At 71.2% G+C, this 41,661-nt stretch carries 42 protein-coding genes and 2 pseudogenes (1 of these 44 running past the window's edge); 26 read left to right on the forward strand and 18 right to left on the reverse strand.

The window, feature by feature from the left end; translation table 11 throughout:
* From ACT3T9_RS06045 to ACT3T9_RS06060, 4 genes are all read left to right on the forward strand, one after another.
* Window positions 1-616: the final stretch of an MFS transporter gene (locus ACT3T9_RS06045; protein ID WP_345075817.1), read on the forward strand. Its footprint begins 887 nt before the window's first position; only the last 616 of its 1,503 coding nucleotides appear in the window; the start codon falls outside the window, past its left edge; the stop codon is at window positions 614-616.
* 34 nt (window positions 617-650) lie between these two features.
* Window positions 651-1,205 (forward strand): TetR/AcrR family transcriptional regulator, encoded by a 555-nt coding sequence (locus tag ACT3T9_RS06050; protein WP_345075818.1) that lies wholly within the window; start codon window positions 651-653, stop codon window positions 1,203-1,205.
* A 114-nt stretch (window positions 1,206-1,319) separates the two neighbouring features.
* The gene (locus ACT3T9_RS06055) at window positions 1,320-2,579 is read left to right on the forward strand and encodes a sensor histidine kinase (protein WP_345075819.1); all 1,260 of its coding nucleotides are present in this window, start codon (window positions 1,320-1,322) and stop codon (window positions 2,577-2,579) included.
* On the forward strand, window positions 2,576-3,247 hold the full coding sequence (locus ACT3T9_RS06060) for a response regulator transcription factor (RefSeq protein ID WP_345075820.1): 672 nt from the start codon (window positions 2,576-2,578) through the stop codon (window positions 3,245-3,247). Before ACT3T9_RS06055 ends, ACT3T9_RS06060 begins: the two co-directional genes overlap by 4 nt.
* Window positions 3,248-3,280: 33 nt before the next feature.
* Here the strand turns inward: ACT3T9_RS06060 and ACT3T9_RS06065 are convergent, their stop codons facing one another.
* On the reverse strand, window positions 3,281-4,678 hold the full coding sequence (locus tag ACT3T9_RS06065; RefSeq protein ID WP_345075821.1) for a DUF4241 domain-containing protein: 1,398 nt from the start codon (window positions 4,676-4,678) through the stop codon (window positions 3,281-3,283).
* Window positions 4,679-4,866: 188 nt separating this feature from the next.
* On the opposite strand from ACT3T9_RS06065, the pseudogene ACT3T9_RS06070 reads away from it, so the two are divergent.
* A pseudogene (locus tag ACT3T9_RS06070) lies at window positions 4,867-5,934 on the forward strand (acyltransferase family protein); the annotation flags it as partial.
* Between the two features lie 254 nt (window positions 5,935-6,188).
* Here the strand turns inward: ACT3T9_RS06070 and ACT3T9_RS06075 are convergent.
* Window positions 6,189-6,524: an ArsR/SmtB family transcription factor gene (locus ACT3T9_RS06075; RefSeq protein ID WP_345075822.1), complete on the reverse strand. Its 336-nt coding sequence runs from the start codon at window positions 6,522-6,524 to the stop codon at window positions 6,189-6,191.
* Window positions 6,525-6,627: 103 nt separating this feature from the next.
* On the opposite strand from ACT3T9_RS06075, the gene ACT3T9_RS06080 reads away from it, so the two are divergent.
* From ACT3T9_RS06080 to ACT3T9_RS06105, 6 genes and pseudogenes are all read left to right on the forward strand, one after another.
* Entirely contained in the window at window positions 6,628-7,719 is a 1,092-nt protein-coding gene (locus ACT3T9_RS06080) for an NADH:flavin oxidoreductase/NADH oxidase (protein ID WP_441444467.1), read from the forward strand.
* Window positions 7,720-7,813: 94 nt separating this feature from the next.
* Window positions 7,814-8,563 carry a polyprenyl diphosphate synthase gene (uppS, locus tag ACT3T9_RS06085; protein WP_444598835.1) on the forward strand — a complete coding sequence of 250 codons (750 nt, stop codon included), beginning with the start codon at window positions 7,814-7,816 and terminating at the stop codon, window positions 8,561-8,563.
* Window positions 8,560-9,426 (forward strand): hypothetical protein, encoded by an 867-nt coding sequence (locus ACT3T9_RS06090; protein ID WP_441444465.1) that lies wholly within the window; start codon window positions 8,560-8,562, stop codon window positions 9,424-9,426. The genes uppS and ACT3T9_RS06090 overlap by 4 nt, the downstream gene beginning before the upstream one ends.
* Before the next feature lie 70 nt (window positions 9,427-9,496).
* Window positions 9,497-9,628 (forward strand): annotated as a pseudogene (locus tag ACT3T9_RS06095) (DUF1541 domain-containing protein); the annotation flags it as partial.
* Between the two features lie 26 nt (window positions 9,629-9,654).
* Complete coding sequence (locus ACT3T9_RS06100; protein ID WP_441444464.1) at window positions 9,655-10,050, forward strand: MerR family transcriptional regulator; 396 nt, start codon at window positions 9,655-9,657, stop codon at window positions 10,048-10,050.
* 148 nt (window positions 10,051-10,198) lie between these two features.
* Window positions 10,199-11,749: a SulP family inorganic anion transporter gene (locus ACT3T9_RS06105; protein ID WP_441444463.1), complete on the forward strand. Its 1,551-nt coding sequence runs from the start codon at window positions 10,199-10,201 to the stop codon at window positions 11,747-11,749.
* Between the two features lie 74 nt (window positions 11,750-11,823).
* Here the strand turns inward: ACT3T9_RS06105 and ACT3T9_RS06110 are convergent, their stop codons facing one another.
* Together ACT3T9_RS06110 and ACT3T9_RS06115 are read right to left on the reverse strand one after the other, a co-directional pair.
* Entirely contained in the window at window positions 11,824-12,375 is a 552-nt protein-coding gene (locus tag ACT3T9_RS06110) for a GNAT family N-acetyltransferase (protein ID WP_441444462.1), read from the reverse strand.
* Window positions 12,376-12,483: 108 nt separating this feature from the next.
* Window positions 12,484-13,731: an MFS transporter gene (locus tag ACT3T9_RS06115; RefSeq protein WP_441444461.1), complete on the reverse strand. Its 1,248-nt coding sequence runs from the start codon at window positions 13,729-13,731 to the stop codon at window positions 12,484-12,486.
* 95 nt (window positions 13,732-13,826) lie between these two features.
* Here ACT3T9_RS06115 and ACT3T9_RS06120 point away from each other — a divergent pair, with 95 nt between their 5' ends.
* The 3 genes from ACT3T9_RS06120 to ACT3T9_RS06130 all read left to right on the forward strand — a co-directional run bounded on the left by ACT3T9_RS06120 (window position 13,827) and on the right by ACT3T9_RS06130 (window position 15,677).
* The gene (locus ACT3T9_RS06120) at window positions 13,827-14,441 is read left to right on the forward strand and encodes an ArsR/SmtB family transcription factor (RefSeq protein ID WP_441444460.1); all 615 of its coding nucleotides are present in this window, start codon (window positions 13,827-13,829) and stop codon (window positions 14,439-14,441) included.
* Between the two features lie 20 nt (window positions 14,442-14,461).
* Window positions 14,462-14,887 (forward strand): GNAT family N-acetyltransferase, encoded by a 426-nt coding sequence (locus ACT3T9_RS06125; protein ID WP_441444459.1) that lies wholly within the window; start codon window positions 14,462-14,464, stop codon window positions 14,885-14,887.
* A gap of 103 nt (window positions 14,888-14,990) precedes the next feature.
* Window positions 14,991-15,677: a Pr6Pr family membrane protein gene (locus ACT3T9_RS06130; RefSeq protein WP_441444458.1), complete on the forward strand. Its 687-nt coding sequence runs from the start codon at window positions 14,991-14,993 to the stop codon at window positions 15,675-15,677.
* A 33-nt stretch (window positions 15,678-15,710) separates the two neighbouring features.
* Here the strand turns inward: ACT3T9_RS06130 and ACT3T9_RS06135 are convergent, their stop codons facing one another.
* The 3 genes from ACT3T9_RS06135 to ACT3T9_RS06145 form a co-directional block, all read right to left on the reverse strand.
* On the reverse strand, window positions 15,711-16,235 hold the full coding sequence (locus ACT3T9_RS06135) for a DUF2812 domain-containing protein (RefSeq protein WP_441444457.1): 525 nt from the start codon (window positions 16,233-16,235) through the stop codon (window positions 15,711-15,713).
* The gene (locus ACT3T9_RS06140) at window positions 16,232-16,555 is read right to left on the reverse strand and encodes a PadR family transcriptional regulator (RefSeq protein WP_441444456.1); all 324 of its coding nucleotides are present in this window, start codon (window positions 16,553-16,555) and stop codon (window positions 16,232-16,234) included. The genes ACT3T9_RS06135 and ACT3T9_RS06140 overlap by 4 nt, the downstream gene beginning before the upstream one ends.
* Window positions 16,556-16,691: 136 nt before the next feature.
* On the reverse strand, window positions 16,692-17,483 hold the full coding sequence (locus ACT3T9_RS06145; RefSeq protein WP_441444455.1) for an SDR family oxidoreductase: 792 nt from the start codon (window positions 17,481-17,483) through the stop codon (window positions 16,692-16,694).
* Between the two features lie 199 nt (window positions 17,484-17,682).
* Here ACT3T9_RS06145 and ACT3T9_RS06150 point away from each other — a divergent pair, with 199 nt between their 5' ends.
* Window positions 17,683-19,071 carry an amino acid permease gene (locus ACT3T9_RS06150; protein WP_441444454.1) on the forward strand — a complete coding sequence of 463 codons (1,389 nt, stop codon included), beginning with the start codon at window positions 17,683-17,685 and terminating at the stop codon, window positions 19,069-19,071.
* Window positions 19,072-19,208: 137 nt separating this feature from the next.
* Window positions 19,209-19,823: a CueP family metal-binding protein gene (locus tag ACT3T9_RS06155; protein WP_441444453.1), complete on the forward strand. Its 615-nt coding sequence runs from the start codon at window positions 19,209-19,211 to the stop codon at window positions 19,821-19,823.
* A 69-nt stretch (window positions 19,824-19,892) separates the two neighbouring features.
* Here the strand turns inward: ACT3T9_RS06155 and ACT3T9_RS06160 are convergent, their stop codons facing one another.
* The gene (locus tag ACT3T9_RS06160) at window positions 19,893-20,522 is read right to left on the reverse strand and encodes an NADPH-dependent F420 reductase (RefSeq protein ID WP_441444452.1); all 630 of its coding nucleotides are present in this window, start codon (window positions 20,520-20,522) and stop codon (window positions 19,893-19,895) included.
* 117 nt (window positions 20,523-20,639) lie between these two features.
* On the opposite strand from ACT3T9_RS06160, the gene ACT3T9_RS06165 reads away from it, so the two are divergent.
* Both ACT3T9_RS06165 and ACT3T9_RS06170 read left to right on the forward strand, forming a co-directional pair.
* The gene (locus ACT3T9_RS06165) at window positions 20,640-20,963 is read left to right on the forward strand and encodes a MarR family winged helix-turn-helix transcriptional regulator (RefSeq protein WP_442331883.1); all 324 of its coding nucleotides are present in this window, start codon (window positions 20,640-20,642) and stop codon (window positions 20,961-20,963) included.
* A 198-nt stretch (window positions 20,964-21,161) separates the two neighbouring features.
* Complete coding sequence (locus ACT3T9_RS06170; protein WP_444606145.1) at window positions 21,162-22,280, forward strand: Abi family protein; 1,119 nt, start codon at window positions 21,162-21,164, stop codon at window positions 22,278-22,280.
* 87 nt (window positions 22,281-22,367) lie between these two features.
* Here ACT3T9_RS06170 and ACT3T9_RS06175 read toward each other — a convergent pair whose 3' ends face one another.
* A complete protein-coding gene (locus ACT3T9_RS06175; protein ID WP_441446321.1) occupies window positions 22,368-23,123 on the reverse strand; it encodes an NADPH-dependent F420 reductase in 756 nt (251 codons plus the stop codon).
* Here ACT3T9_RS06175 and ACT3T9_RS06180 point away from each other — a divergent pair.
* Both ACT3T9_RS06180 and ACT3T9_RS06185 read left to right on the forward strand, forming a co-directional pair.
* Window positions 23,101-24,072, forward strand: coding sequence for a phosphotransferase enzyme family protein (locus ACT3T9_RS06180; protein WP_441446322.1), 972 nt, complete (start codon window positions 23,101-23,103; stop codon window positions 24,070-24,072). The two genes, ACT3T9_RS06175 and ACT3T9_RS06180, sit on opposite strands and share 23 nt — an antisense overlap.
* A 97-nt stretch (window positions 24,073-24,169) precedes the next feature.
* Entirely contained in the window at window positions 24,170-25,132 is a 963-nt protein-coding gene (locus ACT3T9_RS06185) for an aldo/keto reductase (RefSeq protein ID WP_444606146.1), read from the forward strand.
* On the opposite strand, the gene ACT3T9_RS06190 is transcribed toward ACT3T9_RS06185, so the two are convergent.
* Window positions 25,120-27,237: a heavy metal translocating P-type ATPase gene (locus ACT3T9_RS06190; protein WP_444592023.1), complete on the reverse strand. Its 2,118-nt coding sequence runs from the start codon at window positions 27,235-27,237 to the stop codon at window positions 25,120-25,122. The two genes, ACT3T9_RS06185 and ACT3T9_RS06190, sit on opposite strands and share 13 nt — an antisense overlap.
* 166 nt (window positions 27,238-27,403) lie before the next feature.
* Here ACT3T9_RS06190 and ACT3T9_RS06195 point away from each other — a divergent pair, with 166 nt between their 5' ends.
* A complete protein-coding gene (locus ACT3T9_RS06195) occupies window positions 27,404-27,835 on the forward strand; it encodes a VOC family protein (RefSeq protein ID WP_441445874.1) in 432 nt (143 codons plus the stop codon).
* A 125-nt stretch (window positions 27,836-27,960) separates the two neighbouring features.
* Complete coding sequence (locus ACT3T9_RS06200; protein WP_441445875.1) at window positions 27,961-28,623, forward strand: carbonic anhydrase; 663 nt, start codon at window positions 27,961-27,963, stop codon at window positions 28,621-28,623.
* Between the two features lie 10 nt (window positions 28,624-28,633).
* Here the strand turns inward: ACT3T9_RS06200 and ACT3T9_RS06205 are convergent, their stop codons facing one another.
* Entirely contained in the window at window positions 28,634-29,365 is a 732-nt protein-coding gene (locus ACT3T9_RS06205) for a helix-turn-helix transcriptional regulator (RefSeq protein ID WP_441445876.1), read from the reverse strand.
* 141 nt (window positions 29,366-29,506) lie between these two features.
* Here ACT3T9_RS06205 and ACT3T9_RS06210 point away from each other — a divergent pair, with 141 nt between their 5' ends.
* Complete coding sequence (locus tag ACT3T9_RS06210; RefSeq protein WP_441445877.1) at window positions 29,507-29,947, forward strand: hypothetical protein; 441 nt, start codon at window positions 29,507-29,509, stop codon at window positions 29,945-29,947.
* Between the two features lie 89 nt (window positions 29,948-30,036).
* Window positions 30,037-30,885: an aldo/keto reductase gene (locus ACT3T9_RS06215; protein WP_444606147.1), complete on the forward strand. Its 849-nt coding sequence runs from the start codon at window positions 30,037-30,039 to the stop codon at window positions 30,883-30,885.
* A 44-nt stretch (window positions 30,886-30,929) separates the two neighbouring features.
* Here the strand turns inward: ACT3T9_RS06215 and ACT3T9_RS06220 are convergent, their stop codons facing one another.
* From ACT3T9_RS06220 to pabB, 5 genes are read right to left on the reverse strand one after another with little or no spacing between them, the layout of a single operon-like run.
* The gene (locus tag ACT3T9_RS06220) at window positions 30,930-31,826 is read right to left on the reverse strand and encodes a sugar phosphate isomerase/epimerase family protein (protein WP_444606148.1); all 897 of its coding nucleotides are present in this window, start codon (window positions 31,824-31,826) and stop codon (window positions 30,930-30,932) included.
* A 29-nt stretch (window positions 31,827-31,855) separates the two neighbouring features.
* Window positions 31,856-32,290 (reverse strand): hypothetical protein, encoded by a 435-nt coding sequence (locus ACT3T9_RS06225; protein WP_441445880.1) that lies wholly within the window; start codon window positions 32,288-32,290, stop codon window positions 31,856-31,858.
* 46 nt (window positions 32,291-32,336) lie between these two features.
* A complete protein-coding gene (locus tag ACT3T9_RS06230; protein ID WP_441445881.1) occupies window positions 32,337-33,782 on the reverse strand; it encodes a hypothetical protein in 1,446 nt (481 codons plus the stop codon).
* Window positions 33,782-34,555, reverse strand: a complete 774-nt coding sequence (locus tag ACT3T9_RS06235) for a hypothetical protein (RefSeq protein WP_444606149.1) — start codon at window positions 34,553-34,555, stop codon at window positions 33,782-33,784. Before ACT3T9_RS06235 ends, ACT3T9_RS06230 begins: the two co-directional genes overlap by 1 nt.
* Before the next feature lie 47 nt (window positions 34,556-34,602).
* Entirely contained in the window at window positions 34,603-36,435 is a 1,833-nt protein-coding gene (pabB, locus tag ACT3T9_RS06240) for an aminodeoxychorismate synthase component I (protein WP_444606150.1), read from the reverse strand.
* 45 nt (window positions 36,436-36,480) lie between these two features.
* Between pabB and ACT3T9_RS06245 the strand changes: the two genes are divergently transcribed.
* Complete coding sequence (locus tag ACT3T9_RS06245) at window positions 36,481-37,929, forward strand: LarC family nickel insertion protein (protein WP_444606151.1); 1,449 nt, start codon at window positions 36,481-36,483, stop codon at window positions 37,927-37,929.
* Between the two features lie 44 nt (window positions 37,930-37,973).
* On the forward strand, window positions 37,974-38,408 hold the full coding sequence (locus ACT3T9_RS06250) for a hypothetical protein (protein WP_444606152.1): 435 nt from the start codon (window positions 37,974-37,976) through the stop codon (window positions 38,406-38,408).
* Here the strand turns inward: ACT3T9_RS06250 and ppsA are convergent, their stop codons facing one another.
* Together ppsA and ACT3T9_RS06260 are read right to left on the reverse strand one after the other, a co-directional pair.
* Window positions 38,409-40,799 (reverse strand): phosphoenolpyruvate synthase, encoded by a 2,391-nt coding sequence (gene ppsA, locus ACT3T9_RS06255; RefSeq protein WP_444606153.1) that lies wholly within the window; start codon window positions 40,797-40,799, stop codon window positions 38,409-38,411.
* Between the two features lie 26 nt (window positions 40,800-40,825).
* Window positions 40,826-41,661 (reverse strand): pyruvate, water dikinase regulatory protein (locus ACT3T9_RS06260; RefSeq protein WP_444606154.1); only part of this gene is annotated, 836 nt, incomplete at its 5' end.

Here is a 41,661-nt window from a genome sequence, read left to right on the forward strand (position 1 = left end):
CCTCAGCCCGCTCCAGGCCGGCATCGCGCAGCTGCCCGTCGCTCTCGCGTCCATGGCGGCAGTGCTGCTCGTGGGATTCCTGCTCGCACGACTGGGCCGCGGCCGAGCGATCGCCCTCGCGCTGCTGACGGGGGCGGCGGGGCTCGGCCTGCTCGCAGTGCTCGAGAGCAGCGAACAGCTGGGCTGGGTGCTGCTCGCACTCGTCCCCCTGGGGCTCGGCATCGGGATCGCCGAGACGCTCAGCGTGGACGCCGTCGTCTCCGCGGTGCGTCCGGCGAAGGCCGGGGCCGCCGCATCGGTGTCGGAGACGGCCTACGAGCTGGGCGTGGCCCTCGGCATCGCCGTGCTGGGATCCGTCATGACCGTGCTCTACCGCTCCGGCCTCACGCTCCCCCCGGATGTCACCGGCGCGACGGCGACGAGGGCGCAGGACTCGCTGTCCTCGGCGTCGGCCGTCCTCGCCGACCACGCCGCCGCCCTCGCGGCCGCCGAGCACGCCTTCGTCTCCGCGATGCAGGTGACCACGCTGATCGCCGCGGGGGTCATGGTGGTCTCGGCGGTCGTCGCCTTCGCCCTCATCCCCGACACCCGGGCCACCGCCTCCGCCGCCCGCTGAGGCGGGCGCGGCGAGGATCAGGGAGACTGGAGCCATGGCACGCACAGCAGGGCGCAGCGCGGAGGACACCAGGCGACTGATCCTCGACACCGCCATCCGCCTGGTGGGCCGGAAGGGCACGGCGGTGCCGGTCTCCGAGATCGCCGCCGAGGCGGGCATCTCCAAGGGGGGCCTGCTCTACCACTTCCCCAGCAAGGAGGCGCTCCTGCACACCCTGGCAAGCGACCTCATGGCCCAGTTCCGGGATCAGGTCCACGCGAGCGCGGCCACGGAGCCCCCCTCCCCCGGCCGGCTCACCCGCGCCTACGTCCGTGTGAGCTTCGCCGACGCGGGCGACGTCCACCGGCTGCGCGATTCCATCGCCCTGGCCTCCCACCTCATGTTCGAGCCGGGACTCGCCGAGCTCGCCCAGCAGGACGCGACGCAGTGGCGCGAGGAGCTCCATGCCGACGGGCTCGATCCCGCCGTGGTGCGCCTGGTGATCGCGGCGTCCGACGGGAGCATCAGCGCCCCGCTGTGGGGCGCGATCCTCGACGACAGCGACCGCGAGCGGCTCGAGGCCTCCCTGCTCGACCTCGCGACGCCCTGACGCCGCGCTCGATGCAGAGCTGAGGCCAGGGACCGTCCGAAGGTCGGGGTCGCACCCCGCGGAACGGTACTTCCGAGCGATGCGCACGGCGTATCGCCGTCCTAGCATCGAGCCGTGAAACGCTCCGTGACCGCCGTGACCGCTCCCTCTGCGGGCGCCGACGGCATCGCTCCCGCCGCCCCCTCCCCCGCGGAACTCCTCCGGCGACGGACCGCGGTGATGATCGTGCTGGGGGTCGCCGCACTGGCGCTGTTCTGCGTGCTGGTGCCGATCCACGCCAACGGATACGGCACCCCCGTCGTGCTCGCCCTGCCACTCGGCGCCGCACTGGTCGCCGCGCCCCTGCTGGCCGTCCCCCGCCCTCGCACCGCGAGCGTCCTCGCCTGCCTCCCAGCCTGGATCCTGCCGCTGGTGTCTCTCGGCGACGGACCCTCGTCCTGGCCGTGGCCGTGGTCGGTGCCCGCGATGATCGCCTTCACATTGTTCGTGCTGGTCATCACCACGCTGCACGGCTGGAAGGCAGGAGCGGCACCGCTCGCGATCGGGCACCTTGGCCCGCTGCTGAGCGCACCGCTGCTGGGGCGGGCGGAGGCGGCCGGTACGGATCTCATCGTCGCAGCCTCGCTCAGCGCGGCGGCGTCCCTGGTGGCGGTGCTTCTGGGCAGCAGGCTGCGCGTGGGCGAGGAGCTGCACCGCGAGCGAGAGGTCTCCGCCGCGGAGCACTCGCGTCGGCTGCTGGTCGAGGAGCGCACCCGCATCGCCCGCGAGCTGCACGACGTGGTCGCGCACAGCACCGCCCTGACCCAGGTGCAGGCCTCCACCGCCCGCTACCGGATCCCGGACCTCTCCCCCGAGGCCGCCGCGGAGTTCGACGACATCGCCCGCAGCGCCCGCGGCTCCCTCGAGGAGATGCGCCGCCTGCTGGGGGTGCTGCGCACGGAGGACCACACCCCGCCGCTCGCGCCGCTGCAGGGCGTGGCCGAGATCCCCGAGCTGGTGGAGGGCTTCCGCCGCGCGGGCGCGGAGCTGGAGCTGCACCTGGACGAGGTGCCGGAGCCGGTGCCCGCCTCCGTGGACCTGGCCGCCTACCGCGTGACGCAGGAGGCGCTGAGCAACGCGGTGCGGCACGCGCCCGGCGCACCGATCGACCTGCAGGTGGTCTTCGAACCCGGCGCCGTGATGCTCCGCGTGCACAATGAGAGGGTCCCCGCCGCGGCGACCTCCGCCCCTCGAGGTTCCGGCAACGGGTTGCGCGGCATGCAGGAGCGCGTCTCGCAGCTGGCAGGAACCCTCCGGCACGGGCCCGACCCGGACGGGGGCTGGACCGTCACCGCAGTCCTTCCGCTCACCGATCACCCCCAGGAGCCCGCATGACGATCTCCGTCCTGCTCGCCGACGACGCCGCCATGGTGCGGGCGGGCTTCGCGGCCCTGCTCGACGCCCAGTCCGATGTGCGCGTGGTCGGCCAGGCCACCACGGGCAGGGAGGCCGTCGCGCAGGCGGCACGGCTGCGCCCGGACGTGGTGCTCATGGACGTGCGCATGCCGGAGATGGACGGGATCGAGGCGACGCGGCGCATCGGGGCACCCGACTTCCCCGCCTCCCCGCCGCCGCGGATCCTCATGCTCACCACCTTCGACATCGACGACTACGTCCACGACGCCCTGCAGGCCGGGGCGAGCGGCTTCCTGCTCAAGGACGCGACACCCGAGGAGCTGGTCCACGCGGTGCGGGTGGTCGCCGCCGGTGACGCGCTGCTCTCGCCCGGGATCACGCGGAGGATGATCGAGCAGTTCGCCGCCCGTCGGCCGCGCGCCCCGCGCGATGCGGCGCTCCTGGCCCAGCTCACCGACCGCGAGCGGGAGGTCCTGATGCTCATCGCCGAGGGCCGCTCCAACAAGGAGGTCGGTGAGGGGCTGTTCATCTCCGACCACACGGTGAAGACCCATGTGGGGCGCCTGCTCACCAAGCTCGGCGTGCGCGACCGGGTGCAGCTGGTGATCCTCGCCTATGACAACGGCCTGGTCTCGCCGCTGAGCTGATCGCTCGGAGGGACTGCCCGGTGAGCGGCGCCGTCACTTCTTCCGGCCGGAGAGCCCTCGCGTCCTCCCGTTCTGGGCCACCATCTCGAGCACGTCCGCGCCATCGACCTGGATCTGTGCGGGCTGGAGCTGGTACCCAGTGATCAGGAACCGCGCCTCGGCACCCGCCTGCGGCACATCGCCGATCCGCTTCGTCCGCAGATCTCCGACGATCGCCCCGAGACGCTTGGCCATCCGGGTGATCGACATGCCGGGGTCCGAGTAGATGACCTCGCGGCCTCCCAGAGCGGCGAAGCCCCGCGTGATGACCGTCGGAGTCTCCGCCTCCTCCACGGGCCGGACGCGGAAGGCCAGGGGAACATTCGCCTCGAGATCCCTGATGAACTGCTCGGGAGTGAGCACGAGGCGCTGCGCCGGGATCCAGACGGCGATGGGGAGGGGCACCTCGGCGAGCATGACGACGAAGCTGAGGACCGCGCTCAGCGGATCATCCCCGGAATGCGGGCCGATGGAGAGGGCTCCTCGATGTGCAGCGATCCGCTCGACCAGGTCAGCGCTGTCGTCGGAGCAGGCAGCGTCGCGGAGCAGGGCCGGGTCCTCGATCCGGCCCGCGACTCCCATGTGCATCATGACATCGTGCGCGGTCTCGAAGACGGCCGCAGTGCTCCCCGTCCGGGTGAGCTCGCGGGCGCGATGGGGCAGGACGGCCTCCAGCACCTCGCCGAGGTGAGCCGGGTGATGGTCCAGCAGCAGATGAGCCGTCAGCGGACCTGCAGGCTGCGGCGTCTCGGAGCTGTCGGGACGTTCCCTCACGGGGCCCACCACGCCGAGATCGATGTGGAGGGCGACCGTTCCTCCCCGCTCGTCGAGCCCTCGGATGACGGGGTAGACGCCATCGCCCCATCCGGAATGGCTCAGGATGACGTTCTCCCCGTGCTGGGCGCCCGGAAGGATGATGTTCGCCGTGCCGTCCAGCAGATGCTCGGGATCGTCCATGAGAGTGAACCAGCTGTCCGGTCGGCCGGAGTCGAAGAGCTCCTCGAGGTCCTCGGCATCCTTCGGCAGGAGGCGCTCCACGGAGTCCCGGTCGGCGAAGGAGACGGCACCGGAATCGACGAACACCTCGGCGTCGTCGACCAGCTCGCGGCTCCTCTCCGCACCGTCGGCCAGCACCACGCTGAGATAGGCCTCGCGCAGGTGGCTGCCGTCCTGGGCATCGGAGACATCGGCCACCGTGACACTGACCGGATACGCGCCCGGGGACACCTCGATCACCCGGCCCTCTCCCAGACGGGTGAACGGATCAGCGACCTCGAGGCGACCGGAGTGCACTCGGAGGACACCGAGCTCGTGGACGCTGAGGGTGAGCGTGCCACCCTGCGGGTTGGAGGCGGGTCCAGGGGTCAGGGCGGCGAATGCAGAGAGATCCATGGCGGAGACTCTAGCCAGCATCGAATCGTGGAACACCTCCCGACGGGTCGTCATCCGACGGCTGGGGCGGCGCCGGTCTCGCCGCTGAGCTGATCGCTCGGAGGGACCACCCCTGCCGGCACCTGCGCGCGACGCGGCAGGGGGCACCTCGTCCATAGCGTCCTCGGCATCACCCGAGGAGGAGCCCCATGGCCGTCATCGATCTCGCGCCCCCGCGCCGCGCGCACGTCCCCGCCCGCACCCCTGCCCCCTCGCACCGCGATCGCGGCATCGACCTGGTCCGCGCGCTGTGCGTGCTGGCCGTGATGCTCGTCCACGGGCTCCAGGTCGCGGTCACCGCCGGCGCGGCCGGGCCGGTGCTCGAGTACGCGACCCGCGGTGCGGCCTGGTATCCGCCGCTGACCTGGCTGCTGCAGGTGATGCCGCTGTTCTTCGTGGTCAGCGGCTTCGCCGGCGCCATCGCGCACCGCCGGCTGCGGGAGCGCGGAGGCTCCGCGACGGACTTCGTCACGGCCCGCGTGCATCGCCTGCTGCTGCCGGCCCTCGCCCCGATCGCCGCGGTCGCTCTGGCCCTCGCCGCACTGCCCGCCCTCGGCGTCCCCGACGAGCTGCTCGGCGAGGCGGGGCTGCGCTGGCGCGAGCCGCTGTGGTTCCTCGCGGTGTTTCTCGGCGCCCAGGCGCTGCTGCCGGCGCTGCTGCGGGCGCATGAGCGGGCGCCCTGGCCCTCGCTGCTCGCCCTGGCCGGCGGCGCGGTGATCGTGGACGTGCTGCGCGCGGAGACGGGGATCGACGCGGTCGGGTACGCGAACCTCGCCTTCGTCTGGCTCGCGCTCCAGCAGGCGGGCTTCCTGCTGGCCGACGGGCGCATCGAGGCCCTCTCCCGCCGCGCCCGGCTGCTGGGCGCGGGAGCGGCCGTGACCGCTCTGCTCGCCGCCTTCGCGAGCGGGCTCTGGTCCCCCGACCTCATCGCGCACCTGAACCCGCCCACCACCGCCCTGCTGGTGCTCGGCGCGGCGCAGACCCTTGCGCTCTCCCTGCTGCGGCCCCGGCTCCGCGAGCTCGCGGAGCGTCCGCACATCGCGGCCGTGACCGGCTTCGTCACCGCCCGCACGATGACCTTCTACCTGTGGAACCTCTCGGCGCTGCTGCTCCTCGCGGGCGGGACGCTGCTCCTCGCGCACTGGGGCGCGCTCACCCTGCCGGAGCCCTCGAGCCTCCAGTGGTGGCTGGACCGGCCGCAGTGGCTGCTCGCCTCGATCGTGCTCACGGCGACGGCGGCCCGGCTCTTCGGCCCGCTCGAGCGGGTACGTGCGGTGCGGCCGACGGGCGAGCTCCGCCGCACCGGGCAGGCGATCGCGCTGGGCCTCGCCGGGCTGGGGCTGCTGCTCGTCGCGGGCGCCTCACCGCTCAGCGGCGTCGCGGCGCTCGCGCTGCTGCTCGGGGCGCTCGCCCGGATCCGCGCCCCGCGCCCGACTCTCGGCGAGGCCGGGCCGGCTGGGTCGGCTCGGCGTCAGGAGTCGCCCGACGGCGCCGCCGGTCGCGCAGGCTCCGCCGCGAGCACCGCACCCAGCAGGCCGGGGAACCGGGACTCGAGGTCCTCGTCGCGCAGGCAGTTCAGGATCGCGGTGCCGCGGTAGCGCTGGGAGATGACCCCGGCCTCGCGCAGCACCCTGAAGTGATGGGTGGAGGTCGACTTGGAGACGGGGAGGTCGAAGGCGATGCACGCCTGGTCGTCGTGGCCACCGGCGAGCTGGCGGACGATCGTGCGGCGGATCGGGTCCGCGAGCGCGGAGAGCACCTGGTCCAGGGCGATCTCCTGCGCATCGGGGTGGGGCAGTGTGCGCACCGTCTCCTCCTGGTCTCTTCTCGCGGGGTCCCCCGAGAGTACTATCGTCCTCGTAGTACGGCATCCTTCGTACTTAGCGTCGACCCCTCCGGAGGCTCCTCCCGTGACGACCCTGTTCACCCCGCTCCAGCTCCGCGGCCTCGAGATCCCGAACCGCGCATGGATGTCTCCCATGTGCACCTACAGCGCGGCGGCCGAGCCCGGATCGGCCGGCCGGCCCACCGATTTCCACCTCGCCCACTACTCGGCCCGCGCGGCCGGCGGCGCGGGCATGGTGATCCTCGAGGCGACGGGCGTGGCCCCCGAGGGACGCATCAGCCCCTTCGACCTCGGCCTGTGGGAGGACGCGCAGATCCCGGACTTCGCACGCATCGCCGCCGCGATCCGCGCACAGGGCGCGGTCGCAGGCATCCAGCTCGCGCACGCCGGCCGCAAGGCCTCGACCGGCCGACCCTGGGAGGGCGGGGCCTGGCTCGGCACCGACGAGCTCGGCTGGATGCCCTACGGCGCGAGCCCCGTCGCCTTCCCGGGCGGCCCGGTGCCCCACGAGATGAGCCGCGAGGACATCGCCGCGGTCGTCCGCTCCTTCGGCGACGCCGCACGCCGCGCGCTCGAGGCCGGCTTCCAGGTCGCGGAGATCCACGCCGCGCACGGCTACCTGCTGCACTCCTTCCTCTCACCGCTGACCAACCACCGCACCGACGAGTACGGGGGCGACCTCGCCGGCCGGGCCCGGCTGGTGCTCGAGGTGGTCGACGCGGTCCGTGCCGCATGGCCGCAGGAGCTCCCGGTGCTGATGCGGATCTCCACCACAGACTGGGTCGAGGAGAACCCCGAGGACCCGCGCGAGAGCTGGACCTACGAGCAGTCCGCCCAGCTGGCCGCCTGGGCCGGGGAGCACGGGGTGGATCTGATCGACGCCTCCTCGGGCGGCAACGACGTGGTCCCGATCCCCCGCGACGAGGACTACCAGACCCGTTATGCGGCGCGACTGCGCCGGGACACCTCGGTACCGGTCGCGGCGGTCGGCCGCGTGGCGCGGGCCGAGCAGGCGGAGGAGCTGCTCTCCTCCGGCCGGGCCGATGCCGTGCTGGTGGGCCGCGAGATGCTGCGGGACCCCTCGTGGGCGAACCACGCCTCCCGCACGCTCGGAGCCGCTCCGCGCTTCCTCGAGCAGTACTCCTACGCGCTCTGAGGGGTCCCGGCACCTCGGGCGGGCGCGGTGAAGGTTCTGCGCCGTTCCTGCCCGTGCGCTTCCCGGGAGGGCTCCGGGACTCCAGGATCGACTCATGACAGCCCCCGACGTCTCTGCGCGACTCACGCCGAGCTCCGTGGCGATGCCCCGGCACGTGGGCGTCATCATGGATGGCAACCGCCGCTGGGCACGCGCTCAGCACCTCCTCGACCCGAGCGCCGGGCACCGGGCCGGCGCCGAGCATCTGTCCCGCCTGCTGGGCTGGCTGGCCGCGCGCGGCATCGAGCACGCCAGCGTCTACGTGCTGTCCGCCGACAACATCCGCCGTCGCGACGCCCGTGAGCTCGGCGTCCTCTTCGCGCTGCTCGAGACCACCATCCCGGAGAGGGTGCGCGCCGCAGAGCGCTGGCAGCTCCACGTCAGCGGCGATCTCAGCCTCCTGCCGGGGCCGACGCAGCGCGCGCTGCGGAAGGCGGTGGAGGAGACCCGCGGTCGCCCGGGCCACCTCACTCTGGCGATCGGCTACGACGCCCGCGCCGACATGGCCGCGGCGCTGCGGCGCGCCGTCTCCGCCCTGCCCGAGGCCGACGTCGAGCAGCTGACCGTCGCTGCCGTGACCGCGCAGCTGGCCGGCGGCCCGGTGAAGGACATCGACCTGATCATCCGCACCGGCGGCGACAGCCGCACCTCGGGATTCTTCCCGTGGCAGAGCAGCGCGGCAGAGCTCCACGTCGCCTCCTGCCCGTGGCCGGCGTTCACGGAGAGCGACCTCGAGGCCGCTCTCACGTTCTTCGCGGCGAAGCGGTCCGGGGCCCCGACGGACTGCATCTCCGCCACCCCATGAGGCAGGATGAAGCCCGCACCGGAGACTCCGAGGGGGAGCACATGACGATCACGGCGGGCGAGACGACGACCGAAGTCCACATCAAAGCCTTCACCACGTTGCGACTGGAGGACGTCACCACGGAGGTGGACGGTCGCCCCGCTCGCCTCAGAGAGGCGACCGTCTACTGGGAGTTCGAGGACGGACAGTGGCGCATCAGCTTCGTGCAGCTCGACGGCGTGCACCTGAAGAAGAACGGAGCGGAGTCCCGCAGGGCCCTGAGCACGAGCTCCGAACCTGCTGACGGCACCGAGGACAGCTACGGACTCACCACCCCGCAGGTGATCGTCGAGGCCGCGCTGGCGCACACCCCCGACTGGCTGCCGCAGATGAACGAATCGGGCTACGCCTCTCGCGAGCGATCGGATCACAGGGGTGAGGACACAGCACTCCCGGGCCACGACGGACCCTCCCCCGCACGGTCGGAGCCGCACCATGCTCCCGCAGGCATCTCGCACGTCGGGACCACGACCCAGGTCCTCGTGCACGCCTACACCGCCCTGCAGCTGGAGGACTTCCCCATGCAGGTGAAGGCTCGCACCGCCAGGATCGCGAAGGCCGAGATCCGTTGGGGATTTCAGGAGGGCGCCTGGCGCGTCGACGCCGTGCACGTGTGGGGGCCGGTGATCCGCCAGAAGGACGGGACGGAGTCCTCCCAGCACGTCAGCGAGCTCACCCGGCCCGCCAACGCCTCGAACTCGCAGTACGGCGTGATCACCCCGCCGGAGATCATCGAGGTGGCCCGGCGGAACGTGCCGGACTGGGAGCCGCAGATCACCGGGACCCACCTCCCCCGGATCCCGACGCTGCGCAGCAGCCTGTAGCGAGCCCTTCTCGACGCGGGCGGCGCGAGCGCGGGCCCCTCCGAAGGGTCGGCCATCCCGCATCATCGTGGTCCGTGGCGCCGAGGCGACCATCGACAGCTCCATGCAGGAGACCGTCTACATGGTCGACCTCGAGATCGACGGGATGACCATGACCCACCACAAGTGGGTCGTCGAGAGCGAGATGCAGCCGGCCGGCTGAGACGCGAGATGGTGCACACTGACTCCATGAGCGAGAAGGACGACGACCCTCGGCTGCTTCATATCGGCGCGGTCGCCGAGCGGACGGATCTCAGCCTGCGCACTCTGCGCCACTACGACGAGATCGGCCTGATCACCCCGTCGGAACGCACCGCGGGAGGGTTCCGCCTCTACTCCGAGGCGGACGTCGAGAGGATCCTGCTGATACGCCGGATGAAACCGCTGGACTTCACCCTCGAGCAGATGCGGGAACTGCTCGAGGTCACCGAGGCCGCCATCCGACCCGGCGCCTCCGCCGAGGTTCGGCAGAAGCTCCGCGAGTTCGAGGAGTCCGCGCTCGAGCGACGTGCGTCCCTCGCACGCAAGGTCACCATGGCCGACGAGTTCCTCGCGCGACTGCAGGAGCTGTCCTCCGGGGCGTGACCCGACAGCAGGCGGGTGAGACCTGAGCGGCTGTGACGGGCGTCCCCTATCGGCGAGACCAACTCTCACGTAACGTGAGGTTTGATCGCGAGCCCCTCACGGAACCGTTCCATGCCTCCGGGGCTCCCCCACTCCCCCGAGGACACTGATGACCCCCTCTGCCGCAGCAGCCGTCGACAGCGAGCCCCAGCACTCCCAGCAGCCTCCCGCCACGGTGCGCAGCGCCCTGCGCGACCCTCGTCGGCTCAGGACCGAGATCCTCGGCGGCCTGGTGGTCGCGCTCGCCCTGATCCCCGAGGCGATCTCCTTCTCGATCATCGCCGGCGTCCCACCGCAGGTGGGCCTGTTCGCCTCCTTCACCATGGCGGTGACGATCGCTGTCGTGGGCGGCCGACCCGCGATGATCTCCGCCGCGACCGGCGCGATCGCCCTGGTCATCGCCCCGGTGGCCCGTGAGCACGGCTTCGACTACTTCATCGCCACCGTGCTCCTCGCCGGGCTGCTGCAGATCGTGCTCGCCCTGCTCGGGGTGGCGAAGCTGATGAGGTTCATCCCTCGCAGCGTGATGACCGGCTTCGTCAACGCCCTCGCGATCCTCATCGTCACCGCCCAGCTGCCGCACCTGATCGGCGAGGACATCCCGCTGATCGTCTACCCGCTCGTCGCGGCCGGCATCGCGATCATGGTGCTCCTGCCCCGGCTGACCTCTGTGGTGCCGGCGCCGCTGATCGCGATCGCACTCCTCACCCTCGCTGCGGTGACCGCCGGCTGGACGTTGCCGAACGTCTCCGACCAGGGCGAACTGCCCGAGTCGCTGCCGGAGCTGTTCTTCCCGGACGTCCCGCTCACCCTCGAGACGCTGCAGATCATCGCGCCCTACGCGCTCGCGATGGCGCTGGTGGGGATCATGGAATCGCTGATGACCGCGAAGCTGGTCGACGACATCACCGACACCCCCTCGGACAAGACCCGCGAGACCTGGGGCCAGGGCGTCGCGAACCTGGTCGCCGGGTTCTTCGGCGGCATGGGCGGCTGCGCCATGATCGGCCAGACCATGATCAACGTGAAGCAGTCCGGGTCCCGCACCCGGCTGTCCACCTTCCTGGCCGGCGTGTTCCTGCTGATCCTGGTCGTCGCCCTCGGTGACATCGTGGGACTGATCCCGATGGCGGCGCTGGTCGCGGTGATGATCATGGTCTCCGTCGGCACCTTCGACTGGCACAGCATCCGCCCCTCCACGCTGCGCCTGATGCCGTGGTCGGAGACCGCGGTCATGCTCGTCACCGTCGCCGCCACCGTCCTCACCCACAACCTCGCCGTCGGCGTGATCCTGGGTGTGCTCACGGCGATGGTCCTGTTCGCCCGGAGGGTCGCGCACCTAGTGAGGATCGAGAAGGTGTGGGAGACCGACGTGGACGCCGACGGCACCATCGACATCCGTCGCTACGCCGTCACGGGCCAGCTGTTCTGGGCCTCGAGCAACGACCTGGTCCACCAGTTCGACTACGCCGGCGATCCCTCGACCGTCATCGTCGACCTCACGGCGGCTGACATCTGGGACGCCTCCACCGTCGCGACCCTGGACGCCGTGCAGTCGAAGTACGCCGTGCACGGCAAGGAGGTGCGCATCATCGGCCTGGACGGGGCGAGCCAGCAGCGGCTCGAGCGCCTCTCCGGCAAGCTCGGCGCCGGGCACTGAGCCAGGACCGGGCCGCCGTCCCGCGAGGACGGTGTCCACGAGAGCCTCGTCGAGCGATCGGCGAGCACGCAGGATCACTGCATCGTCGCGGCCAGCTCCCGGGCGTCGAGCTCACGGTCCGCGAGCACCAGGCGCACAGCCGACGGGTCTGGATTGCCCGCATCGGGACCGCAGTGGCGCAGCGTGAGCCCGACCTTCTCGGCCACGGCGGCGGAGCCGCGATTGTGCTCGAGGAGGTAGGCCACCACCGGCAGCTCGGGGCGCGTCGCGCGCGCCACCTCGACGGCCGCTCCCGCGAGCTCGGTGGCGAGGCCGCGCCCCTGCACCTCGGGGGCGAAGCGGTATCCGAGGTTCCAGAAAGCGCCCTGACGGACCGCGCAGCCACCGTGCCCGACGACGGCGCCGCCCTCCCTCACCACCCAGGCCCCGAGACCGTGCTCGCGCCAGTCGGCGAGCCAGCGATCGAGCGCCGCAGCGGTGGTGGAGAGCTCGGCGAAGCGCCCGCTCGGCAGATGGGTCCAGGTGCGCGCGTCGGAGTAGAGGCGGTGGAGGTCCTCCAGGTCCTCGTCGCACGGGGCGTCGAGCTGCAGACGCTCGGTGCACATGCTCATCGCGGTCCCTGCCATGACGTCACCTCTCCGGCCGGCCGCAGTCGCGTCCGGCACGGCGAGATCCTAGGCCGCCCGGGAGACACCGCCGGTCGAGGCGCCTGGCCGCAGCATGCGCCGCCCCGGTCACTCCGCCGCCTCGAATCTCCGCAATGTCGGGCTGAGGGCTCCCACCAGTGCGGTGAGCACGAAGCCCGCGCCCGCAGCGGCGAGCGCCCAGCCGCCGCCGAGGGTCTCTGCGAGCAGGCCGCTGACCAGCGGTCCGAGCGGTGAGAGTGCCATGCCCGCGACGGTCAGCAGCGAACCGATCCGGCCCAGCATCTCCGCCGGGACGAGCTGAGCGGTCACGGCGCTGAAGGCGACGTTCAGCGCCGGCGTGACCAGGCTGAACGCGAGGATCGGAAAGAAGGGCCACCACGGGGCGAGCGGCAGCGCGGCGAGCATCAGGCACACGCCGAGCACCGCAGGGACACCGATCGCGAGACGGCCCGGGCGCACCCGCCCGGCCACCCATCCGGCGGCGGATGCCCCGAGCAGTCCGCCGAGGCCGATGCCGGTGAGCACGAGGCCGGCGAGCGTCGCGGTGCCGCCGAGGGAGCCGATGTGCACGATGAGCGCGAGGATGACGCCGCCGCCGAAGAAGTTCATCGCCATGATCACGAGCGACAGCTCCCGCAGGCCCCGTCGGCCGAGCAGCCACCGCAGAGCTTCCCCGGACTCCGCGAGCATGCCCCGTCGCGACGGCCCGTCCGCAGCGCCCTCCGGCGAGGCACCGGCGGCGGGCTCCGGCCGTCGCGGCACCTTCGCGAGCACGGCGAACACCCAGGCCACGGCGACGATCGCCGCCATCATGAGGTACGGGGCGAGCAGCCCGATCCCCGTCAGCAGGCCGCCGATCGCCGGACCGAGCACGCGCCCGGCGTGGGAGCGCGCCTCCTCCTGGGCGAAGGCGCCGCGCAGCTGGGCGGTCGGGACGACGGCACGGATCGAGACCTCCCGGGCGGGCCCGAGGAAGGCCTGGCAGACCCCGTCGACGACGGCGAACAGCACGAAGCCCGCCATCCCCTCCGCGCCCGCGGCCAGGCCTGCGAGCAGGATCGCGGCGTTGAGCACCTGGACGGCTTGGGCGATCAGCAGGATCTGCCGCCGGTCGTGCCGGTCCACCCAGATCCCGGCGGGCATCTGCGCGAGCAGCATCGCCGCCGTGAGCACCGCGGCGACCAGCCCGGCGCGGGCGGCGCTCCCGGTGAGGGCGAGCAGCGTGAGCGGCAGGGCGACGCGGTTGATCTCGGTGCCGAGCGTCGCACAGGCCGACCCCGCCCAGAGGAGCTGGAACCGGGTGTTGCGCCGCAGCGGCGGTGGCACGGCGCTCATCGACCACGAAAATCGTGAAACAGGTGCTTCATAGAAGTGAAGGTAATGCTTCAGGACTCGTCGGGGCAAGAGCGCCCCCGGCCTACGATGTCGCCATGGCCCTCGATCCCCCGCTGCACCTCGACGACCACGACCGCATGCGCGCGGTCAGCCATCCGGCGCGGTGGCGGATGCTCCAGGAGCTGTGGGCGGGCAGGACGCTGACCAGCACCGCCGCCGCGGAGCTGGTGGACCTCTCCCCGTCGGCGATGAGCTATCACCTGCGGCGCCTGGCGGCGCTGGGCCTGGTGGAGCAGACTCCATCGGCCGACGGCCGCGAGCGACCGTGGCGGGCGACCACCGACGGCCTGAGCATGACCGGCCAGCCGGACCCCGCCCTCGGCGGGCTCATGATGCAGAACTTCAGCGCCGACGTCTCCAGGGCTCTGGCCACCCCGCCGCCCGCCGAGGGCGACCCCCGGCCGTGGCCGGCGAGCTTCGGCCATCGCCGAGTGCGGATGACGCGCGCCGAGGCGAAGGAGCTGAGCACGCGGCTGACCGCACTGCTCGCCGAGGCGGAGGCCGCCGGCGCCGCGCGCGCCGAGGCCCCGCAGGACCCAGCCCCCGAGGACGAGCCCGTCTTCCGCTACGACCTCTTCTGGGCGACCGCTGCGGCCGATGGGGAGGCCGGGGAGGTTCAGCCGGACCCCCGCCGTGCGGACCGCTCCTGACCTCGAGCTACGGTGGCGCCATGACCTTCACGATCACCGCCTGCGCGGCCTCCGACCTGCCCGCACTGGCCGAGACGGTCGCACTCTACGAGGCGGTGGGCTGGAGCGCCTACACCGACCATCCCGAGACCCTGAGGAACGGTCTCGCCGGCTCGCTGCGCGTGGTCGTCGCGCGCCGGGCGGGACGGCTCGTGGGCCTCGCCCGCGTGGTCGGCGACGGCGCGACGATCTGCTACCTCCAGGACGTGCTCGTCCATCCCGACACCCGGCGCGAGGGCCTCGGGAGGCGGCTCGTGCAGGAGGCCTTCGCCCCGTACGGCGACGTCCGCCAGCACGTGCTGATCACGGACGAGGAGCCCGGGCAGAGGGCCTTCTACGAGTCGCTCGGCTTCTCGCAGTTCGGCACGACCCTGCCCGGGCGCACCTTCGTGCGCTTCGCCGGCTGAGCGGCCGCCCTCCGGCGGGGCCCGCGCGCGCCCCTCGACATCGGTGGTTGGATGACCCCATGGAACCCCTCTAGCGGCGTCCGCCGCACACCGGCGGGCCGCGATGACCGGGCTGTGGCCCGTCGCGCGGCTGGCCGTGGCCCTGCTCTGCCTCGCCGCGATCGTCCGCCAGCTGATCGTCACGGTCGGCAATGCCCAGGAGCTGTGGCCGGACCAGCTCCCCACGGTGATCACGAACTACTTCAGCTACTTCACGATCCTCTCGAACCTCGGCGCCGTCGTCACGCTGGCCCTCGGGGCGGTCTGGGCGCTGCGGACCCGGGGCGGCCGGGAGGCCGAGCCGGCCTGGCTGGCGACCCTGTTCGTCTGCGTGAGCACCTACATGATCGTCACCGGGGTGGTCTACAACCTGCTGCTGCGGTCCTCGGAGATCACCGGCCTCGCCGGCGCCTGGACGAACGAGGTGCTCCACGTGGTGGGCCCCGTCTTCCTGCTCGTGGACGCACTGGTCGCCCCTCGCCGTCGCGCTCTGCCGTGGCGGACCGTCGGCATCGCCGCGGCGTTCCCGATCGCCTGGGCGCTCTACACGCTGCTGCGCGCGAACCTCGTGTCCTCCCCGGTCACGGGCGACCCCTGGTGGTATCCCTATCCGTTCCTCGACCCGCACCTGGTGCCCGGCGGCTACCTGGGCGTCGCGGGCTACATCGTGGGCATCGCCGCTGTCATCATCGCGGTCGCCGCGGCCGTGACCTGGGCCCGGCGCGCGCCGGGACGACGCGTCACCCCCTGAGCAGGCCGCGCCGTCGTGCGCTTCGCCGGCCGATCAGGCCTTCTCGAAGAGCCGTGCACCTCGGTGCCAGAAGCCGATCAGGGGCAGCACTGTGTAGATGACGGGCAGGACGGCGAGGAGCGCGATCCCTGCGGTCAGCCAGGAGCTCCAGTCGACGGCCCGGAGGCCGAGCCCCACGAGCACGAAGATCGCGAGGGCGATGGCCGACAGGACGGCGTAGCGGTTCCGCTCCCGCAGCAGCTCCTCGGCCCGGCTCGCCGCACCCGAATGGACGGGCGGTGTGCCGGGCGCTGCCTTGAAGACGTGCGCGTCCCCCAGGGACAGCACATGCTCCCAGCCGGCCTCGCTGAAGTAGAAGAGGAAGTCGGAATCGGGGTCGCGCTCGTGGGCGAGGTCGAAGATCGCGTCCTCGGGCTCTCCCTCGCGGAACTTCCACCCGTGACCGAGCCGGGCGACGCCTGCGAGATGTCTCCCCTGCGCCGCCTCCTCGGCGAACATCGCGAGATCCTTCTCGGGCTCGAAGGCCAGGCCTGCGCTCATCCTGCTGGTCGTGCTCATGAGTCCTCCATGATCCTGTCCGCCATGGCCAGCAGCTGCCGGCGGCGTTCGATGTTGCGCTCGAGCACGTCGCGGCCGACGGCGGTGAGCTGGTACGTGCGACGGGCATCCTCCGCGTCCAGCTCCTCGATGAAGCCCGCGGCGCTGAGCTTCTTGAGCGTCGTGTAGAGGGAGGCCGGACCCACCACGACCGTCCCGGCGCTCTCCGCTTCGAGGAACTGCGAGACCGCGTAGCCGTGCCGCGGGCGCACCAGCGCCAGCAGCACGTGCACTGCGGCGTCGGCGAGCTCGCCGGTATCGAAACCGGACCTGCGTGCCATCGTCCACCTCGCTCCCCATCGGCATCACTCGATGATGCATCCATGAATGATATACCTGGCCGAGGTCGTCGTCCACCCGGACGCAGGAGGGCCCGGGGCACTGCCCCGGGCCCTCGATCATCAGCTCTGCCGTTCCTCAGACGCTCTGCCAGATGTCGTCCCCGCGTCGCAGCGCGTCGAAGCCGCCGTCGACGAAGAGCACCTGGCCCGTCATCCGCGCGTTCGCGGCCGAGACCAGGAAGGCGTGGACGGCGGCGATGTGCTCGGCCTCGGCGATGCCGTTGTACGGCGCGGGCATCGCGTCGTCGGCCATCTTCCGACCCTCCTCGCTCGCGAAGAGCTCGGTGGTCATGCCGGTGCGCACCTGGCCCGGGCCCACGCCGTTCAGGCCGATCCCGGCGCCCGCGTACTCGGCGGTGGGGGCCATGCGGCGGATCCAGCGGGAGATCGCGCGCTTGGAGCTGGAGTAGTTCGCGTAGCCGATCTGCGGGCCCTGGGCGGCGAGCGCGGCGCCGCGGGCGAGCGCGGCCTCGGCGTCCCCGGCGAGCAGCAGGTCCACGAGCTCGGGGTCGTTGCCCTGCAGGGTCGCGGCGGAGCTGGTGACGCTGATCCGCGGGGCGTCGGCCCTTGCGAGCTGCGGGCGCAGCGCCTCGATGAGGGCCACGGTGCCGAGGTAGTTGATCTTCACCGACAGCTCGGAGGGTGCGGAGACGCCGGCGTTGGCGACGAGCCCGTCGAGCACGCCGCCGGTGCGCTCGGCGATCTCGGCGGCGACGCGGTCGATCTGGGCCGGGTCCGAGAGGTCGCCGGTGACGTCGCCCTCGCGCAGGTCGACGCGGATCACGGTGTCGCCCGCGGCCTCGAGCTGCGCTGCGGCGGCCTTCCCGATGCCCGAGGCGGCTCCGGTGACGACGATGGTGCGTGCCATGAGTGGTTCCTTCCACATCCTCTCAGCACTCCGAGCCGGGGCGCTGATGTCCTCCCAGCGTAGGAGCGCTTTCTGCACGTTGCCGGGACGAAGGGACCGCCGTCGGAGTGGCCGGACACACGTACCCTCCTGCACCGCCGCGGCCATACGGTGTCAACTGCACAAGAAGTCCCTCCCCAGCCTCGGAGCATTCCCCACGATGAGCACGACCACGCAGGACGCCCCCTCCTCCGCCGCGACCCGGCGCCGACCGGGCCTGAAGGCCCGCCACCTCCACTTCATCGCGCTCGGCTCCGCGATCGGGACGGGCCTGTTCTACGGCTCGGCGGGCGCGATCCAGGCGGCCGGCCCCTCGGTGCTGCTGGTCTATCTGCTCGGCGGCGCGGTCGTGTACTTCATGCTGCGTGCGCTCGGCGAGATGGCGGTGCGGATGCCGATCTCCGGCTCCTTCGCCGAGTACACCCGCCGCTTCCTGGGGCCCTGGGCCGGGTACATCACCGGCTGGATGTTCGCCTTCGAGATGCTCATCGTGTGCCTCGCGGACCTCACCGCGATCGCGATCTACATGCGCTTCTGGTTCCCGGACACCGCGCAGTGGATCTGGGTGGCGCTCACCCTGCTGATCGTGGGTGCCGCGAACCTGGCCAGCGTGCGCTGGTTCGGGGAGCTCGAGTTCGTGTTCACGCTCATCAAGGTCACCGCCGTGATCGGGATGATCGTGGGCGGCGCGGCGATCCTGGTGTTCGGCCTGGGTTCGGCGGGCGGCGGGAACCCGCTCGCGAACCTCACGGCCGACGGCGGCTTCTTCCCGCACGGCGCCGGCGGCATGATCAGCGCCTTCATCCTGGTGCTGTTCGCCTTCGGCGGCACCGAGATCATCGGTGTAGCCGGCACCGAGGCGGAGGATCCCGGCACCGCGATCCCGAAGGCCGTGAACACGGTCCCGGTGCGGATCCTGCTGTTCTACGTCCTCGCGATCGGCGTGATCCTGCTGATCAACCCGTGGCGCACGATCACCGGCGAGGAGTCGCCCTTCGTGCAGATCTTCGACACCCTCGGCGTGAACTGGGCGGCGGCGCTGCTGAACCTGGTGGTGATCACCGCCGCGCTCTCGGCGATCAACGCGGACCTGTTCGGCGCCGGCCGGGTGGTCGCCGGGATGGCACGGCAGAAGCTCGCCCCCCGGGCGCTCTCCCGCACCGTCAGGGGCGTCCCCGTGGTCACCACGGTCGCGATGCTCGGCGTGCTGGTGATCGGAGTGATCCTCAACGCCGCACTGCCCGAGGCGGTGTTCACGATCGTGGCGTCGCTCGCGACCTTTGCGACGATCTTCGTGTGGCTGATGATCCTGCTCGCCCAGGTCGCCTCCCGCCGCAGCATGAGCCGCGCCGAGCGCGAAGCGCTCGAGTTCCCGGTGCCCTTCTGGCCCTACGGCCAGCTCTTCGCGATCGCCTTCATCCTGTTCACGGTCGGGATCATGGTGTGGGAGCCCGCGTACCACACGGCTCTGCTGGTGGGCTGCGGGTTCCTCGCCGGGATGTCGCTGCTGTACATCGCCACGGGCCGCCACCGCCTGCCCCGCGGCTGAGCAGGATCGGGGCTGGGCAGGATCGGGGCTGGGTGGGAACAGGCAAGCGCAGTCCACAGGGAGGCCCGTCAGCCCGGGAGGCCCGCCGGCGGGGTACCGTACCCAGTGACTTGTCGTCGTCCTGAGAGGAACGCCCTGTGCGCACCGCCCCAGCCGTTTCTCGCAGAGCTCTGCTCGGCGGCTTCGCGCTGACCACCGCGCTGGCCTCCCTGGGCCTCGCAGGCTGCGGCGGCTCCCCCGATGCCGACTACTCCGCTGCCGGCAACCCCCTGGAGGGCCTGCTGCGTGCGGACGGCCTCGCCGGGCGCGACGCCCGCAAGATCATCGACAACCTCGAGGCCCTGCCCCTCGACGAGCGCTCGCACAGCATGCAGGCCACGGTCCTCCCGGACCGCCTCGCGCTCAGCGACGACTCGGGCCGTGAGGCCGCGCTCTCGCTGCCGGCCGGGCAGTCCTACACCGCCGTCGCACCGTTCGTACGGACGACGCATGACTGCTTCCACCACGAGCTCTCGCACTGCACCGGCGAACTGCTGAGCGTCGCGGTCGAGGTCCTGCTCACAGCGGACGACGGTGCGGTCCTGCTCGACGAGAAGCGCACCACCGCCCCCAACGGCTTCCTCGGCCTCTGGTTGCCGCGGGATCAGGAGCTGACGCTCACCGTCTCGCTCGACGGCGCGGTCGCGACGGCACCGCTGAGCACCCACCCGGACTCCGCCACCTGCATCACCACGATGCAGCTGACGGCCTGAGCCGCCCCAGCACCCACGAAGAGCCGCCCGGGACTCCAGGGTCCCGGGCGGCTCCGTGTCAGCGGACGCTCACTTGCGCAGCGCGAACCCGCCGGTCCAGCCGGTGATCTCGCGGGCGGCGAGGGTCATCTGCAGGAAGCCGACGGCCTCCATCTCGCGGGCACGCTTGAGCGAGCCGGCATCGACGCCCTTGACGCCACCGGCGGTGACCAGGTCGATCAGCGCGGTCTTCGCAGCGTCGTCGTCACCGGCGACCAGGACGGTCGCGGGGACGTCGCCGCCCACCTGACCGGCGGCCAGTACGCCGGCGAAGACGGTGTTGAAGGCCTTGAGGACGCGAGCGCCGGGGAGCTTCGCCTGCAGCTCAGCGGCGGCCGAGGAGTCCGCGGGGGCGGTGAGGGAGTCGAAGGTCGTGAAGTCGACGGGGTTGGTGACGTCCACGACGATCTTGCCGTCCAGCTGCGCGCCGTAGGTGGCGACGAGCTCGTCGAAGGCGGTGACGGGGACGGCGAGGACGACGATGTCGCCCGTGATCGCGTCGCCGACAGCGCCGGCGGTGCCGGAGACCTGTGCAGCGAGCGCGGTGGCCTTCTCCTGGTCGCGGCCCAGGACCTGGACCTGCGCCCCGCCCTTGGCGGCAAGTGCGGCGACGGCCGATCCGACGTTGCCGGATCCGATGACGGCGAGGGTGGTGCTCATGGCATTTCTCCTTGGTGCAGCGCTTGGCGCGCCCTCGTCACCATCGGACAGAAGCTCCCGTCCCGACTGGACGAGCAGCTCACCGCGGACGCCGGGATCATCAACTTCGAGTACGCGATCCTCCAGGCCCTGATCGCCGCACCCGAGACGACCCTGCGCATGGGCCAGCTCGCCGACGCCGCGCTGGCCCCCATGCCGAGGGCCTCGAAGGCCGTCACCCGGCTGCAGAAGCGGGGGCTGGTCGAGAAGGTCGCTTGCACCGACGACGGCCGCGCGATCAACGTTCACCTGACCCGGGAGGGCCGGCTGACCTGGCTGCGCGCCACTCCCCCTCACATCGAGCTCGCCCGCGACCGGATCCTCGGCGACCTCTCCGAAGAGCAGCTCGAGGCGCTCGCAGCACTGCTCGAGCCGATCGGGGCTCGCCTCGACGAGGCCTGAGGCTTCGCAACGGCTCATCTATCCGCCCTTCGTGCATACCGAGACCGGGCGGCCGGTCGCGCGCCGAGGAACGGGCTCGACTTCGAAGTCAGAGCGCACAAAAAAGCGCCCCAGTGGCTTAGTCTCAAGGACCAGAGGCCGCTCTGGAGCGCGATGCACGTATCGTATCACCCCCGTGTGCTTACAGCAGGGGGAGTGATGTCCGGGGTTCCGCAGTGGGTGTCCGAGGCGCGCTTCGAGGAGTACCTCGTAGCGGCGAACCACGACTATGAATCAGCCCTCCGACTCTACGAGTGGAATGTCGCGATCTCCGCCGGGTTCTTCGAACTGATCGCCCATGTCGAAGTAGCGCTGCGCAACTCCGTCGACAAGATCCTCGCGCCGCTGGAGGTGGCTGAGAGCGCCCGCGTCGACGTGGCTCTTGGCTGGTGGTTCGCCAGCCCTTCCTTCCTCGACAAGGATGCCCTCAAATTCCATGAGATGGCCTGCAAGCACCTCGGGAAGAAGGCGGACACCGCGTCGCGGGACAAGGTGCTCGCCTCGATGACATTCGGACTGTGGGAGGCGATCTTCGGCAAGAAATACGAAAATTTATTCCGCAAGCATCTCGTCCATGCTTTTCCCCATCGACCGAAGGGCTTCGTGCGTGCGTCCGTCCACACCTCTGTGCTGGCGTTGCGCATTCTGCGAAACCGCATCGCGCACCACCAAGCGATCTTCGACCAGCCCCTGGAGGAGCGCTTCGAGCAGGCCATGGACATCCTCAGCTGGATCGACCCCAATCTTCAGGCATGGGTGCGTGGAGCCTCCCGCGTGCCCGATCTCCTTGACGAGCGCCCACCCGCCGCCGAATCCGTCGCGGTCGTGGTACCGGCCAAGGATGCTTGGCACTTTTACCTGGAGCACGGCGTCTACATTTGTCAGCCGGAACGCTACTTCCGAAACGTTAGCCATCTCGGGTTCTACGCCGAGAAAGCTATTCAACTTGAGGTCCCAAAGGTGCTGAAGCGAATCGACAACGTCACCTGGACGCCTGAAGAGATCGGTCGCCTCAAAGGGACCCACCGTGATGAGGACCAGCGCCTCGCCGACATCATCAAAGCCGGTCTCGCCTCGCACTGGAGAGGTCCGGCGCACCAGGTCTTCTTCCTGACCCGCCCAGGCGAAGACGGAGATCGGCTGGGTCACGTCACGCTCGAGCACACGCTGGACAATCTGCGTTCAGGGCGTGGAAGCGGCTGGGTGCAGCGGCAACGGTACGTCTCCGTCACAGACCTGCGCTCCGCGCGCACGCTTGCGGAGCTCGATCAGCAGTGAGCCGACCTCGCCTTCGACGGCCTGCTGCCTGAGGGCTGGCACGAAGGAGGCGATCGACGCCGCTTCCATCCCACCCTTATACACCGCTCAGGGCAGACGGTTCGCGACCGCGAGGTTCTCGCGCAGCTCCGCAGCGGTCTGACGCACCACGTAGGCGGGGCGATCGCGCTCCACGCGCCAGGACTCGCTCAGCGGGCTCACGTCCACCGCGTCGAAGCCGATCTCGTCGTAGAACCTCGTCGCGAGCTCCACTGCCTCGGGGAAGTCACTCGAGACGGCGAGCGCGCGCCTGTCCGGTGCGCCCGCAGGGGCGGTGTCGGTGGTGATGTCCGCGGAGCGGATGTGATTGAAGGCCTTGACCACCTTCGAGGTGGGCAGGTGCTCCTGGAGCAGCTGCGAGGTCGTGGTCTCGCCCTTGTCGAGGGCCTCGATCCGCCCGTCGCGCTCGTGGTAGTAGTTGTTGGTGTCGAGCACGATCTTGCCGGCGAGCGGCTCGACCGGGACCTGACCGAGGGCGTTCAGCGGGACCGTCACCACGACGACGTCCCCCGCTGCGCCGGCCTCCGCCGCGGTGGCGGCGCGGGCCTTCCTACCGAGCTCCTCCACGAGGTTCTCGAGGGTCTCCGGGCCTCGCGAGTTCGCGATCACCACGTCATACCCCGCCGTGATCGCGGCCCGGGCGACCTGGCTGCCGATGTTGCCTGCTCCGATGATTCCCAGTGTTGTCATGGCCCGTCCAACGCCGCGCCTCTCGCCCCTGTTCCCGTGTGACGGCGCATGACGTGGCCGTACCGTGGCGACGTGGCCGTACCGTGGGTCCATGCTGAGCCTGGGACTGTCCATGCTGTGGGAGACGGCCGACGCCGAGCAGGCGCTGAACGAGCGCTTCGGCCTCGACGGCGCCGACGGGGCCACCCGCTGGCTCACCGCGGTGCTCGCCGAGCACTGGGATCTCGCTGTGCAGGAGGTCCCGCGCCTCACGCTCAGCGACCGCAATGCGATCGCCTGGGTGCGCACCGATCGCGGCCCGCTGATCGTCAAGCTCTCCTGCGCGCCGGAGCGGTTCGCACACCTCGCCACCACGACGCGCCTGCTCACGGACCTCGCCTCCCGGGGCATCCCGGTCGCGGCCCCGCTGCCGGGCCGCGACGGGCGCGTGCGGCTCGAGGTCGACGGGCCCTCCCTCCCGTTCTCCCTCGCGGTGCTGCCGGAGGTCGGCGGGACCTGGCTCGATGTGGACGACCTCGACTCCGTGCACGCTGCGGGCGCCTGCCTCGCCGCTCTGCACGGTGCGCTCGCGGACGTCGGCACCGCGGGCCTCTCGTCGAAAGCCCCGTCCCCGCTTCCGGGCCGGGTGAGCACCTGGCTGACCGACCGCGATCCGGGCCGCGTGCCCGCAGCCTCCGCCCGCCTGGCGGAGCTCGTCGCCGACCTGCCTGCCCCCTCGGATCCCCCGCAGCCGATCCACGGCGATTTCCGCGCCGCGAACATCCTGGTCGAGGACAGTCGGGTCGCCGCGGTGCTGGACTTCGACGACGTCCGTCTCGACCACCGGGTCGCCGACCTCGCGCAGGCAGGCACCTATCTCGCCACGCTCTTCCGCGGCTGGGGGCCGACGCCCGCCCCGGCCCGCTCCGCCCTGCGTGCCGGTTACGAGGCCGTCCGACCCCTCGACGAGCTGGAGTCCCGGTGGCTCGACGCCCTCACCCTGTGGATGGGCATCGCCGCGATCCCGCCGCAGGACGACGGCCGCTGGGCGGCGTCGGCCGAAGCGATCGCACGCCTCCCCTGACTCCCCCTGGCGCACCCCCACCTCCGGGAATAGGCTTGCCCGCAGCGGTCCCTGCGCGCTCCCCGGCGACACCGCCCCACGAGGAGTGATCAGCGATATGCAGTACGCCCAGCTCGGCCGCACCGGCGCGACCGTCTCCCGGCTCGTGCTCGGGACCATGAATTTCGGTCCCCACACCGCGGAGGAGGATGCTTTCGCGATCATGGACCGTGCCCTCGACCAGGGGGTGACCTTCTTCGACACCGCCAACGGCTACGGCGGCACGGAGCGCCGCGGCTGGACCGAGGAGATCATCGGCCGCTGGCTCGCCTCGCGCGGCCGGCGCGAGGAGATCGTCCTCGCCACCAAGGTGTTCGGCGAGATGGGACCCGGGAAGAACGATCGCGGGCTCTCCGCCCTGAACATCCGCCGCGCGGTGGATGCCTCGCTGCGCCGCCTGCAGACCGACCACATCGACCTCTATCAGATGCACCATGTGGACCGCACCGCCCCGTGGGACGAGATCTGGCAGGCGATGGATCTGCTGGTCGCGCAGGGGAAGATCACCTACGTCGGCTCTTCGAACTTCGCCGGCTGGCACCTCGCCCAGGCGAATGAATCCGCCCGCGCCCGGCACTCCCTGGGGCTGGTCTTGGAGCAGTCGCTGTACAACCTGTTCACCCGGGATATCGAGCTCGAGGTGCTCCCGGCCGCGGAGCACTACGGGATGGGCGTCATCGCCTGGTCCCCGCTCGCGGGTGGGAAGCTCGGCGGTCGCTCGGCCGACGGGGTGCGCCGCGGCGCCGCGGACCGCCACGACCTCTCCGACGGGCTGGCCGCCCAGCTGGATCGCTGGGAGGCGTTCTGCGCCGAACGGGATCTCGCCCCCGGCCAGGTGGCGCTCGCCTGGCTGCTGCACCGGCCCGGCGTGCTCGGTCCGATCATCGGCCCCCGCACGATGGAGCAGCTGGACTCGGCGATCGCCGCCATGGAGATCTCCCTGTCCGAGGACGACCTCGCCGCGCTCGATGCGATCTTCCCCGGCCCGGGCGGGCCGGCCCCGGAGGCCTACGCCTGGTGAGCAGGGAGTGAGACGGTCGCTGACCGCCCGAGCATCCGCTCTGCACTGGCCTCGGGCCGCAGGTCCAGCCGGCGCAGCAGCTGGGCGTTCAGCGCCACCACGATGGTCGAGGCCGACATGAGCAGCGCGCCCACGCTCATCGGCAGAATGAACCCGATCGGGGCCAGCACCCCCGCCGCCAGCGGGACGGCGAGCAGGTTGTAGCCGGCAGCCCACCAGAGGTTCTGCCGCATCTTGCGGTAGGCAGCGCGGGAGAGCTCGAGCACGGAGAGCACCGAGCGGGGATCGGAGGAGGCCAGCACCACCCCGGCGGAGCCGATGGCGACGTCAGTGCCGGCGCCGATCGCGAGGCCCACGTCGGCCTGGGCCAGCGCCGGGGCGTCGTTGACGCCGTCGCCGACCATCGCGACCTTCCGCCCCTCGCCCTGGAGCTCGACGACGGTCCGGGCCTTGTCCTCGGGGCGCACCCCGGCGAACACGCGGTCGATGCCGAGCTCGGCGCCGACGGATTCGGCCACCGCGCGCGCATCACCGGTGAGCATCACGACGTCCACGCCCTGGGCGCGCAGCGCCTCGACCGCCTCGCGGGACTCGTGCCGGATCTCGTCGACCACCCGCAGCGCGCCGATCACGTCGCCGCTGGCGAGCACGTGGAGGACGGTCGCCCCCTGCGCATGCCACTGTGCGGCGACGGGCAGCTCCGCAGTCCCGTGCTGCTCGAGCAGGTATGGGCCGCCCACCTCGATGACATCGCCGTCCACGACGGCCCGCACTCCGACCGCGGGCGACGAGCTGAACCCGTCTCCCGCGCTCACCGCGAGGTCGCGCTCGTCCGCGGCCCGCACGATCGCGCGGGCCAGCGGGTGCTCGCTCGGTGCCTCGGCGGCGGCGGCGAGGGCGAGCACCTCGTCCTCGGAGCGCTCGGCACCAGTCTCGATGCCGGTCAGCGCGGGCTCGCCCCGGGTGAGGGTGCCGGTCTTGTCGAAGAGGACGGTGTCCACCGTGCGCATCTGCTCGAGCGCCAGGCGGTCCGTGACGAGCACTCCGCCGCGGGCTGCGCGCTCGGTCGCGATCGAGACGACGAGGGGGATCGCGAGGCCCAATGCATGGGGGCAGGCGATCACGAGCACGGTGATCGCCCTGATCACGGCCTGGTCCGGACTCCCGACGAGGAACCAGATGATCGCGGTGAGGATCGCCGCGCCGAGCGCGAACCAGAACAGCCAGCCCGCGGCGGTATCCGCGATGCGCTGGGCCCGTGAGGTGGAGCTCTGCGCATCGGCGACGAGCTTCCGGATCCCGGCGAGCGCCGTGTCCTCGCCGATGGCGGTGACCTCGAGGCGCAGGCCGGAGTCGGTGGCGACGGTGCCTGCGACGACGTCGTCCCCGACCTCCCGCCGCACGGTGGCGGACTCGCCGGTGATCATGGACTCGTCCATGCTGGCGCCGCCGTCGAGGATCCGCCCGTCGGCCGGCACCGAGGCGCCGGGCCGCACGAGGACGATGTCGCCGACGGCGAGCTCGGATGGGGAGACCGAGACGACCTCCTCGCCCACGACCTTCTCCGCCTCGTCGGGCAGGAGCGCGGCGAGGGAATCCAGGGCCGAGCCGGTCTGTGCGAGCGAGCGCATCTCGATCCAATGGCCCAGCAGCATGATCACGACCAGGAGGGCGAGCTCCCACCAGAAGTCGAGCTGTGCGTCGAGCAGCCCCAGCGAGGCGCCCCAGGAGGCGGCGAAGGCGACGGTGATCGCGAGGGCGATCAGCAGCATCATCCCGGGCGCGCGGGAGCGGATCTCGGAGACCGCGCCGGTGAGGAACGGCCTGCCGCCCCAGAAGTAGAGGACGGTGCCGAGCAGCGGCGGGATCCAGCTGATCAGCCCGCTCTCGGGGAGGTCGTAGCCGAGCATGAGCCCGACCATCGGACTCGTCGCGACCACGGGGATCGCGAGCACGAGCATGATCCAGAACAGCCGACGGAACTGCGCGACGTGGTCGCCGTGGTCGTGGTGGTCGCCATGGTCGTGGTGGTCCTGATGGTCCTGATGGTCCGCATGCCCCGCATGCCCCGCATGCCCATGGTCGACGTCCGGCTTAAAGCCCATGATCGCCCTCTCTCCCGCTGCTCCGACTCTTTCCTTTCAAGCTATACCCCCAGGGGGTATTCATCAAGGGACCCCCGGACCGTAGGCCATTCCCCTCGCCGCCCCCGCGGTCTACGCTCGCAACGAGCGCCCGGCAACGGGTCGGGGCGACGCCGAGGAGGCCTCCATGCCCGCAGCACTCCACCCCTACCTGAACTTCGACGGCAACACCCGGGAGGCCTTCGAGTTCTACGGGCACTCGCTCGGGGCGATCCCGCAGTTCGCCACCTTCGGGGAGTTCGGCGGACTTCCGGCCGATGACCCGAACGCCGACAAGATCATGCACGGCTCCCTCGAGGTCACCGAGCTGATCAGGCTCTACGCGTCCGATGTGATCGAGGGGATGTCCCCCGAAGGCTTCATCGTGGGCAACAACGTCACCCTGTCGCTCATGGGGGACGACGAGACCCTGCTGCGCAGCGCGTACCTCAAGCTCTCCGAGGGCGGCAGCATCACCATGGCCCTCGAGAAGCAGATGTGGGGCGATATCTACGGCTCGTTCACCGATCGCTTCGGCATCGTGTGGCAGGTGAACATCTCCACTCCCGCCGAGAGCTGATCATCTCGACAACATCCTGGGCCACGGGAGTAGTCTGCGGCAGGGCCTGAACGGCCCACCCGTCGCACCGACCTCCCACCCGTCGCACCGATCTGCGGCGCGCACCATCTCTCGAAAGGCCCCTCATGTCCTCTCCCCGCGTTTCCGTCCAGCAGGCCTGGGATGCACTGGTGGAGGGGAACGAACGCTTCATGGCCGGGGACCTGAACCATCCGCAGCAGAGTGCCGCCCGGCGCAGCGAGCTGCGCGGGAGCCAGGCGCCCAACGCAGCCTTCCTGGGCTGCTCGGACTCACGGGTGGCGGCAGAGATCCTCTTCGACTGCGGGCTGGGCGACCTGTTCGTGGTGCGCAACATCGGCCAGATCGCGAATGCGAACACCACCGCGACCATGGAGTTCGCCGTGGCGGAGCTGGGCGTCGCCGTGATCGTGGTGCTCGCCCACGGCTCCTGCGGGGCGGTCAAGGCTGCGATCGATCAGACCACGGCCGCGCCGAGCGAGGTCACCCCGGCGATCCGCAAGGAGCTCGAGTCGATCCAGCCCGCGGTTCAGCAGGAGTGGTTCATGACTCAGCAGGTCAGCCCGTATGTGGATCCCGAGCTGATCGATGCGGATGCGGTGGGGCGGCGCCATCTGGATGAGACCATCAACGCCCTGATGCGGCAGTCGAAGGTCATCTCCGACGCGGTCGCCGCCGGCGAGCTCGGCATCGTCGGCTGCCAGTACCAGCTGGAGGAGGGCCGGGTCTCCCCGATCTCCTGGGTGGGCCGGGTCGACACCGCCCGCTGAGGCCAGCCCCTCACAGTCCTGCCGACGGCGTCGGATCAGCCGTCCTGCGGGGCAGGCTCTCCGGCGCGACGACGGCCCCGGCCCCGGCCCGGACGATCACGCAGCAGCGACCCTCCTGGGGACACAGCTCCGCTCGCGCCCGATCCTCTCCCCTGCTCTCCAGCGCGCTGCCCAGCAGCGTCTGGTTGAGCGTGCACACCAGCTCGGTGTGGGTGCGGCTGAGTCGATGGAAGGGGCAGTTGCGCAGGATGATGTCCCCCTCTGGATCCATGGACGGCTCATAGCCCCGTGCGGCGAGGACCTCCATGAGCTCCCCGTCCGCTGCACCGGCGGAGTGCCCCTCCGCCTCGGCCGTGCGGACGAGGGCGCCCCGCAGCGCCCCGCTGCCGTCCTCGTCGATCGCGGTCGCGAGCAGGTCGGCCAGCAGCGCGTAGTCGCGCGGGGGCACGGAGACGGTGCGCTCCTCTCGGACCCGGTGATACCGCTTGGCGGGTCGCCCCGCCCCGGGACCGCCGACGCCGGGCGGGCGAGCATACGTGGTGGTCAATAGTCCTGCCTCGACGAGCCGGTCGAGGTGGTAGGCCGCGAGGTTCCGCGCCATCCCCACCGATCGGGCGGCGTCGTCGCGGGTCAGCGGCTCATCCTGCGCAGCGATCGCGTCGTACAGCCGTCGCCGCACCGGATCCACGAGCGCGCTCAGTCCCTGCAGGCCGTCCGGACCGACCTCACCCTCACCGCTCATGACTCGCCCCGCTCATGCTTCTGCCCGTTCACGACTCGCTCCGTTCATGCCCAAAACTCTAACACCAAGAGTTCTTGACAAACAGGCGGGGTCAGGAGGACTCTAAAAATAGGTTCAGTTGGTTCTAGAAGGAGTCTCGCCATGTCCGTGCTCACGTCCTCCCCCTCGATGTCCTTCCTCACCCGCGCCCGTCAGGACTCCGGCCTCGCCGCATTCTGGGTGCTGCGCCTGGGCTTCGTCGTCCTCCCCCTGCTGATGGGGCTGGACAAGTTCACCAACCTGCTCACCGACTGGCCGGGGTACCTGGCCCCGTGGCTCGTGGCGCTCCTGCCCGTCAGTGCGCAGGCGGCCATGTATGCCGTGGGCGTGGTCGAGATCGTGGCCGGGATCGCCGTCGCGCTTCGGCCCCGCCTGGCCGCCTGGGTGGTCGCGGCGTGGCTCGCCGGCATCATCGTGAACCTGCTGACCTACTCCGGGTTCTACGACGTCGCGCTGCGGGATGTCGGCCTGCTGGTCGCGGCGGTCGCCCTCGGGCTGCTCGCCCGGACCTACGACCGTCCGCGGGTCGACGCGGCCGCGTGACCTTCGCACCTCACCGGGATCACCGGGCTCACGGTCCCACGTAGGGTGAGCTTCGACGGCGCGGCACCAGCATCGGCCAGGAGGCCCCTATGAGCACCCCCGCTTCCCCCGAGGTTCCCACCACCACGTTCGCCGACGGGGCGAGCATCCCGCTGATCGGCTTCGGCACGGGCGGGGCCCAGGGCCCCGCCGGAGCCGACGTGATCGCCTCCGCACTGCGCACCGGCTACCGACTGCTCGACACCGCTGCCCAGTACGGCAACGAGACCGCCGTCGGCGAGGGTCTGCGCCGCAGCGGTGTGGATCCCGCCGAAGTGCTGGTGACGACCAAGGTGGCAGGTGGCGATCACGGCCGCGAGGCCGCCCGCACCGGGATCCTCGAATCGCTGCGCCGGTTGGGGCTGGAGCGGGTGGGGATCGCCCTGATCCACTGGCCGAATCCCTCCCGCGGACTCGCCGTGGACACCTGGCGCACCCTGCTGGACCTGCGGGAGGAAGGGCTGGTTCTCCACGCCGGGGTCTCGAACTTCCGCCCCGATCAGCTCCAGGAGCTGTTCGACGCGACGGGGCACTGGCCCGAGATCAATCAGATCCAGCTCTCCCCGGCGCTGCCTCGCCAGGAGCCGGATGCCTTCCACCGGGAGCATGGGATCGTCACCCAGGCCTGGGGACCGCTCGGCACTCGGGAAGGTCTCTCGGAGCAGTTCGCGATCCGCAGGGTCGCCGCGAAGCACGCGGTCACAGTCGCGCAGGTGGCGCTGCGCTGGGCCGTGGACCGGGAGATCGTGGTGATCCCTCGCTCCTCCGACCCGGGCAGGCAGCGGCTGAACCTCGACCTGACCGCGCTCCGCCTGGATGACGAGGACCGCGCATTGCTGGCGAGCCTCGATCTGGGTGAGGAGAGCGCCCGGGACTCCCGGGAGCACGAGGAGTGGTGAGCAGGAGGAGTGATGAGCCGGAGGATTCTTGAGCGGGGCGCAGCTCAGCCGGTGACGGTGCGGGCGATCTCGTGCATCTCCTCGAGCCGGCCCCATTCATCGTCGTCCGTCCCGGCGTAGACGAGCGACAGGCGGCCGGAGTATCCGGCATCGCGCAGCGTCTCCAGCGAGCGCGTGAGATCCTCGGCATCGAGCACGCCCGGAGCCGATTCACGAGCCTTGACCTGTGAGCACTCGGCGTCCCCGGCGACTGCCGCGATCTGCTGGTACTTGTCCTCACCGTCCCAGTTCCCGGTGTCGATGAGCAGGCCGACCTCTCCCTCGAGCTGGTCCAGCAGCCCCCGGGTGGTGCGCGCATCGATCAGCAGCGACTTCCAGTTCTCGGTGAGCACCCGGAGGCCCGGATGCGCCGCGGCGAGGGCCCGCAGCCGGCGGGCGCTGAGCGCGAGCGTCTCCGGCGTCGGCGCCTGGTCCCCGGCGGGCACCCGCACCCTCGGCACGCCCAGCCGTTCGGCCACCTCGATCCAGCCCGAGACCCAGCGCTGCTGCTCGACGCCATGCTCGGGATGGACGATGTCTCCGTCATCCACCAGGAAGCACTCGAGGTCGACTCCCGCGGTGTCGAACCCGTCGCGCAGCTCTGCCAAGTACGCGGGCTCGGTGCGGGGCAGGTAGAAGTGACACAGCTGGGCGCTGGTGAATCCGTGCGCGGCGAGCTGACCGGGCAGCTCGAGCAGGTCCAGGCCGCCTGCGGCGTCGTTCTCGGCGAGGGTGCCCGACGGGGCGGAGCCGGGCGCGACGAACCGGCCCATGGTCCGGAACAGGGACCAGGTGTGGAGAGCCTTCGCGGGGTTGAGGACAGAGGTGGGGTCCAGGGCAGAGGCGGGGTCCAGGGCAGAGGCGGGGTCCAGGGCAGAGGTCGGGTTGAGAGCATGGGCCATGAGGTCTCCTGTGATCGATCGGGCGGGGGTCATCCCCCGAAGTGCGCCGCGAGGTCCTCGGTGGTGACGTTCGCGCCGGAGCTCGCCGCGACCACGTCGGCCGTCATGACTCGGGTGCCGCGATCCCCCTCGGGGTGCGCCTCGATCCGCACGAAGGCCGTCCGCACCCCGGGCTGCTGGTCATAGGTGTCGCTCACCGTCTCCAGGACGACGAGCAGCGACCGTTCGATCTGCGCACGGTCCTGACCGGCCAGCACCAGCACTCCGCTGATGGTCGTGCCGGCAGAGGTGGAGTCCTGGAACTGCACTTTCCCGTCCCGGTGCTCCGGCAGCGCTTCGACAGCGACGCGCAGCGCCTCCTGGACGTCGGTGACATCGCTGCGCCCGCCCAGTCCGCAGGCGGTGAGCAGGCTGCCGATGATCCCCACGAGCACTCCTCTGCGGCCGATGGCGCTGGCTGTCATCGGCCCATCATCCACCATCGCCTCCGCCCCCGCTCCGCCCTCGGCGTCAGTTCTCGCGGTGCACGCCGGAGGTAAAGTGCTGGACGCTCTCCGGATCCCCGGTGAGGAAGGGCTGCAGGCTCGGGTCCTGCGAATACTGCGAGAGCTGCGAGTTCGGGTCCTGCAGCTGCGTCTGCACCGAGTTCTGATATTCGCCGCCCCCGTGGTTGGTCAGCGGGTTCCAGCTGGGGCTGTCCAGGGTGACGGTGGTGGTGTTCCCGGAGCCGATGTTCTGGTTCGCGAGCAGCTCCCCGGGATTCGGGATCGGGACGGGCAGGGGGATCCCGCGAGGCCCGGGCACCACCGGGCCCATGTACGAGCCCTCGGCGTCGATCCTCGGCACGAGGTCGCCGCCGTGCTGGATGTTCAGCTGGTGCACGCCGGCGGGCACGTCGTAGTTGTCCACCGGGGAGCCGTAGGTCATCACGTTGGTGAGGTTGTACTGGGAGGCGAACTCCGGGTTCGCGGCCAGGCTGGCGGCGATCATGCCGCCCTGGGAGTGCCCGTTGAGCATCAGGGGGACGCCCTCCAGGTTCGGGTTGTCCCGGTAGAGCTGGGCGATCGCGTCGGCCGTGGCCTGCGACCCCGCGGACCAGCCGTTCGAGCCGGCCTGCTCGGCGTTGCCGGTGAGGTCCAGCGGGTTGTCCCCGGCCATCGGCCCCCACTGCTCGGTGCCGGGGATGTTCACGATGACGCCGGTGGGTGGATTCCCGACCACGCTCATCGAGACCTCCCCGGTCTCCTCGGACCCGTAGGTCTGGTTGGTGTTGGCGATGATCTGGGAGAGGTCCCCGGGCGGGACCAGGCCCGAGTCCTCAGGGGTGACCGCGACCGGGGCGTCGGCGTAGCCGGTGCCGTCATCGGCGAGCTTGAGGTCGATGCCGGTGAGCACCTCGATGACGTCGCCCGTCCCGCGGATCAGCCCTGCTGCGCCGTCGACCACCACTTCGGTGAAGCGCGGCCATTCGAAGCCCTGGATCGCGTCGAGGGCGGTGCTGACCAGGTCGCGGCCGTCCTGGACCCGGTCCCCGAGCCAGTCCATCCCGTCGGAGATCCGGTCGCCGAGCCAGTCGGTGCCGTCCGAGATCCGATCCCCGAGCCAGTCGATCCCGTCGCGGATGCCGTCGACGATGTCCCCGCCGGTGTCACGCAGCCAGTCCATCGCGTCCTCGAACCAGCCGCCGTCGTCGACGGAGGAAGCGCGGTCCTGCTCCTCGACGTGCTGCTGCAGCTCCCGGGATCGCTCCCCCAGGCCCGGCAGCACGATGCTCTCGCCCTGCCGATGGGTGGCGTCCCACTGCTCGCGGAACGCCTCGGCGTCGGGCCCGATCCACGCCACGGACTGCACGCTCGACTGCAGTCCGCCCAGCACCTCCTCGAGGCGGCGGGCGGCCTGCTCGAGGGCGTCGGATTCGCCGAGGACCTGCTCGGTGTCCATCCCGTAGAAGGTCATCAGGCGGCGCTCCCGGTGGCGTGGGCGGTGACATGGCCGATCGCGGCGATCACCTTGGCGCGCATTGCCGAGGTGAGGGAGCCGGGCTCGAGCTCGCGGGCCTCGGTGCCGTCCTCGCCGGGCACCAGCACCGCGAGCTGCTCTCCCTCGTCGCCGTAGGCGTACCAGGAGCCGCCGCTGACGACGGTCTGCTCCGGGGTCGGGGAGGCGATCACCAGCATCTGCACCTCCGCGACGGCGGGGGCGTCGACCAGCTCGGTCGGGGCCGGGGCGGGATCGGCGGCGGTGAAGGCGGGACGCTGCGGCACGAGCGCCTCGAAGGTCTCGCTGAGGTGCTCGATCGTGGACAGGCCGAGGATCACGGCGTCCGCCCGGCGCCCGAGCTGCATCGTCTCGGCATCGGCGGTGACCTCCCGCGACTGATCGATGATCACCACGACGCGACCGGCGATGCGGATCTTCGTGGTCCAGGCCCGGTCGCCGTCGACGCACACCAGCTCGATGCCGACGGGGGAGTTCAGGGCGGAGCGCAGGAACTGCTGCCAGTGCGGGTCGATCACCAGACCGTCGTCCTCGCCCGGCGCATCGATCAGCAGGCCCACGAGCTCGAGCTCGACGATCTGCTCCTCGGTGATCTCCGCCGGCGGCTCCTGGTCGAGCGCGATGGCCCGCACCCAGGCCCAGGAGGGTTCCGAGATCCGCACCAGCCTCGCGTCCCCGGGCAGCGAGGTGATCCGCGGTCGCTGTTCCACCGTCGTGTCGTCGACTGTCATGCTCGGCCTTCCGCTGCAGCTGCGGGCACGCTGCGGTGCGGCCCTGGTCAGGAGCGTATGGCGGGAGACGGAGGAGAGGAATGGGGAGTTCTCCCCATCGAGGGCGGCCGGAGCTGCGTCACGTCGACTCCGTCCCCCTCCAGCACCGCGCGCCGCCACCCACGGGCCGAGCTGAGCACGGCGAGCGCCTCCGCATCGCGCAGCGCCTCGACGCTCAGCGGGTGCTCGACCAGTTCACCCCGCTCGAGCGCGAGCCGGCGGCCAACCCCGGCGAGGCCTCCGTCGGCCAGCGGCGGGGTGCACCAGGTGCCGTCGATCCGGGCGGCGAGGGTCGCGATGGTGGTCTCCACGGCGCGGCCGTGCTCGCCGAGCAGCACCACGTCCTCCGAGCCCGGATGACGCTTCCGGGCGGCGGCGAAATGCTCCCGCACCGTGGTCTTGTGCGCGCTGAGCTCCGTCGGGAAGGAGGTGCGCACCGTATCCAGCGCGAGCCGCACCGGCCCGGGCGTCGCCACCAGCGGCCGGGAGCTGACCTCGAGCGATCCGTCCCTCCGCAGCGCCAGCCGCAGCAGCACGTCCCCCGCCGAACCGGCCGCCGCCTCGAGCGCGGCGACCTCGAGCGTCTCCCGCCGTGCCGGGATCCCGAAGTGCGCCGCCGAGCCCAGCATCCGCTCCAGATGCTGCCCGAGGTGCTGCGCGACGCCATCGAGCACTGCAAAGGTCTCCAGCAGAGCGAACGGCTCCCGCGTGCCGGTCGGCAGCACCGCGGCCTTGACCAGCAGCTCCTCGTACTCGTCCGCCGCGGTCGACGCCCAGGTGACCCCGCCACCCGCGCCATAGACCGCGGAGCCGTCGGCCCCATCGATCACCACGGTGCGGATCGCGACGCTGAACCGGGCCCGCGGCGAGGGGCCGGGGGCGAGATACCCGATCGCCCCGCAGTACGCCCCGCGCGGGGCATCCTCGAGCTCGGCGATGAGGCCCATGGTGGACAGCTTCGGCGCCCCCGTGATCGAACCGCAGGGGAACAGCGCCTCGAAGACCTCCACGAGCCCGACCTCCTCACGCATGCGGCCCTGGATCCGCGAGGTCAGCTGCCATACGGTGGGGTACTTCTCGGCGGCCAGCAGCTCGGTGACCTGCACACTTCCCGCTTCGCAGACCTTGGCGAGGTCGTTGCGCAGCAGGTCGACGATCATGACGTTCTCGGCGCGGTCCTTCTCGCTCGCAAGCAGCGCCTCCCGCCCGGCAGCATCCGCCTCCGGGGTCCGGCCACGGGCCGCGGTGCCCTTCATCGGGGCGGTGCGCAGCAGGCCGTCCTCCCAGCGGAGGAACGACTCCGGGCTGGCGCTGACCACGGTGTGCCGCCCCAGGTCCAGGAAGGCGTGATGCCCGCCGCGCTGGCGGTGCGCGAGCTCCCCGTAGAGCCCGAAGGCATCACCGCGGAAGGTCGAGCGCAGGCGCGTGGTGAGGTTCGTCTGGTAGGTGTCGCCCTCGGCGATCGCGGCCCGCACCGCCTCCACCCGCCACGCATGCTCCGCCGCAGACCAGTCCGGGATCCAGGGCGCGACCTCGAACCCCTCCCCCGTGGTCAGCGGCAGCGCCTGCTCGTCCGGGGCGTCGGCGATCCCGAACCACACCAGCGGCAGGCCCTCCTGCGACACCCGGACGCACGCAGCCGGATCGAGCCCCGCAGCTGCTTCATAGGCCACCATCCCGAAGGCCCAGGCCCCGCCTGTGACCGCTGCCTGGACGGCGGCGAGCGCGGGCCGCACCTCGTCGGGCCGCTGCGCGCTGATCACCCGCTCGGCGCGGCCGAACTGCAGGCTGCGGCCTGCGGCGACGTCGTCGAAGCGGGCGACGGGGGCGGGGACGGTCATGAGGGGAATCATGCCTGATGCGGAGGTCGGACTAGCATCGTGGCCATGGAGTCCTTCTCGCCGTCCCCTGCCCGTCTCGCCTACATCGATGCGACCGCGGGCATCGCCGGTGACATGCTGCTGGCCGCCCTGATCGATGCCGGTGCCGACCTCGACGGCGTGCAGCGGGTGCTCGATGCCCTGGTCCCGGGCTCGGTCCGTTTCGTCCGCTCCGCCGTGGACCGTGGCGGGCAGCGCGCGGTGAAGATCGATGTGGAGGTGCTGGTCGAGGATCCGCCGCACCGCACCTGGGCCTCGATCCGGGAGCTGCTGGAACGTTCCCGCGGGGACGCCTCCGTGCCCGAGCGCACGATCGACCTGGCGCTCACGGTCTTCGGTCGTCTCGCCGAGGCCGAGGGTGCGACCCACGGCGTCCCGGCCGACGAGGTCCACTTCCACGAGGTCGGAGCGCTGGACTCCCTGGCCGACGTGATCGGCGCCTGCGAGGCCTGGCGCCAGCTCGGCATCACCGAGGGTGCCGGCAGCGTGATCGCGGTGGGCTCCGGCCGGATCCGCGCAGCCCACGGTGACATCCCGGTGCCGGTCCCGGCAGTGGCCCGCCTCGCGCTCGGCTGGCCGACGGTCGCCGGCGAGCTGCTCCCGCCCCGCGGTCACGCCCCCGCGCATTCCCACGACCACGGGCACTCCCACCCGCATGATCACTCCCACGATCACCCCGTCGAGGTCCCCGACTCCGATGCGGCCCTGCCCGCCCACGCCCAGGGCGGCCCCCATGAGCACGGTGGTCGACGGGTCCCGGCAGGGGTCGCCCCCGGCATCGGCGAGCTCGCCACCCCCACCGGCGTCGCCCTGCTGCGCGGGCTCGCGAGCACCGCCGGGCCGCAGCCCTCGCTGGTCACCGAGGCCCTCGGCGTCGGCGCGGGCACCAAGGACACCCCGGGCCGCCCGAACGTCGTGCGCGTGCTGGTGGGAAGGGTGCCCGACCGCACTGCCCCCGGGACCGGGCCTGCATCCGGCAACGGCGACGCCCACGACACCCCCGCGGCCGCGCTCCAGCTCGAGGCGAATGTCGACGACCTCGATCCTCGGCTCTGGCCCGGAGTGGTCGACGAGCTGCTCGAGAGCGGCGCGCTCGACGCCTGGCTGACCCCGATCATCATGAAGCGCGGTCGTCCTGCAGTGACGATCCACGCCCTGGTCCGCGACGGGGCAGAGGCCGCGACGGCAGCGCTGATCATGGACCGCACCGGCACCCTTGGAGTGCGGATGCACCGGGTGGATCGGCTCATCCGCACCCGTGAGTTCACCGAGGTGGAGGTGCAGGGCCAGCGGATCTCCGTGAAGATCGCCCGCGACGCCGAGGGGTCTGTGGTGCGCCGCGAACCCGAGTTCCGCGATGTCATCGCGGCCGCCCGGGTGCTCGGGGTCAGTGAGCGGGCGATGCTCGATCTCGCGAAGGAATCCGCTGCGGGACTGACGGATCCGTCCTCCTGACGGATACTGGTGAGGAACCGACGACGCTCACCAGGAGGTTTCCGATGGTTGCTCTGACCGATGCGATGACCAAGGCGATCGACATCGCCCGCGAGGCGCCGAACGGCCGCCATGCCGAGCTGCTGATCCACGACGGGCCCCTGCGTCAGACGGTGATCGCCCTGAAAGCGGGCGCGCAGCTGCCCGAGCACAACTCCCCGCCGGCCGCCTCGATCCAGGTGATGCACGGCAGCCTCCGGGTCACCGCGCAGGAGCCGGTGGTGCTCCAGACCGGCCAGATCGAGGCTCTGACGCACTTCCGCCATTCGGTGGAGGCCCTCGAGGACACCGTGTTCCTGCTGACCACGGTGACTTCCCAGCACGACACCGGCAGCCACGCCACCCGCACCGGGGAGATGCCCGTGCTCAGCAAGGAGGAGCAGGCCGCCGAATACGCGGAGATGGACCACGAATCCGGCGGCGGCCGCACCGACCGCTGATCAGCGCACTTCACCCCCGCCCCGGGCGGCGAGCCGCAGCCAGGTGTCCACCACGGTGTCCGGGTTCAGGGACATCGAGGCGATGCCCTGCTCGAGCAGCCACTCGGCGAGATCCGGGTGGTCGCTCGGGCCCTGCCCGCAGATCCCAACGTACTTCCCCGCGGCCCGGCAGGCCTCGATCGCCCGGGCGAGCATGAACTTCACGGCCGGATCCCGCTCATCGAAGGCGTCGGCGACCAGGGCCGAGTCACGGTCCAGGCCCAGGGTCAGCTGGGTCATGTCGTTCGAGCCGATCGAGAAGCCGTCGAAGTGCTCGAGGAACAGCTCGGGGGTCGCGGCATTCGAGGGGATCTCGCACATCATGATGACCTGCAGGTCCCTCTCGCCCCGCACCAGACCGTGCGTCGCCATCAGGTCGATGACCCCCTTGCCCTCGGCGGGTGTGCGCACGAAGGGGATCATGACCTTGACGTTGCTCAGGCCCATGTCCTCGCGCACGAAGCGCAGCGCCTCGCATTCCATCGCGAAGCAGTCTGCGAAGTCCTTCGAGAGGTAGCGGGAGGCGCCGCGGTATCCGATCATCGGGTTCTCCTCGTGCGGCTCGAAGAGCGTGCCGGCCAGGAGGTTCGCGTACTCGTTGGACTTGAAGTCGCTCATCCGCACGATCACCGGCTCCGGGGCGAAGGCGGCGGCGATGGTCGCCACCCCCTCGACGACGCGCTGGACGAAGTAGTCCCGCGGGGAGTCGTAGGCGGCGATCTTGGCGCGCACCGTCGCGGCGATCTCCGGCTCGTCACGCTCGAGCCGGTCCAGCTCGAGCAGGGCGCGGGGATGGATGCCGACCTGGCGGTTGATGATGAACTCCAGGCGGGCCAGGCCCACTCCGGCATTAGGCAGCCGCGAGAAGCTGAAGGCCTGCTCGGGGTTGCCCACATTCATCATGATCTTCGTGCCCACCGGCGGCATCGAGTCCACCTCGGAGGAGGAGACGGTGAAGTCCAGCAGCCCCTCGTAGACGAATCCGGTGTCACCCTCGGCGGCGGAGACGGTGACCTCGTCGCCGTCTGCCAGCTCCGCGGTGGCGGAGCCGGTGCCCACCACGGCGGGGATCCCGAGCTCGCGGGCGATGATCGCCGCATGACAGGTGCGGCCGCCCCGGTTGGTGACGATGGCGCTCGCACGCTTCATGATCGGCTCCCAGTCGGGGTCGGTCATGTCGGCGACCAGCACCTCGCCGGGCTGGAACTCGTGCATGCGGTCGATGGTGTCCAGCACCCGCACGGGGCCGGCGCCGATCTTCGCGCCGATCGCCCGTCCCTCGGCGCGCACCGGGCCACGGGAGGCGAGCAGGTACTTCTCGACGGTGTTCCCCGCCCGGGACTGCACGGTCTCGGGGCGGGCCTGCAGGATGTACAGGGAGCCGTCGGCCCCGTCGAGCCCCCACTCGATGTCCATCGGCCGCCCGTAGTGCTCCTCGATGATCAGCGCCTGCTTCGCGAGATCGGTGACCTGCTGATCGGTGAGCGAGAGCCGGCTGCGCTCGGCGCGGTCCACCTCGATGAACTCGACGGTGCGGCCGACGGTGGTGTCGTTCGTGTAGACCATCTTGGTGGCCTTCTCACCGATCTGGCGCTTGAGGATGGCGGGGCGGTCCTCGCGCAGGCCGGGCTTGTACACGTAGAACTCGTCGGGGTTGACCGCTCCCTGGACCACCCCTTCTCCGAGCCCGTATGCGGAGGTGATGAAGATGGCCTGCTCGAACCCTGATTCGGTGTCGACCGTGAACATGACGCCGCTGGATCCCAGATCGGACCGGACCATCTTCTGCACCCCGGCCGAGAGCGCCACTGCGGCGTGCTCGAAGTCGTGGTGGACGCGGTAGGCGATCGCGCGGTCGTTGTACAGGGAGGCGAACACCTCGCGGATCGCGAGCAGCACGTCGTCGATGCCGCGCACGTTCAGGAAGGTCTCCTGCTGGCCCGCGAAGGAGGCATCCGGCAGGTCCTCGGCGGTGGCCGAGGAGCGCACCGCGAAGGATGCCTCCTCGCCGCTGCCCTCGGCGAGCTGCTCGTAGGCGGAGCGGATCTGCGCCTCGAGATCCGCCGGGAACGGCTGGGCGATCACCAGCTCCCGGATCTCGCGGCCGGTCTCGGCCAGCGCGATGGTGTCGTCGGTGTCCAGGCCCTGCAGCCGCTCGTCGATGCGCTCCGCGAGCCCGGTCGCGCCGAGGAATTCGCGATACGCCTCCGACGTGGTGGCGAAGCCGTCGGGCACCTGCACCCCGAGGCGGGTCAGGTTCGAGACCATCTCGCCGAGGGAGGCGTTCTTGCCGCCCACCTGCTCGAGGTCGTTCATGCCGAGCTCGGAGAACCAACGGATGCTCTGGGTCATGGCGTGCTCCTTCGGGGGTGGTGTGCTCAGAGGGGGGTGGTCCCGCGGCGGGCGAGCGATTGCAGGATGAGGGTCGACATCTCCTCGACGGATTTGTTCGAGGAGTCGACGAAGGGGATGCCGTGCATGTCGTAGACGCGGCGAGCTCGCGACAGCTCCCAGCGGGTCTGCTCGAGGGAGGCATAGCGGGACTCGGCGCGGCGCTCGCTGCGCACGGCGCTGAGCCGCTGCGGGGAGGTGAGCAGCCCGAAGCACCGATCGGCGATCGCGGCGATCGACTCGGGCAGCACCTCGCCGCCGAGGTCCTCATCCACCAGCGGATAGTTCGCCACGAAGATCCCGTGCATGAGCGCGAGGTACATGCTGGTGGGGGTCTTGCCGCAGCGCGATGGCGCAATCAGCACCACGTCAGCCTTCTCGATCGCTCGCACGGACTGGCCGTCGTCATGCTCGATCGCGAATTCCACCGCCTGCATGCGGCGGTTGTAGCGGCGGGAGTCACCCACCCCGTGCAGCCGGGCCGGGGCGTGGTCGCCGGTGACCCCGAGGCGATCCTCGAGCTGGGCGAGGTGGCCGCTGACGAAGTCGATCACCGGCGCCCTGGTGGCCCGCAGCTCCTCGCGCACGGCCTCGTCGACCACGGTGAGGAACACCAGCGGCTGCACCGCGCCGTCCATCGCCGCGTCGAGATCGGCGCGCACCTCGCGCGCCTCTTCGACGGTGCGCACGAAGGGCATCAGGCGCCGTTCGAAGGGGACCGAGGGGAACTGCAGCAGCAGCGCGTTGCCCATGGTCTCGGCGCTGATACCGGTGGAGTCGGAGATGAAGAACACCGGGACGGCAGAGTCCTCGGGCTTCTGGG

This window comes from Brachybacterium sp. AOP29-B2-41 (assembly GCF_052378395.1).
Taxonomy (GTDB): domain Bacteria; phylum Actinomycetota; class Actinomycetes; order Actinomycetales; family Dermabacteraceae; genus Brachybacterium.

Bases quoted from the DNA above. Each gene is read 5' to 3' on its own strand.
- ACT3T9_RS06225 (WP_441445880.1), bottom strand. From the start codon at position 32,290: ATGACAGCCAGCGCCATCGGCCGCAGAGGAGTGCTCGTGGGGATCATC.
- ACT3T9_RS06110 (WP_441444462.1), bottom strand. From the start codon at position 12,375: ATGGCAGGGACCGCGATGAGCATGTGCACCGAGCGTCTGCAGCTCGAC.
- ACT3T9_RS06060 (WP_345075820.1), top strand. From the start codon at position 2,576: ATGACGATCTCCGTCCTGCTCGCCGACGACGCCGCCATGGTGCGGGCG.
- ACT3T9_RS06065 (WP_345075821.1), bottom strand. From the start codon at position 4,678: ATGGATCTCTCTGCATTCGCCGCCCTGACCCCTGGACCCGCCTCCAAC.
- ACT3T9_RS06195 (WP_441445874.1), top strand. From the start codon at position 27,404: ATGCCCGCAGCACTCCACCCCTACCTGAACTTCGACGGCAACACCCGG.
- ACT3T9_RS06215 (WP_444606147.1), top strand. From the start codon at position 30,037: ATGAGCACCCCCGCTTCCCCCGAGGTTCCCACCACCACGTTCGCCGAC.
- ACT3T9_RS06115 (WP_441444461.1), bottom strand. From the start codon at position 13,731: ATGAGCGCCGTGCCACCGCCGCTGCGGCGCAACACCCGGTTCCAGCTC.
- ACT3T9_RS06120 (WP_441444460.1), top strand. From the start codon at position 13,827: ATGGCCCTCGATCCCCCGCTGCACCTCGACGACCACGACCGCATGCGC.
- ACT3T9_RS06220 (WP_444606148.1), bottom strand. From the start codon at position 31,826: ATGGCCCATGCTCTCAACCCGACCTCTGCCCTGGACCCCGCCTCTGCC.
- ACT3T9_RS06200 (WP_441445875.1), top strand. From the start codon at position 27,961: ATGTCCTCTCCCCGCGTTTCCGTCCAGCAGGCCTGGGATGCACTGGTG.
- ACT3T9_RS06210 (WP_441445877.1), top strand. From the start codon at position 29,507: ATGTCCGTGCTCACGTCCTCCCCCTCGATGTCCTTCCTCACCCGCGCC.
- ACT3T9_RS06105 (WP_441444463.1), top strand. From the start codon at position 10,199: ATGACCCCCTCTGCCGCAGCAGCCGTCGACAGCGAGCCCCAGCACTCC.
- ACT3T9_RS06235 (WP_444606149.1), bottom strand. From the start codon at position 34,555: ATGACAGTCGACGACACGACGGTGGAACAGCGACCGCGGATCACCTCG.
- ACT3T9_RS06050 (WP_345075818.1), top strand. From the start codon at position 651: ATGGCACGCACAGCAGGGCGCAGCGCGGAGGACACCAGGCGACTGATC.
- ACT3T9_RS06190 (WP_444592023.1), bottom strand. From the start codon at position 27,237: ATGGGCTTTAAGCCGGACGTCGACCATGGGCATGCGGGGCATGCGGGG.
- ACT3T9_RS06175 (WP_441446321.1), bottom strand. From the start codon at position 23,123: ATGGACAGTCCCAGGCTCAGCATGGACCCACGGTACGGCCACGTCGCC.
- ACT3T9_RS06230 (WP_441445881.1), bottom strand. From the start codon at position 33,782: ATGACCTTCTACGGGATGGACACCGAGCAGGTCCTCGGCGAATCCGAC.
- pabB (WP_444606150.1), bottom strand. From the start codon at position 36,435: ATGACCGTCCCCGCCCCCGTCGCCCGCTTCGACGACGTCGCCGCAGGC.
- ACT3T9_RS06250 (WP_444606152.1), top strand. From the start codon at position 37,974: ATGGTTGCTCTGACCGATGCGATGACCAAGGCGATCGACATCGCCCGC.
- ACT3T9_RS06125 (WP_441444459.1), top strand. From the start codon at position 14,462: ATGACCTTCACGATCACCGCCTGCGCGGCCTCCGACCTGCCCGCACTG.
- ACT3T9_RS06160 (WP_441444452.1), bottom strand. From the start codon at position 20,522: ATGAGCACCACCCTCGCCGTCATCGGATCCGGCAACGTCGGATCGGCC.
- ACT3T9_RS06185 (WP_444606146.1), top strand. From the start codon at position 24,170: ATGCAGTACGCCCAGCTCGGCCGCACCGGCGCGACCGTCTCCCGGCTC.
- uppS (WP_444598835.1), top strand. From the start codon at position 7,814: ATGACAGCCCCCGACGTCTCTGCGCGACTCACGCCGAGCTCCGTGGCG.
- ACT3T9_RS06130 (WP_441444458.1), top strand. From the start codon at position 14,991: ATGACCGGGCTGTGGCCCGTCGCGCGGCTGGCCGTGGCCCTGCTCTGC.
- ACT3T9_RS06140 (WP_441444456.1), bottom strand. From the start codon at position 16,555: ATGGCACGCAGGTCCGGTTTCGATACCGGCGAGCTCGCCGACGCCGCA.
- ACT3T9_RS06205 (WP_441445876.1), bottom strand. From the start codon at position 29,365: ATGAGCGGTGAGGGTGAGGTCGGTCCGGACGGCCTGCAGGGACTGAGC.
- ACT3T9_RS06090 (WP_441444465.1), top strand. From the start codon at position 8,560: ATGAGGCAGGATGAAGCCCGCACCGGAGACTCCGAGGGGGAGCACATG.
- ACT3T9_RS06100 (WP_441444464.1), top strand. From the start codon at position 9,655: ATGAGCGAGAAGGACGACGACCCTCGGCTGCTTCATATCGGCGCGGTC.
- ACT3T9_RS06145 (WP_441444455.1), bottom strand. From the start codon at position 17,483: ATGGCACGCACCATCGTCGTCACCGGAGCCGCCTCGGGCATCGGGAAG.
- ACT3T9_RS06245 (WP_444606151.1), top strand. From the start codon at position 36,481: ATGGAGTCCTTCTCGCCGTCCCCTGCCCGTCTCGCCTACATCGATGCG.
- ACT3T9_RS06180 (WP_441446322.1), top strand. From the start codon at position 23,101: ATGCTGAGCCTGGGACTGTCCATGCTGTGGGAGACGGCCGACGCCGAG.
- ACT3T9_RS06135 (WP_441444457.1), bottom strand. From the start codon at position 16,235: ATGAGCACGACCAGCAGGATGAGCGCAGGCCTGGCCTTCGAGCCCGAG.
- ACT3T9_RS06170 (WP_444606145.1), top strand. From the start codon at position 21,162: ATGTCCGGGGTTCCGCAGTGGGTGTCCGAGGCGCGCTTCGAGGAGTAC.
- ACT3T9_RS06150 (WP_441444454.1), top strand. From the start codon at position 17,683: ATGAGCACGACCACGCAGGACGCCCCCTCCTCCGCCGCGACCCGGCGC.
- ppsA (WP_444606153.1), bottom strand. From the start codon at position 40,799: ATGACCCAGAGCATCCGTTGGTTCTCCGAGCTCGGCATGAACGACCTC.